This is a genomic window from Streptomyces sp. AC627_RSS907 (assembly GCF_019049165.1).
In genome coordinates this window covers 1-44,665 of sequence record NZ_JAGMUE010000142.1, presented here as the reverse complement: position 1 = coordinate 44,665, position 44,665 = coordinate 1, and the positions used below count along the sequence as shown (strand labels likewise).

Here is a 44,665-nt window from a genome sequence, read left to right as displayed (position 1 = left end):
CCCAGCGCCCTCCCCGCCACCACGGCGGGGAGGGCGCCCCCGTACCTGCCCCTGAACGGAGCCCACCGTGGACTTCAACCACGTCACTCGCCCGCTGTCCGACTCTGAAGCCAAGACCGAAGCCGAGCGGATCATCGCCGAAGCGATGCGCCCCGAGCGGCAGTTCCCGACGTCGTTCCGCGACGACTCCGAGGTCCCGGCCTACGGCGACACCCCGCCCGTCCATCAGGACGACAAGCGGATCGTCCCGGCCTGGGCGGCCGGGATCGCGGTCGCCTCCATCGGCGTCGGCGCCGGCATCACCGGCGTCGGCTGCGGAGCCTGGCTGGTCCTCCAGGGCCTGGCCTCCGTCACGCTCTACGGCGTCCTCATGGTCACCCTGCCGTTCGCGGGCGTCGCCATGGTCGCCACCGCGATCGGCGGCGCGTTCAGCAAGGCCCGCAAGTCGGTGTCCAAGACGTACTACGAGGGCCCGGTCGTGCAGAACACGCAGATCAACAACACCAGCAACCAGCGCGGGATGTTCTCCCGCACCCACAACGACGTCCGCTGAGCTCCGGGCGCCCTGCCTCGTATCCGACACCTCGCCCACAGGGCCGGGGCTCGGGTGCGGGACAGGCCGTCCGGCCTCACCGGTCAGTCGTAGTCGATCCAGATCCGGCCGTGGTCATCGACCTCGGCACCCCGGATCTGCCCGTCCACGATCGCCCCGTTGATCGTCACCTCGACGTCGTAGTCCACGTCGATCCACAGCACACCGTCGTCGTCGGTGAACGCGGGCCAGATCTGCCCGTCCGTGTCCACGACCTCTTCGAAGACGACCTCTTCCGGCTCGTCACGGGTGAACCACCCCATCGCAGCCGCCCCCCCTCCTCTTCGGTCCCGTCGCTCACAGCTTGGCCCACTCGCACGCTCCGTGAACCCTGCATCGACAACAAGGAGTTGCCCCGTGCAGTCCAACGACAACACCCCCCGCGCCGACCGCCAGGAGCTCACCTACCTCCCCGTGCCCTTTCCGAAGGCACCGCCCAAGGAGCCGCGGTTCGCCGCGCTGCGCACCTGGTGGCAGGAGGCGTGGGAGGAAGAGGGCGTCCTGCACGCCATGTGGGAGGACGTCCTCAGCGCTCCCGAGGACGGCTTCCGGTACATGGCCCCCTGGCTCCGGGCCGTCCTGATGGTCGCCGGGGTGTCCTTCGTCGTACTGATGGCCAAGGCCGCCGGCGAAGTCATCCTCCAGGGGCTGCACACGCTGCTCACCGCCGTGCCCAAGGTGCAGGTCGGCGTCGACACATCCAGCGGCGTGTTCACCGTCGTCGACCAGCCGGTGCGCACGTACATCGCGCAGCACTCCGCCGGCCTCCCGGTCGAAGCCTCCACCGTCTACACGCTGTGGCTGCTCACCGGCATCGTCGGCCTGGTCCTCGGCTACCTCTCCCGCAACAACGGAGTGCGTGCGCTGTGGTCGGCGTGGGGCGCGGCCTCCGTGTTCATGGTCTGGACGGCCACCCCGGACACCAGCCGCCCCGTCGCGGTCGGCCTCGCGGTCCTCGCCTGGACGTTCCTGTCCACGTTCGTGATGCGCGGCCTGACCCTGCGCCGCCGCGTCGTCGCCGGGCGCCCGGCGAAGGTCGCCGTCAAGCCCGAGATCCACGTCCACGTCACCGCCCCGGCCCCGGCCGCCGACCAGCACCCGCACAACGGCTGCCCCTTCCGGGACTGACCTCCGGTCGCTCCGCCTGGTCCTCGCCCCCCGTTCCCGGGTGGGCGAGGGCTGGACAGGCCGACCGGCCACCTCGCACCGCGCCCGCCGACGAACAGCCGGCGGGCGCGGTGCTTGCTGTCCACCGACATCAGGAGGAGATCACTCGTGCTCATCCCCCGCCCGCGTCGCCGGACCGGCCGGCCCCGCCCGCAGCGCCCCGGCCCCCGCTACCCGCACCGCCCCGCCCGGCTCCCCGGCACCTGGAGCAGGTGATGGCCGACCAGGACGAGGACCTGGTCGACGTCGACCCGCACAACCCCGGCGACGGCTCCTTACCGGTCTTCCGGTGGAAGCAGGCCGGGCGCGAAAACCTCGCGACCCGCCGCCAGCTGCGGGAGATGGGGCTGCGCCCCGGCGGCCAGGAGCCGGTTGCCCGGATCGAGTGCCGCGGCGGGAAGCGGTGGGCGTGGCTGTACCGGATCGACCTGGCGAAGCCGAAGCTCCCGATGACGCTCGCGAAGGAAGCCGCGCTCGACAAGGCGATGGCTGCTCGCCAGACGTGTCCCGGCCCCTGTGGCCGGCGCTATTTCCACTGCCTCCCTCTGAAAACCCTTGGCTCCTGTCTGGAGTGCTACGACGGCACGCCCGCCGACCCCGCCTCCTACATCGCTCCCCCGGCCAAACACCTGCTGGCCGCCTGATCCGAGAGGACCACCGCCCATGAGCACCGCCATCCGCACCTCCGCCTTCACCGAGCCCGAGCGGCCCAAGAACCTCCAGATCCGGTTCGTCACGATCGGCGGATCCTTCGTCGACGTCACCGGCCTCGGTGAGCACCTCAAGAACCGGTGGAAGTGCCACGGCTGCAAGGCCACCTCGCAGTTCCCGGAGGAGGACTACCTGTTCAGCATCCGCGAGAAGGCCAACGACCACGCCGCCGCCTGCCGCGCGATCCCGCTGACGTGACCACCCGCCACCTGCGCGCCGCCCTGCTGCTCGCCGCCGTTCCGCTCGCCGCGGCGACGGCCGCCGCCGCGCTCCGCGCCGGCCACTGGCGGCTGTACGCCGACCGGTACCGCATCGAGCTCAAGCCCCAGCCCCGCCGCTCCTGCCCCGACTGCCGGGGCGCGGGCGGCTGGTGGGTCGATGGCGCGAACCCGGAGATGGAGGCGTGCGGCTGCTGGTCGGACCGGCGCGAGCTGCGCGTCCGGCTCTGGCCCTTCACGGCCTGGCCGGACGAGCCGCCGTTCTGAACGACCCGACCCCGGCCACACCGGCCGGGGTCGGACCGTCGGGTGGCCGCGCATCGGCAAAGGGCCGGCCACCCCGCTCCCTCACCCTCTGCGAGATCAGGAGACCTCCAGCATGCATCGTCCTGCCGTCTTCGCCGCCCTGCTCGGACTGGCCCGTGCCGCCAGCGCGGTCGGCGACTTCTGGGTGCAGACCGACTTCTGCGCCCGCGTGAAGGGCGCCTCCGACGACGCCCCGGTCATCTACGAGGACCCGGCCACCAAGGAGAAGACCACCCACGGCACCGCCGACGGCCGCAAGGCGTGCCTGCACCACTGCCTCACCTACACCGCCACGCAGGCGATCGTCACCGGCCTCGGAGCCCGCGCGCTGGGCATCCGGGTCCACCCCGGCGCGGCCGCGGCCGCGCTCGCCCTGTCCTTCGGCACGCACTACATCGCGGACCGTCGGGTGCCGGGACACGGGGTTCTGGAGAAGCTCGCCGACAAGACCGGCAAGACCAACTTCTACAAGCTGGCCTCGCACGGGATGAACGGCGCCTTCCACCTCGACCACTCCTGGCACCACGGCTGGGAGACCGTCGCCGCGCTCATCGCCACGACCAAGGCCATCACCCGGTGACCGGCCAGCCCCGGACACGACTGGAACGCATACGCGCCTCGGTCGGGATCGCCTCGCTGGCCCTCCAGCAGATCGACGAGAGTGCACGTGGCTGGACCGACTGGGAGCTTGCCCGTGAGGTCGTGTACCACGCCCAATTCCCGGACGGCGAGCAGCGCATCAACACGCTGTTCACGGAAGTAGAGGTCCGCCGGGTCACCGAGTACCTGGCTGGGAGCCGGCCCGACACCGAGCGTCTGACCGCGATCGAGATCTGCCTCCAGTCCGTCCCCGACGGCTGGAGACAGCGGGACGGTGACGCCGGCCGCATCGAGGACGCCGACGCTCAGTGGCTCGCTCAGCAGCTGCGGCAGGCGTGGGCACGGCTGGACAGGCTGCGTGACCGGCTCGATGCCGCCGGAAGCCTCATGGACACCACCCACGTCGCCACCGCCATCGACTACGTCCCCGGCTCGCGGGAGACGGAATGAGAGCCCAGCCGCCGCACCCGCACCCGCACCCGCTCACCCCGGCCGACCTCCTGGCCGGAGACGACTGGTGGCACGGCTGCCCGGACTGTCCGCTGCCCATCCAGGGCGGGGCCGCCGGCCTCGCCGCGCACCGCCGCACCGTCCACACCAGCGCCGGAGACCCCCGGCGCCCCATCACGATCCAGCTCGACTTCTGACAAGGAGGCCCACGATGGCCGTCCAGACCCGGACCGACACCTTCGCCGCGCTCCGTGACTGCTTCGCCGCCGACCTCGCCGCCCTCATCGGCGACCAGGCGCCGCGCGGCACCACGCCGAACGCCTTCATCGACCTGGTCGAAGAGGTCCGCGACGTCCTCGCCGCGTCCAGCATCGGCACCTGGCGGGAGGCCAGCGAGGAACTGGACCGCGCCGTCGGTCACCTCACCGACGCACTGACCAGCACGGACGGCGACCAGGCGTCGCTGCTGGCCTGGGCGCGCACCCACCTGCGCGACGGCATCGCGACGGCCAGCTGATCCCCGCCTCTGAGTTGAGCGCACTCTGTGCCGCCCCGGACCCCCGCACCCGCCGGGTCCGGGGCGGTCGCAGTGGCCCCTCAACCACGAGAGCGAGAGGAGATGGGTCGTCATGCCGCACCGCGAGGTCTATGAGGTCGACGTCCCGATACACCACACCAGCAACCCGGCCCTGCGGGGAATGCACGTCTTCGCCGGCGAGGCGGACTCCCGCAGTACAGCCCTGCGACGCGCCCACGAGGTGTACGACGCCGCGCTCGCCGCGCAGCAGGCCGGACTCGAGACCACCGGCCAGCAGCCGGACAGCTGGACCGCGCACGGACTGCGCCCCGGCTGGGAGCTCGACTGGCTCGCCGCGAAGGCCGGCCCCTGGAAGAGCCCCTACAGCTGGACCACCCGCAGCGACTTCGAGCTGTAGCTACGCCCCGGGACGGACGACACGGCGTCCAAACCAACCGCCCGTCCCGGGCCCACCCAACCCGTACGAGACGAGAGGGAGATCCCCAGTATGGACTCCGTCCTGCGCGTTCCGGGCCGGATCGGCCCGCGCACCCTCCTGATCACCACCGCCGCCCTGCCGCTCACCGGCTGGACCGTGCACGCCGTCGCGCTGCACCGCCGACTCGCGGCGACCCGCAAGGACCCGCTGACCGGCCTGATGCGCCGCGACGCCTACACCGCCCGCGCCCGCCGGCTCCTGGCACGCCACGGCGACAACACGGCCGTGGTCCTCATCGACCAGGACCACTTCAAGGCCGTGAACGACACCATGGGTCACGCCGCCGGCGACGCCGTCCTGGCCGCGACCGCCGCCCGGCTCACCGCGTGGGCGGGCCCGCGCGCAGCCGTGGGCAGGCTCGGAGGCGATGAGTTCGCCGTCGTCCTGGAGCTGCCCGCTGTCCGTCTGGAGCAGCGCCTCGCGCAGCTGATCCGGATGCTGCACACGCCGGTCGTCCTTGAGGACGGGCGCATCGTCGACGTCGCCGCCTCGGTCGGCGCCGCGACCCCGGCCGCGGTCGGCTCCCGCGACCTGAGCCTGTTGCAGCGGACCGCCGACGCCGCCCTGTACGACGGCAAGCACTCGGGCCGCGCGGTCCTTGCCACCGCCGCGCACGTTGCGGTGCCGTCCGTCAACGGACGCCGGGCCGGCCGTCCGGGCACGGCCGTGTGGGGGCGAGCCGCATGAGCCTCGCGACCCTGCCCGAGGGCGACTGGATCCGCGGCATCAGCATCCGGCAGCCGTACGCGGCCTGCATCCTCGCCGGTGTCAAAAACATCGAGAACCGTCCCGGCCGGTGGCGGAACGGCTGGGTGCTGCTGCACACCAGCAAGACCATCGACCAGCCCGCCCTGCGCATCCCGCTGATCGGCCGCACCATCCGCGGCCGCCAGCTGGTCACGGGAGCGGTCGTCGGCGTTGCCCGGATCACCGACTGCCACCAGGACCCCGAGGGAGCGCCGCTCTGCTCGGAGTGGGCCCATCCGGCCGCCTGGCACCTGGTCCTCGACGACGTCCAGGAGCTGCCGCTGCCGGTCCCTGCACGTGGGCAGGTCGTGCCCTGGAAGCCGTCGCCGGGCCTGCTGGAGCGCGTGTTCCAGCAGCTGCCCAACTTCCGGCCGTGACCCGCCAGGGACGCAAGAAGGAGACGGAGCCGTCGTTCGAGCCGGGTCTGATCCCGGCTCCCGGCCACCTTCTCGTCTGGCGCGACAGCCAGCACTTCGACCGCTGGCAGGACCTCCCCTGCACGCTGTGCGGCCAGCCCACGCCCATGCGCTCCCACTCCGGCGAGCCCGTGCACAAGGCATGCGCGGAGGACTGGATCACCGCCAACCCCGTTGAGGCCCGCCTCGGACGGTTCGCCTCCGACCTCACGCCGAAGCCCAAGTCCAAGGGCCAAGTCCAAGGGCCAAGGCGATCACGCCTGACCTCCACCTGGAGGAACTCCATGAGCAGCACCGAACGCGACGTCGACCACGCCCTCGCCTACCCCGAGCCGCCGGCCTCCCCGCTGTGGCATCGCCACGGCGCGAAGGCCCGCCCGCTCACGCCCGCCCAGCAGCGGCGAAACCGCGAGCTGCTGGTCATCGCACAGCGCACCATCCGACCCCGCTCCCCCCGCCCCACCGAGACCCTGGCGGAGGCCAGCTGATGGACACCAAGCACTGCGCCGTCGACGGCTGGGTCGACGCGATACCCGTCCCCGGCCCGCGCATCGGGACCGCCACGTTCGACCTGATCGTCCGGCCCGCCGACATCGACGCTCTCGCCGACGACGCGCCCGACACCGTCGTCACCTGCACCAGCGGCGACCCCCGGATCACGCACGAGCTGCTGAACGGCATCCAGCCCGGCGACCTGCTGCGCGTCACCGGCACCCTGGTCCAGCCCCAGACGCCCGGCGAGCCCGCCCGGCTCACCGTGGAGGCCCTGGAGGTCCTGGACACCGCGCTGGTCCCGATCCTGCGCGACATGGTGATGGACCGGTACGGCGACTACTGCGTCATCTTCGACGCCGACACCGACGCTGTGCCTGTCTTCACCGCGCAAGGACAGTGGGTCGGCCTCGCGGACAATCCCGATGCCATCGCCACCCTGATCGACATTCACGAGCGCGTGACCGGTGGTGATGCGTGATGACCACCACCACGCAGACCCGCACCGTCCTGGAGCGGTTCCCCGCCGGAAGCCCCCGCGGCTCATGGCCGGCGGAAGAGTACGCCGCCGCGCAGCGCGCCCAGGGCACGGACGCCCAGGTCGTGATGCACCTCCCCAGCGACCAGTTCCTCGTGGTCACCGACAACACCCCCAAGTAGCACCCCTCAGACCGCCGCGCCCCGCCTCCCCGGCCGGGCGCGGCGCTCACTCCTCATGCCGGCGGGGCGGCCGTCGACACCGACTCCGGCCGCCCCGCAGCACCAACCCCTCACGTCATCCACCGAGACAAGGAGCCTTGATGGCCTCGATCACCGTCGTCCACGCGCGCGAGCCGATCCCGGCCTCCGGACCGAAGGTCTTCCTCGCCGGACCTACCCCGCACGCCCGCAGCGCTGTCGAGTCCTGGCGCCCCGCCGCCCTCGAGGAGCTGGCGGCCCGCTGGACCGGCACCCAGCCGCTGACCGTGCTCACCCCCGAGTCCCGGGGCGGTAAGCGTGCCGCCCACTACGACGACCAAGTCGGCTGGGAGACAGAGGCCCGCGCTGCCGCAGACGCGATCCTGTTCTGGATCCCTCGCGACGTGTTCACCCTCCCGGGCTTCACCACCAACGTTGAGTTCGGCCTGGACGTCGCCACCGGCAAAGCCGTCCTGGGATGTCCGCCCGACTGCCCCAGCCCCGAACGAAACCGCTACCTGATCTACGTCGCCCATCGCCACGGGGTCCCGGTACGCGACACGCTCGCCGACACCGTGACCGCCGCCCTGCACATCGTCGCGGTCCGCCAGGCCCTCAGCGAACGGCCGAACGGAGCTGCGTTGAAGGAGCCTCAACCGCTGGGAACCCACAAACCGCCCAAGGCCGACTGCCCGTTCCGCGCGATCATCCACGACGGCGCTCCGGCGAAGATCGTCCACGAGTGGGCCGACGCCCTCGCGATCAGGCCCCGCAGCGGCGGCTGCACCGACGGCCACCTCCTGGTCATCCCGCGCAGCCACGTCGACGACTTCACCGTCGACCCGGTCGTCTCCGCCACCGTGCAGATGCGCGCCGCCGAACTCGCCCAGCAGTTGGGCGGTCAGTGGAACTACCTCACCTCCTGCGGCCCGGACGCGACCCAGACCGTCTTCCACCTGCACGGCCACCTCGTTCCCCGCACCGCCGGCGACGGCCTCGCCCTCCCCTGGACCCGCCCCACTCACGAACCGGAGCCCGCCCGATGAAGTGCCCCTCCCTCTTCCGTCGCTGCGGCAACGCGCCCGGTGCTCTCACCCTCGAGGACCAGGCCGTCGTCGACGCGTTGCTCGCAGCCCTCAAGAACCCGCAGCCCTGGACAACACCGGGCGGCCCCGACCTGATCGCCGTCACCCTGGTCCACCCCGACACCCCGCACGCCGCGGCCTACCTCCACGGCCGCCAGCTCGGCTACACCGGCAGGGGCTGGCTGCGCTGCGAGACGACCGCCATCCTCGGCGCCTGGCAGCCGGCCTACGCGATGCTCACCCACGCCGCCGCCAGCCTGCCCCTGCCCGACGACGTCGGCATGGCCCCCGCGCACTACGCCCTCTACATCGAGGCCCGCAAGCGCGACGACAGCCTCGACGGCTTCACCCTGCTACGCGTCGGCCCGTACACCCAGACCCGGCACGCCCAGCAGGACTACGACCGGCTCACCGCCTCGCTGGACGGACGGGAGACCACCCTCGTGCCCGGCCACCGCGTCTCCGTGCGGTTCGGGCCGTTCGACGTCAGCGACCACCCGCTGTTCGCTGACCCGTACGAGGCCGACGCCGTCGCGCTCCTGGACGCCGCCGTCGCGGGGGTGAGCGCATGACCGCCCCGGCCCTGTACGAGATCGAAACCAGCAAGGGCGACGACGGCACCATGCACCCCGCCGAACAGCTTTGGACGCCCGGCGAGGACGCAGCGGAGAACGGCTTCATCGTCCATCGCGGCCTGTACCTCACCGGCATCGACGATCCGACCGAGGAGCACCTCTATCCGATCGGCTTCGTCGTCCTCGGACACCAGCGGTGGGCCGACATCATCGAGGCCGCCGCCGCGTACATGGCCAGCGTCCACGGGTGGCGGAACCTGCACCTCTACCCCGGCGACGACCCGTCGGAGCTCATCCCCCGCATCCCACGCGCCGTCCTCACGCACGGCGTCTTCTTACGGCACCCGCACCCCGACCACGGCTGCGCCTGCGAGTGGGACGACACCTGGCGAATGATCTGGGCACCCGCCACCGAACCCGGCGCCGTACCGATCACCGCCATGCGGCACCCGGCCGCCCCGACGACCGCCGCCGGCATTCCCAACCCCGACGAAGGCGCACCCGCGAACTGGGCAGCCTGACGCGAGCCGCCGCACGGAGAAGGCCTGTGCCCCGCCACCTGGCGGGGCACAGGCCTTTTTGCGTTTCAGGCTCGATGCGTACGACGGTCCCCCTCGGGCCAGTTGGTGGTGGCCGCGCTGCCGGGCAGCACTTTGTGACGTGGTGCCGGTCACCGTGGCGGGGGAGACGTGGCAGCATCTTGCAGAACGTAGCCACTGCATGAGGAGAGAGCCGCGCCGTGCTCATCGCCAACATCAGCCCACGAAGTATGGGCAAGACGACCGACACCGGCATGATGGGACACGCATTCCACGAGGCCGGATACCGCGTGCAGCTATGGGACGCAGACGAATCTGAGCACCTCACGCAATGGTCCGAGCTCGCGGGCTTCCCCTTCCCTGTGAAGCACAACGCCTCCGCCAAGTTCGCTGAGGAGTACACCCCGCTCGGGGACGCCGGGGTCGACATCGTCGACGTCGGCCACACCGAGAACCACCCGCACATCGCAGACAGCGTGCTCAAGGTGGCCGACCTGGTCCTCATCCACATGGAACCGTCGATGGCCGACTACCAGCGTGTCCACCAGCCGCGCACTTCCACCCCGGTCAAGACGATGGTCGGTCGCTCCGCGTTCGACAGGCCCTCACGCACGGCCCCGCCGATGTGGGTGCTCCTCAACCGAGTACGCACCAACGTCCGAAGCGAGAAGGAGATCCGGGGCCTGCTCGCCGACGCTGACTACAACGTGCTCACGGTGAAGATTCCGGTCCTGGACGACATCAAGCAGGCCACAGGCTTCCCAGTGGAACATGCGGCCCGAGGGCCGTTCGGGGAGCTGGTCACCGAGCTGCAGGGGCGGGGGCTGATCAAGAGTGCCTAAGCGTCGTGACTTCCGAGCGGCGGCCAACAAGGGAGCTCAGCAGCCTCCCGCCGGCAGTACGAGTCCCACGCCGGGGAGCCTGGCTGTGCCTGACCGGCCCGCCGACCCTCCGCAGATGCGCGCCCAGCCCTTCACGATGGAGCACTGGGGACTGACCCTCCCCGACGTGGACGCCACGCCGGAGACCGCGAACGGCCCGCTCGACGAGCACGAGCAGCGTCTCCTTGCCGAGGCCCACCGCGCTGTCGACAACGCGCGCACAGCCCGCTGGATGCTCGGCTACTCCCTGGAAGTGGTCCGAAGGCGCCGCCTGTACCGCGGCGACGGCGCCCGCACCTGGGAGCAGTACCTGCAGCAGGAACACGACGGTATGTCGACCAGCGAGGCGGATCGTCTCCAGAAGACCTGGCGTCTGGCGCAGACCGTGCAGAAGGAACTCGGCCGGCCCCTGCCCGACAGTCACCTGCGAAAGCTGCAACCGTACGCGGAGCGCACCAGCGACCAAGAGGCCGCGCGCGCCTATGCCGAGCTCTACTGGGCCCACCAGGCAGGCGGGGTCCGGCTTGTCGCCAACCAGGTCCAGCAGCGAGTGAAGAAGGCGGTGGCGGCCGCCAAGGGAGTCTCCGACCCGGCGGAGCGCAGCCAGGCCATCAGCGCCGCCTGGACGACCGCACCCGACCCGGTGATGCCCATGCAACGGACCGAAACGAAACCTGGGCAGGGCGGCACGCTCAGCCGGAGCTCGGACCCCGTAGACGGCGCACTCGAGCTGCTGAACGTGGCGCGGCAGGCAATCGAGAATGCCACGGAGGACAAGGCTGCACGTAAGGCCCGTAGCAGCGAAGAAGCCCAGCGGCAGCAGGACGCCATCCGCCGCATCGGCCGGATCCTCAGCAAAGTGAAGGTCGACGCCGACGCCGCCCCCGATGTCAACGTCGCCGTCGACGAGGACGGCATCGTCGACGCAGAGCTGGTTGAGGACTGACCCCTGCTGTTGAGCGGGACTTCCCCAATTGGGGAAGTCCCGCGATTTTTGGCGGTAGCAGCTCCATCGGCACAAGGCCGCGGGCGCCCCGCCTCCCTACGCGGACGCGACCCGGTGGTGTTACGGGCCGGTGAGGATGTCGTGGGTGCCGATGCGACGCCAGATGTGCTGCACGCCGGGACGTATGGCTGGCCCGTACTGCCAGGTCGCCCGCCCGTTGCCGTCCCAGGTCAGCTCGAAGACGCCGGGCGCGCTGCGGACGCCCTTCACGCGAAGGCCGGCGCGGAAGCGCCCGCGTCCGGCGCGCAGGTCGTCGACGAAGGCGGCCACGGCCTGGCGGAAGCGGCGGCGCTGCTCCGGGGTGAGGCGGTGAAGGTCGGCGGTGAAGCGCGGCAGGGTCTCGTAGGTGGGCACGGCGAACTCCTCCAGGACGCACGAAGCCCCCGGCCGGTGGCCGGGGGCGGTGATGGCTGTTCGTGTTGAAGGGCGTCGGTGACGTGGTGCTCAGTCGCGCTGGGTGGTGCCGATGAGGTCGTGGCGCAGCATTCGCACGGTCCGAGTCAGAGGCCGTATCGGTCGTTCATCAGGTCGTTCCACCTCTGCACGTTGGGCAGGTCGTTGGCGCAGTAGCGGCAGTGGGGCACCGTGTCGGTTCGGGTGGGGTACGGCGTGTTCGAGCGGACTTCGACGGTCGTGCGCAGCGTGAGCGGGCGACGACACAGCGGGCAGAGGTCTCCGTGGAGCAGGTGCTGATTCATGCGGCGGACTGTGCACACGTCGGCGGCTTACCGTCTCGGGCTGGCGTGACGGCCCGCCTGGCGGGCGCTTCGGCAAAGACTTGGTGATGGCCTCCCGCCCGGCGGGAAGTACCCTGGATCACGCTTTTTCGCAGGCCAAGCCCGGTGTTCCATGTGCTGGTGATCAGCCAAACGAAGATCCGTCCGGGAGACGGGCGCTATCTCTTCCGCGGCGTGATGGTCGGCGACGGCCACCGTGCTGCGGGCACGTCGCTGCGCGCCGCCCAGGACGAAGCCGGTGTCCCACCCGGGATCTGGAAGGGCCAGGGCCTGGCCGCCGTGGGTCTCAGCGCCGGGGACGTGGTGACCGAGCGGCAAGCCGAGCTGCTCCTGAGCGAGGGCCGGCACCCGGACGCCGACCGGATCGAGGCCGAGCTCCTGGCGCAGGGCAAGACCCCGGCCCGCGCCCGGCGGGCAACCGTGCTGGGCAGGCCCATCGAGCACAACCGCTCGCCCGAGACCGACAAGGCCAAGGAGCGCATCCCCTGGCTGGGCATGCACCTGGTGTTCCGGCCCCCGCCGACGGCACACATCGCCTGGGCGCTGATGGGCAACGAGATCCGCCTGGTGCTGGAGCTGTGCCAGGACATCGCCCGGGACAGGACGCTGACGTGGCTGGAGGATGCGGTCGCGCAGATCCGCTGGAAAGGCGGCGGCAAGAACCGCGCCCGGGTCAAGGACGGGCTGATCGTCGCGGTCTTCCGGCACTACGAGTCCAGAGCCGCGGAGTCCAAGCCCCTTCTCCACGATCATGCGATGGTCTCGATCCGTGCCCGGCGCCCCGACGAGAAGGGCACGTGGGGCAACCTGTCGGCGGACTCGATGCTGGCCCACATCGTCGCGGCCGACACTCTCTACGTACTGACCTTCATGGTGGAGGTGTCCGCCCGGCTCGGGTGGGCGTGGGAGCCGCGCGAGGTGACGCCCGGCCGCCGGCCCGTCATGGAGATCTCGGGCATTGACCAGCGACTGATCGGCTGGCAGTCGACCCGCCGCCAGCAGATCGAGGACGCCATGTCCGTCCTGACGGCCAAGTACGAGGAGAAGCACGGGCACGCGCCGGGGGAGCGGGCAGCCTACGCGCTGGGCTGCCAGGCAGCCGACCGCACGCGCCCGCCCAAGCGCACCGAGCTGCTGTCGCTGACCGAGCTGCGCAAGCGGTGGCGGGACTCAGTGATCCGGGCGTTCGGCGCGGACGTCGTCGACCACCTGGCGCAGCGGGCGCGGGCGGCAGCCGCGGCGGTGTGGGCGCGGGTGCGGCCGGTGGTCGACATAGCGCTGGCGGCCGTCGACGTCGTCGCCGTGGTGTACGTGATGCGCGGCGCGTTCAAGCGCCACCATCTGCTCGCCGAAGCGCGCCGGCACCTCTCCTACGTGCTGCGCGGCCGACCCCACGAGCCGGGCCTGGACGAACAGATCGTGCAGACGGTCGTCGATGACTACACCCGCCCCGTCGGGCGCGGCCTGAAGATGACCGCCGACCTGCGTGCCCTGTACCCGCGCGACACCGAGGACCAGGCCGTGCTGCGCCCGCTGACCCGCAAGCGGGCCGCCTCGCCGTACGAGCGGGCCCGCCTCGCCGCCGGCGCCCTGGCCGCCCGGGTCAGCACGGCGCGACGTGCGGAGCGCCTGGGCTCCCGCGCCCGGCCGCACGCCGTCGCTGTGCCCGCAGCCTCGAGGTCGCAACCACGGCCGTTCCACACCAGCGCGAAGGCCGGCCGCCTCCTGGAGCCGGAGACCGGCGTCGACACGGTGGAGCAGACCCGCCAGACCATGGAAGCCGCCGCCGCCAAAGTGGCCGCCACGATCCAAGACAGCAAGCGGGCGCGCGCCCTCGCCCACGGCCTTCGACCTCAGCCTGCCTCTGCGGCGACCCCGCCGCCGCAGCACACTCAGCAACCCGGCATCCAGCACGACCCGGGCCGGAATCCAGGAGGAGTCGCATGAGCACCCCAGAAGAACTCCCCGACTCCGAGGACGCACTCGCCCGCGCCCGCGCGGCCCGCCCGGAGATGGCCGCCGCGCTCGACGAGGACCAGGAGCCCGAGTTCGATGAGGACCAGGGGTGGCAGCCGGTCTGGAAGCGGCCCCGGAAGTTCAAGTCGAAGGCGGACAAGAAGAAGGAGCTGCGCAAGCAGCGGGAGCGGCTCCGGGACGCCGGGAAGCGCCGTTTCGCCGCCGGGCAGTCGCGCCGGCCCCGCTCCCGGCAGAACCGGATCGGCAACGCGGCCGCGCGCCGCGATGCCCGCGCCCTGTCCCGGGTGCGGCACTCCAATGCCTGGCTGTGGTGACGATGCCGGGCATCGTCCACCGAGTGGAGTCCATCCGATGTCGCGCATCGCAACCGGATGCAGAACATCGAGTGGAGTCCACCCGATGGGCTCCACCGAGTGGACTCCACTTCGGGGCGCCCGACGACGATGGACTCCACCGTGGACCACGATGGTGCGCCACCGCGTCCGGCACCGCACCACTCCGACGATGCTCGGCACTCTCGCGCGCCGGTGCGCCGCACTCGATGTTCCACACCGCACCGGTGCGCTCGCCGCCGACCCCTTGTCCGGGTGCGGCCGGACGCGAGCGCCCCCTGTCCGGCTCCGCTACCCCCCTTGTCCAGCTCTGCTACCGCGCCGTTTTCCCTTGACACAGCCCCTTTCGGCTGGCGATCAGGTCGTGGTCAAGGGGGTGTGTGATAGAGGAGCCGGCCCGGCCGTGGCGCGCCCGGTGCGGTGCGGCGATGCCGATGGAACGCACCACGACGGGCGATGCGGTGCGTCGCGCGGCGGTGGCGCGCATCCGGTGCGCCTACACGACGGTCAGGCGCACCGGATGCGAGCCGGCCGGTGCGGGGTGGGCATCGAGGGCCTGGCCCACACCGACGGCCTCCAGCTGGCGCAGAGTGTCGGCGACGTCCTCGTGGTCCTCGGTGAGGAACTGCAAGGCGAAGTCGATGACGGAACGGGCGATGCCTTCCGCCGTGTCCGGCCCGGCCTGCGCCCAGGTCCGCAGCGAGGTCACGAAGACGCGCCCGAGGGACTCCAGAGCGAAGGTGTCCGCGCACGGCTCGCCCGCCTCCGGGCCGGGCAGCGCGGTGACGGGGACGACGATCCGTTCGACGACGTCGACGAGCAGCTCGGGCATCCGCGGCTCGCCGCTGGCGAACTCGCGGGCGGCTTCGACGTCGTCGGCCTGCACGGCCCGGAGGTAGCTGAACGCGGAGATGACCGCGTCCGGGGTCATCGGGGCGAGCGGCATGTCGGTGGTGGGCATGATGGATCCTCACGTACGGGGCGCCGCGCCGATCGCGGCGGCCTCATAAGCGATCTTCTGGGCGGGCGCCTGTGGATAGAGTTCGCGCACTGACGGTGAGCGATCCCGCCCGGCCGACGCTCGCGTGGCCCCCTTGTCCAGTTCCGCTACCTGTGACATTCCGCCCATTCCGGTGGGGAGAAATCTCCGTCCCGGCACGCTGCGCGACACCTCGGGGAAAAGCCGCTGCCGCCCGGGGCCTGCCGCTGGGAGACTGCGGGGATGACCACGCAGCGGCTGCCGTTCCCGGTCCCGGACGAACGCGCCCACTACTTCGTCGACAGCTACGCCGACATGCACGACCTCGTTGAGGACCTGGTCGTGCCCGCCGGCGTTCCCGAGGCCGCGGCGACCGTCCTGCGTACGGCCCGCGAGCTGCTGCGCCAGTCGTACTACTGCTACGAGTTCTCCACCGTGGCGGTCATGCACTCCCTGGTCGCGGTGGAGATCGTGCTGCGCGACCGGATCCCGGACGCCGGCAAGAAGCCGCTGCACCAGCTCATCAAGCAGGGCGCCGCCGACGGGATCCTGACGGCCCGGCAGGCGGAGTACCTCGACTACGGTCGGCAGATCCGCAACGGCATGGCGCACGGCCAGACCACGCACGCGGTGATGCCGCCGGCCATGGCGATCCCGATGGTGACGACCTCGTTCACGATCGTCTCCGAGCTCTGCGCCGCTGTCCTCTGACATCGAACCTGGACCGATTGCCAGCGAAGTTGGATCGTTGCACGGTTTGGGTCATCGAACTTTGACCGCTCTGGTCAGCCCTTCACAGGGTGGTGTCAGCCTCATGCTGGATGATCCAGCCATGCTGATTGCGACCAACGAGCGTGGCCACGTGGCGAAGCGTGCCACCAAGTCCGCCATCGGGACGATGCTGGCCAACCTGCGGCAGGGCAACGCCCACATGGTCGTGGAGCGGGTGGACGGGGAACGGCCTGGCGACTGGTACATCCAGGTCCTGCTGCGCGAGAGCAACACCTACCAGCTCGAATACCGGGATGGCGTGGCTGAGCAGGACTTCCAGACCATGACGGTGTCCCAGGAGAAGGTCCTGACGGCACTGCTCGGCTGGGCTGCAGCGAAGCCGGGTTGGCAGGACGCCTTCATGTGGAACAACATCGGCGAGCAGTTCATCACCAGCGACCAGGACGCACCAGAGCCGGCCTACAGTGCGGAGCAGCCTGCGAAGCCCGGGGCCGCCTGACCAGGGCGGTCAAGGTTCGATGGCACGAACCGTGCAGTGGTCCAACTTCAGTGGCAATCGGTCAAGGTTCGCTGTCACAGGACAGCCGCACCTGCCTGATGATCACGGCTCGGTAACGGCGCTCAGTGGAGTGTCACACCGTCGACTTTCGCCACACCTCTACCAGGTGACGGGGGACTTCCATCCGCGCCCCCGCGTCACCTGCGTGAGGAGCCTTGTCATGACATACACCAGCAGCGCCCGGCAGCCCGAGCCGGAGCCGCGCCCGACCGTGTCAAGGGGTGCTGAACGCCCGTCGGGCGGCCCGGAATCCAGTGCCGTGAACGGTGCCGCGAACGAATCCAACGTCGTGCCCATCAGCGCAGCTCACACCGCCCGACAAGGGGTCTCCCGGCACGCTGACACCTCTCTCCCTTCCTCTGAGACGTCAGCGAAGGGGAAGAAGTCCACTCCGGCCATGAAGGTTCGTGCCGATGCGCTGCGGATGCTGGGGTGCGTGCGGGTAGCCACGGTGCGGCAGATGGCTGAGGTGATCACGAAGGATGAGTCGGACGGCCGGTCGTACGTGCGCAGGGCGATGAAGAAGCTGGCGGAGCTGGGGCTGGCGGAGACGAACGGCAAGGCGGGCAAGCATCCGATCTGGAACCTGACCCCGGCGGGACAGAAGGCTCTGGCCAACGGCAACGAGCTGCCTCCCCGACCGAAGGCCGGCACCGGAGCCAAGGCGGTGAAGGCAGGGTTCGGTCCGCACGGCGTGGCGGTGACGGACATGATCCTCGCCTACGGCGGCCGCAAGCATCTGACTGACTGGCAGGTGGAGGTCAACCACGCCATCAAAGAGACCGGCCTGAGCTTCAACACCGACGCCGTCCTCGCGCTGCCGACCAAGACCAGCGAGGTGCGCCTCTTCGAGCTCGACAACGGCACCATGTCCCAGGCCCGGCTCGCCAAGGAGGTCTGGGACTACGAGCGCTACGCCGGGCACCGCGTCTGGGAAGGAGCCCGCGGCACGATTGGCAACACGTTCCCGTTCTGGCAGCGCCACCGCTACACCCGCTCCCAGACCTTCCCGCGGCTGCATGTCGTCCTGGCGGGCAAGGAGGAGCACCTGCTCGACAACCGCCTCCAGGCGCTCGCCGACGACGTGAAGGGCATCGCCGTCGCGGTGTGGGTGAACACCCTGCCCCGGCTCCAGCGAGGCGAACCCTGGTACGAGATCGGCGTCGACGACCCGGACCGGCGCCGCGCTCGATACCCCGAACCGCCGGGCCGCTGAGGCAGACGTGCCGCAGACGAGGACGCTCCCCCACGCAACAGCCGTGGGGGAGCGTCCTCGTGGACCGCACCGCGTCGGTCAGGCCGGGGCGGCCTGCTGTGCCAGCGCAGCGAGTGGGGAGCGCCGGCCTTTCTCCACCGCACGCAGCTGCTGCCAGTCGACCTCCGGGTGCCCGGGGACGACGGCGTCGACGGACGCCGTGGTGTAGAGCGCGACGTCGACGGCCCCGGCCCGGCTCGTGCCGAAGCGGACCTCGATCGACTGCGGCGAGCGGACCCAACCGAGCCGCACCATCCAATCGAAGTCGGCTTTACCGAGTCTCGGAGTGTCCGGATCGGTGATGGCCTGGGCCAATGCGTGGCGTAAGTGTTCGGCACGACGAACCCTTGGACTGACGCGATCACCGTTCCAGTCCTCGTCTTGGGCATCGCCGGGATACCCAACACGATGGCGCTCTGGTCCGGCTGAGCCGTCCAGACGGCCCAGCCGGAGGTCAGGCGTGAGTGACTGACACGATCAGTCCGGCGATGGCAGCCATCAGAGTCATTGCGGCGAGGGCCCCGGCCATGGGGGCGCACCACGAGGGCCGGTGCAGCAGCAGGGCCAGGACGCCGACGCCGACGAGCAAGGTGACAACGACCAGCAACAGGATGAGCAGCAGAGCGGTCAGGCTCATGTCTGGGCCCCCTTGTGCTCAGGCTGCCACAGCCCGGAAGCCTGGTCGGGGCGGCGCTGGGTGTTGCGGCGGCGCTGTTCGGCGACCAGGCGGCGAACTCTGCGCCGCACATGTTCCGCAAAATCTGACGGATGGGCTGCGCCAACGTACTCGGCGGCCTCCGGCCAGGTTTCGACGCCAGGCAGTCCGAGCGCCAGGACCACCTCTCGCTCGGTGGGTTCGAGAGCGTTCAGGATGGCGACGAGGCGGGGATCGCCGGGGATTTTGTCGAGGAGTGGGTCCTCCGGGCAGGTGGTCTCCGCGAGCAGGTCCCGCAGGGTGAGGCTCTCCGTCAGAGGTGATTCCAGCAGGATCACCCGCTTGCCCTCAGTGCGGTGGCCCCTTCGAAGGAGGCCGCCGGTTCGGCGTCGCCACAGCGGCTGCAACTGCGCGTGCAAGGTCCGGATTTCACGGCGCAGCATGTCGAGGTTGGAGACGTCCAGCACAAGGCCGTTGGCCACGGGGGCAGTCCAGTCGCCCATCAGGGCGGTGGAGACGGCTTCCTCCCATCCTGACCACAGCCCAAGTGATCCGGTCACGTACTCGCGCAACATCTCCCGGCTGCCACGCAAGACGGCTTCCCGAGCCCACAGCGCCTGGGCGAGTGGCACATGCCCCGGCGCATCGAATGAGTCACGTTTGCGTTCGAGGCTCAAGAGACTTTCCGGCGCGAAGGGGCTGGCCGCAAGTCCCGACCCGTAGGGGCCCTCGCAAGGAGGAGGGCCATCAGCGTCAGCGGTGACCGCGACGAAGATAGTGCCGTCTGGCCGGAAGTGCAGCGCAGGCAGGGAAGCCTCTTGAGAGTCCTGCAACTCCTCGCCGCCTGGCTGACACTGCTGCGTATCAGACAGTGCTTGGCCGTCGGTGAAGGACTGCGCGATCGAGGTGGGCGGGACGGTCATGCGTGTTCCTCCGCGGTGAGTATTAGTAGCTTCACCCTTCGGCCGCGGGAGGGGCCCGGTCCGGCAAGAAATCTCAGGACACCTCTGTGATCTACGTCACCCCGTATAGAAACGATCAGGGCGGCGTCCTTCGAATCAGGGCGTCTGCTGCAGTTCCAGGACGTGTGCTTCGAGGTCGGCGATGCGCTTGTCGGCGAAGCGGAGGTTGGAGCGGGCGCCTTCGAGTCGCTCCTGCAGGGCTCGGTGTTCCTTGGACAACTGCTGGACTCGCCGCTTGAGGGTGGTGTTCTCGGTGGTGAGCTGCTGGACGGACTCGCCGGGGACCATTTGGTTGGACGCATGCGGCTAGAACTGCGCCCGCGTACGCGAGGGAAAATCACCCGCCCGGGCGCCACTGCGAGCGCCGACCGAGCCACCATCGCCATCGAGGGGACGACGGACGGCGGGCCGCCGGTGACCGCCCGCCCGGCGGGACGGCTCCCGAAGTCGCCGCGCCCCCTGGGCGGGATGTCGAGGGCCAAGGTGCGCACTGCGTCCTGGCCACGGCGTACTCAGGTACTCCGACGTCATCAACCGGAAGGCAGTCATGAGGCTCAGCAGGCAGCAGAACAAGGACGTGCCCTTGATCAGGCACGGACACCCGGGAGACCTGTGGCACGCGCTGGCCTGTCTCCGCGCAGCCCATCCCGATCCGGTCGGCATCGACGAGCCGTTCGAGCCGACGAAGGCACGGCTGTCGATCGCGAGGCCGGAGGACGTCGTCCTCTCGGCGCGAGTGGAACTGTTCGAGGATGAGACGGTGAGTCGGCTTCACGACGTGATCGACACGGTGACTCGCGACCTCGCCGGGGCCAAGGGGTTCGGCGCGTACGCTCTCGTGCCCGACGTTGCGCTGGAGGTCATGATCGGCGTGCGGCAGGAACTGACGCTGCACGCAGGCCATGTCGCAGGCCTCACCCGGCTCGTGCAGGCCGCCACTGGCACCATCCTTGCCCGCAGCACACCAGGGGGCGGCCAGTGCTACCACTGCGAGGGGACCGGGCGTGCCCGCCCGCTGTGGGAGTCGCCGTTTTCAGTCCGCCACGACGTCGAGTAGTTCCCGTACAGCGCGCTCGCGGTGGTGCTGGGCGGGGATCGCTTCGTACAGGTCCAGGGCGCGGCGGCGGACCAGGCCGGTGCGGTAGTCGACGGGCAGCGCTGTCAAGGCGTCGACCGTACGGCGGCACGCCTGCTCGGTGTCGCCGTCGTGATGGGCACAGGCGGCGCCGTCGATGGTCAGCAGGGTGCGCGTCATGGTGCTGGTCGGCGCGGACAGCTCCAGGGCGCGCTGCTGGCTTTCCCGGGCGCGGCGGGTGTCCCCGAGGGTGGTGAAGGCGTGGCTGAGGTGGACGTGGTGTTTCTGCTCGCCGTACGTCAACCACGTGTCCGACCGCTCGCCCTCGGGGAGCCGTTCCATGAGGGCGTCGGCGTCGGCAAGCGCCTGGCGGGCCTGCTCGGGCTGATGGTTGAGGGCGAAGGCACGGGCGGCGACCGCGGCCGCCAGCACCGCGGCGGCGGTCGGCCGGGCGCCGGCGATGCGGCGGGCCTGTTCGGCGAGGCCAGCTGCCGCCTTCGGGGCGCCGTAGTTGAGCGGCACCATCGCCTCGCGGGCGAGGACCCACGCGTGCAGTTGCTGGTCGCCGGATTCGGCGGCGGCCCGTGCGGCGGTGGCGAACCAGGCACGGGATTCCCGGCGGCTGCCCAGGTCGTGTAAGACGATCGCGGTCATCCCGCCCATCTGCCCAGCCGTCCGGCACAGCCGGGCCCGGACCGGTGCGGGCTGCGGAACGGTGAGCAGCGGGCGCAGGGTCGTGAAGTCGCTGACCAGGTCGGCCAGGACGCGGGTGGGTGCCTGGCCGTGGTAGCCGTATCCGTAGCTCTCGGCTGCTGCCTCGAGGTCGGCCAGGTCCTGGGGAGTGTCGGGGGAGAGGGTCTGGTCGACGTCGGTCCGGGCGGCGGTGAGTGCGGCGAGGGCCGGAGCGGTGAGGCCGGCGGCCAGCGCGCCGCGCAGCAGGTTGCGGCGCTTCATCGGATCTTCTCCATGGTCGGGCTCCGTGCTGAGAACGGCGGTGTCCTCCCAGGGTTGCGCAGCAAGCCCCAGTAGGGCACCGGGAATGCGCAGTCCGTCGGCGATTCGCTCGACAGTCGTGAGGGCGGTGACAGCTGTGGTGCCCCGGGCGATCTGGCTGACCCGCTCGGCTTTCAGCGCGCACGCTTCGGCGATCCGGTTGAAGGAGACCCCCACGTCGTGGGCCATGGCGAACACGGTGGTGAAGTCCCGCTCGCGCAGGGCACGGACGAACGCCGGGTCGGTCAGCAGGCGGCGCGGCACTTGGGCGGGTGACGGCGGTAAGTCGTCCACAAGTCCCCCAGAACTCTCGTGGAATGACAGAGCGTCAGCCCAACGACCATACCCACCGTGGGGGCCCCGTCACGGGGTTATCGCGCGCCTGGTTCGCGGCTGTACTGACGGTGCTCGCGGCCGTGCCGTCCAGGGCCCGGCCGCCCGATCAGGAGGAGGGTCCTCATGCAGAGTCCCGCCACGCCCCCGCCCGCCGTGCCGTCGACGGGCGGCCTGGTCCGCTCCCGTCGGCTGATCGTCGCCGCCCGGGGCCGCAACGCCATCCCCTCGGACGGCGGCGGCACCGGCCGCAGTGACGGCAACGACTGACGGACCGGGAGCCCTGACGCGATGAAGCACCCGTCCATCGCGGCGTGCCTGGGCGAGGACTTCCTCGCCCAGGCACTGCACCGCGAACACCGCCACGTACCCGGCGCCCTCGATGTCGCCGGACTGATGACCTGGGACGACCTCAACCAGATCCTCGCCGCCCACCGCATGGAGCCGCCGCGGATGCGACTGTCCCGCCACGGCGAGACGCTGCTGGTCGGCGGCTACACCACACCGGTGGCCACCCGCCGGCACACGGTGTGGCACCGCCTCCGCCCGGCTGAACTGCACGCCCGCCTTCAGGAGGGCGCCTCGCTCGCCCTGGACAGCGTCGACGAACTCCACCCGCCGATCGCCCGCCTCTGCGAAGCGATCGAGCGCGAGCTGCGCACCCGCGTGCAGGCAAACCTCTACGCCTCCTGGAGCGCCACCGAGGGCTTCGGCGTCCACTGGGACGACCACGACACGGTCATCGTCCAGCTGGACGGCGCGAAGCGCTGGAGGATCTACGGCACCACCCGCCCGTACCCGCTCTACCGCGACATCGAGGACCCCGGCGAGGCGCCCACCGAGCCGGTCGCCGACCTGGTCCTGTGGCCGGGCGACGTCCTGTACGTGCCGCGCGGCGTGTGGCACGCGGTCTCCGCCGACCAGGGCACCCGCTCCCTGCACGTCACCTGCGGCCTGCAGACCCACACCGCGACCGACCTGATGGCGTGGGTGTCCGAGCAGCTGCTCACGCACGAGGACTGGCGGCGCGACCTGCCGCTGCTCGCCGCGCCCGACGTCCAGGCCGACGCCGTGGACGGGATGCGCAAGCGGCTCGCCGAACTGCTGGACGACCCCGGGCTGCTCGCCCGCTACCGGGCGGCGATGGACGGGCAGGCCGTGGGCCGGATGGCGCCGAGCCTGCCGTACATCGACACCATCCCCGTCGACGGCGGTCTGCGGGTGAGGCTGACGACCGCCCGCGCGGTGCTGGACGTCGGCGAGGACACGGTGACGCTGTCCGCCGCCGGTACCGTGTACGAGTTCGCTCCCGAGGCGGAAGCGGTGCTGCGCCCGCTGGCCGACGGCCGAACCATGGACCTGGCCACGCTCGCCGACACGGCCGGCCTTTCCCTGGAGGACGTCGCCGCCCTGGTTCAGGAGCTCGTTGCCGGGCAGGCCGCGACGGTAGGGAGCCTGCTGTGACCGCACAACTCGCCCTCGGTACCTACCGGTGCCAGGCGATCCCGGAGGCGGCCGTCCGCGCGGCCGCCTCCGGCGCGCAGTGGGTCGACACCGCCCCCAACTACGCCACCGGCCGCGCACAGACCCTCCTGGCCCCGGCCCTGGTCGCCCACCCGTTGCTGAACGTCTCCACCAAGACGGGGTACTTCGCCGCGGCCACCGGCACCGACGCCGTGAACGACGGTGTCCTCAACCAGGACCAGGCCGCCGCCGGGCACAGCCTCGCCCCCGACTACGTGCGCTGGCAGACTGGCCGCAACCGCGAGCAGCTCGGGCGCGACCGCCTGGACCTGGTCCTGCTGCACAACCCCGAGCGCGTCCACCCCGGCGACCGCCCCGCCCTGCACCGCGCGATCCGCGACGCCTTCGCCGTCCTGGAGGAAGAGGCCGCGGCTGGGCACGTGGCGGGGTACGGCGTCGCCACGTGGGCGGGCCTGGAGGAGGAGGCGTTCACGGTGGGGGAGCTGCTCGCCCTGGCCGCCGAAGCCGCCGGCGGGCAGCACCACCTGGCCGCCATCCAGCTGCCGGTCAGCCTGGTGATGATGACGCCGATCGTGCAGGCCCTTCACGGCCGGGGCCCGCTCCCGGCCGCCGCGGACGCGGGCCTGCGGGTGATGGCGTCGGCCCCGCTGCACGGCGGTGAGCTCCCCGGCATGGTCGACCAGGAGCTCGCTGACCTCATCCGGCCGGGCCTGACCCCCGCACAGGCGTGCGTCCTCGCCGTCGCGTCATGCCGAGGAGTGACAAACGTCCTTCTCGCCGCCTCCGGTGCGCCACACTGGAAGGAGGCGGCCGACGCCGTCGCCCAACCCTCCCTGACCGCCGCCAAGTTGCGGGAGATCACCGGTGTACTCGCCTCCCCCTGACCCGGACACTGAAAAGCGCATGCGCGCCCACCACGCGCACGCCGCGAAGGCCCTCGACGTCCAAGTGGAGCCGGGCGCGGAGTTCTGGGGGTGGGCCGGGCGCACCCTCGGTGCCCCCGCCTGCACCGCTACGGGCGTGCCCGCCTGGCTGCGCCTGGTGTCCGCGCCGGAGGACAAGGCGTCGGGGAAGCTGTGGGACGGCGCCCTCGATGCCCAGCACGCCTTCGGCGACCTCGACGGCCACCGGCCCGCTCTCCTGGCCGTCCACGATGCCGTCGACGACGGCATCGCCTACCGGGCGGAGCTGTCGGTGCGCGTCGACGACCCGGTCCTGTCCGACGACCCGATCCTCCAGCACGAGGCCCAGCTGCCGGACTCCTGGTGGAACGACCTCGCCGGGACGCTGGAGAAAGTCGCGGCCACAGGCACCGGCCGCGTCGCCGTACGGCAGCAGTACATAGAGCGGGCCATCCCCGAGTTCGTCGGCATCCCGGCCCCGGCCGTCTCCTGCTGGACAACAGCCCACGCGGATGTGCACTGGGCAAACTTCACCGAACCGCTGCGCCTGCTGGACTGGGAAGGATGGGGAACGGCCCCAGAGGGGTTCGACGCCGCCACGCTCTACGCCTACTCGCTGCTCCAGCCGGACACTGCCGCCCGCGTCCGCGCCACCTTCCCCGTGCTGGGCAGTCCGGCTGGCCTCGCCGCCGAAGCGACCGTGTGCGCCCAGCTGCTCCAGACCGTGGCCCGCGGAGACAACCTGATCCTCGAAGGACCGCTTCGGAACTGGGCTGATGAACTCCGCCGCCGCTGAGCCCGCGTAGTCGCCCCGACCATGAGGCCGACCACGCCGGGTGCGACCCCCGACCACGGCCCGAGTGGCGTGTCCGAAGTGACACGCAATTCGAACAAGCGATCTAATTCCGATATGGACGTGACCGACTTCCCCGACGACCTGGTGCAGACGCAAGCCGCCTGGAACGCCACCTACAACGCGCTCGCCGCACCCCGCCCCCGCGACAACACCACCGCCCTGCGCCGCCGCCTGCTGCACCTGTCTGTACGGCTGTGGTGGCACCCCTACTGGGAGACCGTCCCCTCGGTGCCGGCGGCACGCTCCGAGCTGCGCCACCTAGCCCGCACCCACGGAGCCGTCCAGGCCGCGTGACCCATCGCCCCGGTCGACCAGGAGCACGAGGTTGCGCCAAGGGTTGCGCCTATCTGTTGCGCTGGATGTTGCGCCAATGGTTGCGCTAGGTGTTGCGCTGCCCGCAGGACTGTCCCGTGTTCGTGCAGGTCATCACGCCGTTTTGCCGTGGTCGGCCCGCTGACATCCCCGTTGCGGCTGCTCTGCCCATGTCCCTTGGCTGGAGTGAAGGAGTAAGGGACGGGCGGGATGGGCGGCGCGGCCGCGGCCGGGGATCGGGGCGCGCTCAGGCGGTTGCGCGTCGGCCGGGGCCGCCGCGCCCGTGCCGCCGTCAGTGCGGCGGCGACGTCCAACGGGGGACGTCGGCGGGGGAGAGGTCAGGGCGGGCACGGTGCAGGCGCGCGGGGTGGCGCCACCGGCCGGAGGCGTCACGGGCGACGTCGACGCCGACTTCCACCACCAGTTCCGGTTCCACCAGCGTGACGGTCAGCGTCTCCCGGCTGCCCCACCCGGCGGAGAACGACCAGCCCGTCCATGGATGACCGCGCCGGGCTGGAGCGAGCAGCCCGGCGGCCGTGCCGCTCGCCGCCCGGGCGAGGGTGGTGGTGCGGCCGGTATACTGCAGGCGGCCGTCGTCGTACCTGCCGAGCAGCAGGCTGCTGGGGACGGCCAGGGAGCCGGTGACCGCGCCGACGATCGCCTCGGTCGTCTCACGCACCTTGTACTTCCGCCACCCGCGCACCGCAGGTTCGTACACGCTGTCCAGCCGCTTGAAGAGCACGCCTTCCATCCCGACCGACGCCCACGTCAGCCACTCACGCACGGTTTCCGGATCGGTGGTCGACGGGCACAGCGCCCACGGGGCGGACAGACGACGGGCGGCGAACACGGACTCGAGCGCGGCCCTACGCCGCCGATATGGCCAGCTGGTCGTGTCGGTCCCGGACAATCGCAGCAGATCGAACGCGACGAAGTGAGCCGGCCACTCACCCGCCGCCCGGGCCGCCCCGGCGCCGCGCCGCTGAAGCCGGTTCTGTAGCTGCTCGAAGGCGAGCCGTCCCGCGGCGTCCCATACGACCAGCTCGCCGTCCAGCGCGGTGGCGTCCGGCAGATGAGCGGCCCCGGCCTCAATCTCCGGAAACGCCGGCAGCATCTCGGTGCCGTGTCTGGAGCGCAGCAACACCCGGCCCGCATCGACGGAAAGTAGGGCCCGGAATCCGTCCCACTTCGGTTCGCTGGCCCACCCCGGCCGCAGAGCAGGATCAGGCACGGGGGTGGCCAGCATCGGCTCCGGCAGTGTCCACGTCACGCGCCATGCCTTCCCCCACAGGTCATCGGCCGCCCGGGTGACTTGCCATGGCCGGACCGGTCTTGGTCAGGCTCGTGGTCGGGCGCGAGGGGAACTCCCGACCATGCTGCCGCTGACGGCGTCCACGGCAGGTCAGACGGTCGCCGGGTCAGGCTCGCCCTCCGCCTGGTGCTCCGCTTCGGGTTCTTGGCGCAGATCCAGGAAGCAGCGCAGCCGTACGCCGGGTTCACCAGGCTCGCGGGTCGTACGGTCCGCCGGCGCGATTCCCCAGCGGGCGGCGAGCAACTCCTGGACCGCAAGCGCGGTCTCATCATCGGCGGCCGCGACTTCCACCACGGCCAGACCCGGCCTGGCCACATGCGCGTCATTGATCTGCCTCATGCCTGGCACTACGTGTCAGCGAGCCCGAAGGTTCTGGGACGCGGCGGGCTTCACCCGACCGAGAAGGGTCACGGGGCCCGACCGGCCGGGCTGCCGTCCTTCGCCACGTCTATCGACACCTGGGCCGGGATCCGTCAACGCTGTCTAGCGGCCTCTACGCTGTCGTCATGACGCTGAACGCCGACGAGTATGAGCTCCTCCGTCTGATCGCCCAGTCACCAGAGCCCGTGGCTGCCTCCGACTTCTTTCACACCATCCACCCGGCGAACTTCGAACGAAGCGCCACAGAGGAAGACCCTCGGCGTGTGGCATGGCAGGAAAAGCAGCTCGGGCTCTACAAAGCGATGATCGACCTGCACGACGGCGGTCTCATCCGGATTGTCCACCCGGCGAACGGAGAGCGGCCAGACCTGATGGAGGCCACTGAGGCCGGCCACGCTGCCCTGACCTGAGGGCCTTGCCGGGCGGACCCGCCTGGGCCCGCCCGGCAAGGCCCAGCGCCGAGGGAGGAGAGGCAGCCCTACGCGGTGGCGATGCTGCTGCCGTGGAAGTGCTGCCAGCCCGCCGCTTCAGCACATGGTGAGTTGTTCGTGCTCGGGCAGGTCGAGGTGGACGATCCGGCCCTGGGGAAGGACGGCGGCGAGTTCGCGCGCCTCGTGGGCGCTGCGGACCAAGACCAGCTCCTCCGCGAGCGTGGGGCAGGCGGCGACCAGGCCGGGGCAGGGCCGCACGATTCCGTACAGTGTCCGCCGCTTGTCGGCCACATGAATGGGGACACCGCGGGCGTACTGGGGCCACATCATCGGCTTCTCCGGGAGTTCCACTCGAACACTCGACTCGCGCCAGGCGTACTCGGCGACGGCGGCGAACAGCTCGGTCTGCTGCTGCGGCGACAGCCGACACCACCACGCTCGCGCCGTCGCCAGGTCCTGGCGCTCCTGCTCTTCACGCTCGGCTTGCTCCCGGGCAAGACGCGCCTCGCGTTCCACCCGCTCCCGCTCCCGGCGCGCGTCCTCCTCTGCCCATCGGCGCTGCGCCTCCTCCAAGCGCACGCGGGCTTCCTCCTCCCGCTGAAGGCGTCGGCGTTCGGCCTCCTCGGCCCTCCGCGCACGTTCCTGCTCCTCCAGCTCCTGGCGCCGCCGCTCCGCAGCCTCTTCCTGCTCCTTCTGCCGCGCCTCCCGTTCCTCCCGCGCGGCCTCCTGCCGTTGCCGCATGGCCTCGTGCTTATCCTGATCGGCGATCGACCTCCGCGATGTCCACCACTGATCACGGCGGAACCGCCGCTGCTCACCGTCGACCACCCGGTACACCCGCCGGTATCGAGGTAGCACCCCGACGGGAACGAGCTGCTCTTCCAGCGCCCAGCGCACGAACCGCTCGAGCGGCTCCTCCTGGAACTCCCACCGCCCGCTCCGGTACACGAACCCGGCAAGCCCGTCGTCCACCACCCACGGTTGATCCCGCTCCTGCGGAGCCCTGACCCGGACGGCCGGCACTGCGCTGATCCACTGCGGCGGCCGCGCGCCCGGGTGCACCCAGCACACCCGGATTCCCTCTTCGGCGTACCGGTCAGTGCGGGTGGCGATGTCGTCCACAGTGATCGGCGACAGCTGCGCCTCCCAGGCCATGCGTCGGCTCCCGTCCGCGGACGAGGCCATGACGTCCGCCCGCCATGACCCGTCCTCGGCCGGCACCTCCAGGGCCGCGAACCACCCGGCGGCCCGGATCGCGCCCGCCATCTCCAGCTTGAGCATGTGGTGCTCCCACGACTCGTTCAGCAGTTCACACGACTCCGGTCGGTTGCGGTCGTGGCAGAAGAACCGGACCCCGTAGCGGGAGACCTTCGGGTGGAGGCCCCAGGAGCAGTCGGGGCAGGTGAGTGGGACGCGGGGGTGGACCTTGTGGACCTGGCCCCACTTCAGGTCGTGTCCGAGACCAGTGAGGGTCGAGTCGAGAAGGCCCAGCTCGGGATGCAGCGCAGTGAAAGGCATGAATCGCATCTCCCGGCGATCCGGCATGCTGACGGCGTACCTGACAGCACACCAGATACCAGGCCCCACTGACAGAGGGCCTTTAGCCAGCGGCGTCGTACCTTCTGGAGGGCCGTCCCCGCATTGAAGGAGAACTCGTGGACGGCTGCCAGCGCGGCCGCGTCTGGAATCTGAAGCGTGGCCTGGCTCATCATGTGGGATGGCTGAGCAGATGGACCTTCAGCGGTTGCGGAGCCTGATCGAAGGCGTGTGCGTCACGCTGTACCAGCGATATGGGCATGAGGATCTGCCAGCGCTGTGCGAGCGACTTGGCTTGCCCTCGCCTCCGCCCAAAGCCCAAGCGACCAAGCATGAGCGCTTGACCGCGAGCCTGGGGGCCTGCCCGGACGAACGACTGCCTCATGTGGCTCAGGCAGTTCTCGACAGCGAGCCGCTTATAGCTCCCCAGCAGATGGAACTGCAGGACGTTGTGTGGCTCGGTCGCGACTACGTGGAAATACCCGGCCGCACGCGGCGAGAGTTGGCCAAGGAACTCGACCTCTCCGATCACCTCAAGTATCCAGACCGATTTCTGACCCTGCTGGCCAGCCTGTGGGATCTCGGCGAGGACGAGTTCAACGTGTGGGGGCCCCACCTTGGCACCCTGCGCTCCGACATCCAGCGCCACGTGATCAGGTTTCCAGACGACTGGTCGACCGAGGACCTCTTCGAGCAGCTCAGAGCCTTCGAAGCCCCACATCCTCGATTCGGCCGCTTCCTCGAGGGCCTGGCCGCCTCAGAAGTTCTTCCTGACGAGCAGGCACAGCGCCGCTTCGTCGAACTGGCCAACCGCCATCTGCAGCCGGTCGGCGCACAGCTCCGTCAAGAAGGGGAGACGGACGGATACCCGCAGTTCCACCTGCACCAGCTCGGTCGCGGCACCGCCCGCCGGCCGCGCAACCTCATCTTCGCCACCCAGGGAAAGCCCGACATCCGCTTCACCAGCGCCCTCGACAACGACATCGAGATCGCCGAACAAGCCGACAAGATCCTGGTCTACAACCACCCGGTAGGCAAGAACGGGCTCCTGTGGAGCGACCTGCTGTCCTGGTGGCAGGAAACCCGCAGCATCGCGGACACGGAGACGGCCAGCCGCACCCTTTACGACCGCATGCAGGCTTCCCTGCCACGTGAATCCGCAGGCCAGAAGAACCTGTTCTGGCTCTACCACAACCTCTACAAGGGCCAACTGCACGATGTACCCGCACTCCTGCCAGAGATATGGGTGCACTGGGACCCCAAGACCCTCCGCGAGCGCGGAGAGCGTGCCATGCAGAACCTCCGCATGGACTTCCTCATGCTGCTGCCCGGGAACCGCCGCGTGGTGCTGGAAGTCGACGGCATGCAGCACTACACGCGCGACGGAGGAGCCGTACCCGACAGCGCAAAGTACGCCGCCACCATGGCCGGTGACCGCGACCTGAAGTTCCGCGGCTACGAGGTGTTCCGGTTCGGCCACGACGAACTGCGCGACCGCGAGCGCGCCCGACCCGTGCTCACCGACTTCTTCCGAACCCTTCTGGGCCGCACACCTGGCAGCAGCCCGTAGCCGCTTTACTGGCGGCGGTGTCCCGTGCCTCAGCACCGGGGCAGGGGACACCAGGCCGCAGACGACGTGATCAGTGTCGCCGGATCAGTCGAAGTCGGGTTCCCAGTCGTCATCCACCTCTTCTTCGGTGCGCAGTGAATGTGCTCTCATGCCCGCGAGATCCAGTTCGGGTCCGGTCAGTGTGAGGTCACAGTTCCGACACCCGAAGTAGCGCGGGAAGAACCAGATGTCCCCATAGTCCCCGCTCTTGTCACGCCCGCTGATGAACGCAGGATTTTCGCAGGCCGGGCACGTCGTTGGTACATGCAGGAGCCATCGGCTGGGCAGTGGTGCTGCCGATTGACTGGCAACCAGCGCTGTCTTCTCGCTTTCAGACAAGCCGTCGGTTTTGGCCGCGAAGGTCTCCTTGGCCTGCTGGATCCTGGCGGTGTAGCGCACTCCGTCAGCTCGGACGTCGTCTGCACTACCAGGCTCTTGCACGTCTCGTAGTGCTTGTCCCAGAACCAGGCCGGTTCCTTCGACAGCTCGGGCAACAGGGAATTGATGTACTTCACACCGGCCGCCAGCAGTTCCCGGCATTCGCTGGACGGCCTCCCCCACCCCATGTGAGTGACGCCGTTGCGTGCATCCCTCAGAGCCGCAAGTTGCTGTGGCACATCGCCCTTTCCCAGTTTCGTGAGCCGCATTACGACCCCCGCGCCACTGACGGTTCTGAGACCCGCGCGACCTGCCTCCACCTTGTCTTCCCGGCCGCCGAGTAGCAGCAGATCCTCTAGAGAAGGCTTGATGTCGGCCAGCAACGTGAGGGTGATCGAGGCTAGTGACCTGGTTCGGAGATCCTGTCGCAGTAGCGGCAGATGCGGTCGAGGATCTGGTCGGCGGTCTTGGTCCACTTGAAGGGCCGGGCCTCCTCGTTCCAGACCTTGATTTAGTCTTCGAGCGCGGTCTTGAGATCGTCGAGTGAACAGAACACCCCGCGTGCGAGGCAGCGCCGTTCCAGCTCCGCGAACCACCGTTCGACCTGGTTGGTCCACGACGAGTAGGTGGGGGTGAAGTGGAGCTGGAAGCGCGGGTGCGCGAGGAGCCACTTGTGCACCACGGGCGCCTTGTGGGCGGAGAGGTTGTCGCAGATGACGTGGACCGCCAGGCCGGGTTCGGTCTGGCGGTCGATCTCATCGAGGAAGTCCCGGAAGTCCACCGCCCGGTGCTGGGCGGACAGCTTGCTGATGACCTTGCCGGTCGCGGTGTTCAGAGCGGCAAAGAGGTCGACGGTGCCGTGCCGGATGTAGTCAAAACTCCGCCGCTCGGGCACTCCCGGGACCATCGGCAGCACCGGAGCGGTCCGTTGGAGGGCCTGGATCTGCGGTTTCTCGTCCACCGCGAACACCACCGCGTTCGCCGGCGGGGCGAGATACAGACCGACGACGTCGCGGACCTTGTCGGTCAGGAACGGGTCCGGGGAGATCTTGAACGTCTCGGTCCGCCACGGCTGCAGACCGAACGCGTGCCAGATCCGCAGGACACCGGCCGGGGAGATGCCCACGACTTTGGCCAGCTCCCGCTTCGACCAGTGGGTCCCGGCCGGAGGTGCTTCTTCGAGGGTGCGGACTACGACCTCTTCCACCTGGGCGTCGGTGATGGTCCGCGGCACCCCGGGCCGCGGTTCGTCCGCCAGTCCGTCCAGCCGGTCACGCAGGAACCGGGTCCGCCACCGGCGCACGGTGTCTCTGCCGACATCGAGTCGCGCGGCGACCACGGTGTTGTTCCAGCCGTTCGCACACGCCAGCACGATGCGTGCGCGAACGGCCAGGCCCTGCGCGGTCGAGCGGCGCTTGGCCCAGTTCTCCAGCGTCAGCCGCTCGGTCGCCGACAGCACGACAGGTTCCAGCCGGGTATCGCCCATGCACACAGGACAGCGCGAACGCCCAGCCCGCCGCAGGCGAACTCCGCAATCTGATACACGAGACGCCTCACGTGGCGACCTACATACTCAAAACCAGGTCACTAGGTCATTAGCTACTGCACCTGACCACAGACCCCGGTCCTGGGGGTGTTACTGGGTGTGGTTCGCCTTGGGGCCGGGTTTCTCAATTCGATCGCCCCTGTACTACAGGCGCCGCTACCGTCCCTTCATGGATGATTCCCTCTCCTTCGAGAGCTTCCTTGGAGGGGCCAAGAAGGCCGCTCACAGAGCCATGGACGATCACGGGCGCGGCGAGTACGACGAGTTCGCTCTCCATGGCGGTGTCGCCGTAGAACGGCTCGCCAAAGCGGTGCTGGTCTCGAAGAACCCGGTGTACCTCTTGGAGATGCGCAACGGGAACCCCGACATGCTCCTGTACCTCGGCGGCCACCTGGAGATGAGCGCGGACAAGGTCCGTACGGTCGGCGCCAAGGACTCCATCAAGCGGCTGCGTACGTTGGGACTTCTTCCGCCTGACCCTCAGCTCGACCTGTTGATCGAACTTCGGAACGGCACCGCACATTCGACTGTCGGCGACCAGGCGAAGATTCTGCTTCCAGCGCTCGCCGAGAACATCGCGGCCCTGCTCAAGGATATCGATCTTCCTGAGGAAGGCTTTTGGGGCCGTTGGACAAGCGCGATGAACGTGGCCGTCGACAAGCAGCGGAGCGAGACCGAGCGGGACGTCGAGATCCGGATCAAGCAGGCCAGGCATCGCTTCGACGACCGGTTCGCGGGGCTGCCAGAGGGAGCCAAGGAGAAGGTCCTCCAGGTACCCAGACCCACCATTGGGGGCTTGGTGGCTGGTCCGATCTCGATCACGGTCGGTAAAGACCTCCTGGCCATGATCGCCACCATGCCCTGTCCGGCCTGTGGAGGGCAGGCAAAGGTCAATCTCGCTCCGATCAACCCCTCTCCGACCGGAGCCGACTTGATGCCGAACAGCCTTCACTGCCATCTGTGCGCGCTGGAACTGAGCAGCCCGGAGGAGATCAGAGCCTCCGGAACCAACATCCAGGTGACCGGACTCCCCGCCTCGCTCGCCATCTCCTGGGGCCGGACGCTTCCGGCGGGATTCGAGTTCGGCGAGACGCACGCAGGCTGATCACCGCTACGCCAACACCTTCGCGCTTAGAGGTCCTAACAGAAGTCGTTGATCGCGTGACTGATTGCTTGTCGGCTCGTTGGTCGGAGCGTGGGGAAGAGACAGTCGCGGCCGTGGATCGTCTCGGACGAACTGTGGGCACTGATCGAGCCGTTGCTGCCTAAACCGAGCCCGAAGCTGGTGGCGGGGCGGCCGAGGGTGCCGGACCGGCAGGCGTTGTGCGGGATCCTGTTCGTGCTGCACACCGGCATCCAGTGGGAGTACCTGCCCCAGGAGCTGGGCTTCGGCTCGGGGATGACGTGCTGGCGGCGCCTGGCGGCCTGGAACGAGGCCGGCGTGTGGGACCAGCTGCACCTGGTGCTGCTGAAGAAGCTGCGGTCGGCGAAGAAGCTGGACTGGTCGAGGGCGGTGATCGACTCCTCCCATGTGCGGGCTGCCCGCCGGGGCCCAAAAGCGGTCCCAGCCCGGTCGACCGTGCACGGCCGGGCAGCAAGCACCACGTCCTCACCGACGGCCAGGGCATCCCGCTCGCGGTGTCGCTGACCGGTGGGAACCGCAACGACGTCACCCAGCTCCTGCCCCTGCTCGACAAGGTCCCCGCGGTCTCCGGCGCCGTCGGCCGGCCACGTCGGCGGCCGGATGCCCTGCTCGCCGACCGCGGCTACGACCACGACAAGTACCGCCGCCTGCTGCGGCAGCGCGGGATCCGGCCGGTGATCGCCGAACGAGGCCAGGAACACGGCTCCGGCCTGGGCATCTTCCGGTACGTGGTCGAAAGGACGATCGCCTGGCTGCACGGCTTCCGCCGCTTGCGCATCCGCTGGGAACGACGCGACGACATCCACGAAGCCTTCCTCGGCCTTGCGACCTGCCTGATCACCTACCGGCATGTACAGCGCCTTTGTTAGGACCTCTTAGCGTCGCCTTCAAGCGCCGCCGTTGCACCCTCCCACAAGAACAAGGCGGCACCACCGATCAACGCTGTGGTGCCGCCGCCGGTTGGGGGACCTCCATGCGTGAGCGTCAGGAAATAGGTTCTCCCAGGAGTAGGGAGCGGGCGCGCGCTCGGAAACCGTTATCCAGGCCGGCGGTGCCGACAAGGAACCCCACGACATCTGCGGCGCGCTTGGCGGCGACCTCCTCGAACAGGCCGCCCATGTCCTCGGGCTCCTCAATGCGCCCGCCCAGGGCGGTTACCGAGGTGACCAGTTCCAGCATGCGTAGGGCTGGCAGCACTGTGTCGGGACGGGCCAAAATCCTTACGGTCAGCTCGCGTAGCCGGGGGTAGTAGACAGGCAGCAGGTCGACGTGGACGTCGCCGGGCAGCGCGCCGCTGTCCTTGACGGTCTTCAGCAGGCGGGCCAGGCCCTCCTTTTCGCGCAGGCCGGCGGGGCCTCCGAAGAGGTATTCCTGCAGTCCGCGGTCGGGGTCGGCGATATGGGTGGCGCGGATGCCTTCCACAGCTTGGCTGAGGGAGAGCAGGTACAGCCAGGCGCAGTCCAAGACGAGGGCCAGGTGCTGGGGGACGCGTGCGTCCAGGAGCGGGGCGGCTGCAGTCACCTCGTCGACCAATAGCATCGGATTGCGGTAGGGCTCGGTGACCCAGTAGGTGAATTCCCGGTAGTCCGCCAGTGGTTTGAGCCGCTTGTCCAGGTCGCCGAAGGCACGCAACACGGTGGTGGCCTTGTCTGGCTCGAACAGCCAGGCCAGCGGCTCCGTACCCAGGCCGAGTTCACACGGGTGCAGTTCCTCCAGACGTGTGACTTCGCCGCTGTTCAGTGCGGAAATCCCCAGACGAGACGTCAGCTGCCGTGCAGCGTCGGTCAGGTCCCGCTCCCGGACCATGTATGCGGCGTCCGCACCGAAGAAATCGGCCACGCCCCGCACCCAGAACATGCGGTTCGTCGACCCCTTGCTCGAAGTCTTGCAGTCCACGATCGCGCTCTGCATGCGGAAGCCACCCGCCACGGTGTATCCGAGCACGTCCAGATCGGTGTACGCCTCCGGTCCACTGGAACGCTGACCTCGACGCGTGGCAGATGAGGCACCCGCTTTGGAGACGCCGCGCAGCGGCACGTCCAGGCGGGTGGTGTACCCCATCCTCCACAGCAGCCGCCTTGATGCGACCTTCAGCCCCAGGTCAAGTTCGGTCATCGCGCACGTCCCCTTCCCAAGGCGGCGTCCACCACGCCCTGCCATTGCCGCGGACTGCTCTTCGCTTTGGCCCTCGTGCGGTACATCGTCTGCATCGGTGCGGTGAATGACTGACCAAGCGCCAGGGTCCGACGGGCCTGCTCGTCACCCACACGTCCGCCGATCTGCTCCCCGAAAGAGATCAGATCGCGGGCGATTCGCAGCGCCTCGCGGTTGTCCGGCGAGTCGATGAAGCGGGGCATCACCCAATTGCCGCCAGGCTTGGGGTCGGGATCGAATGCCACCAGTCCCGCTGCGTGGATCAGCCGGTACTGCCGTTCATGTGCCTCATTGGGGCGCAGGAAGCCTCGGTTCGGGTCGAGCAGCTTGTCGATCACGTCGACCAGCGCGTGCCCTGGCAGGCTGGTATAGCCGCCGAAGTGCTGACCGCAGCGCAGGCAGGCCAACACCGCCATTGCCTTGTCCAGCACCGGCTTGCGGCCGCGCAGCAGATCATGATCGAGGATGTAGGGCAGCGCGGCAAAGGGCTGAAGAGTCCCGTCCGGGCGTTGCACAGCGGGTGCCAGCAGCAGGCCCCGCGCGATCGCGTCCTGGAGCAGGGGCTGCGTATCGGCTACGGGCAAGCCTTGTTCGCCGCGGACGGCCGCGAACGCCTCGGCCAGCTGGTCGCTCCCGTGATCACGGACCAGCTCGGTGATCACTTGGGGGTTCTCGAATCCGAAGAACGGCGAGTACAAGACGTCGCCGTCCGGCACCTGGATGCGTTTGAGCAGTTCCGCCCGCTCACCGACCTCAAGCAGCAAGGGAAGCGCGGCGGAGTCCAGACCCACTCTGGAGGCTACGTCCTCCTGCGGCACGGGCCCCTCGGCTAGGTAGTTCACCAACCGCACCATCTGCTCCTCGGTTTCCGAGGGCCGCCGGTTCCGCCATGCCTCACCGAGCCTTGCATAGAGATCGTCGTAGTAGGGGACGCTCTCGGTGAATCGTGTGATCTTGCCGCCCGAGCGCTGCACGCCCTCCACGAATCCAAGATCTTCCAGAGCCAAGACCACGGGGTCGAAGGCGAACTGATTCACATCCAACTGCTCCGCGGCTACTGCACGCAGTGCGCTTGCGTTGTCGATGACTTCCTGGCCCCGTATGAGCGCGGCCAGGCTGGCGGCCATTCCGATCATCTGGGTGTCCATCAGCGGTTCCAGAGTCCCGGAGTTCGGATCAACGTTCCGCAATCCTGCGTGCACGTCCTGGCATCGCAGCCCCTCGTCGAATCTATCCATCAGCTCCTCGCCCCCTCGTTCGGCGCGTTCCGGCGCCGCAGGTCATCATCTCTCGTCTCCGCCTGCCCCGGGGGCTGTCAGTGCCGTGCGGCATCATCGGCAGATGGCCGCCACACCAACCCGCCTCCCGCGATACCGAGTCGGGCGCGAAGGTAGACACCAGGCGATCTTCCTGGGGGGTTCGCGGCCACAGCCGCTCAGTTCCTGGCCTCCCGGAACTTCGAGCCGTTCACCGGCGCCGCAGCCTTCACGGCATACGCGGTCGCCATCGGCTTCGGTATCTCGATCTTCAACCTTGCCGCGTACGAGGACCTCGAGCCGCGGGAGACCCTGGACACCTACGCGCGCGACGAAGGGCGCGACCCTGGGGGCACTCGCCGGAACCTCCGCACCACAAGACGGCCACCAGGGGACAGACCATCGAGCGGCGCTGACCCACCGCGAGAAGGAGGCATCTCGCCGTGACGAGATAGCACGAGACCCCGAGCAACTACCGCCCGGAGCCTCTGCACGCTGGCGTGTCCAAGCTCGCCGCTCGACGTCAGAGCATTCACGTCGCGTCCGGTCGGGCAGGCCGCTCATCCAGCGTTGTCAGTGGTCCGCCTTAAGCTCATGAGCTCATCGCGCTGAGCAAGGAGAGGGTGTCCATGGCCATTGACTTCGCTGCTCTACATGAGCCGCTTGTGGAATGGGTCCACGACCAGACGGCCGCGGATGTATCCGAGTACGTGACGATCACCCCCTTCGGTGAACTGCACGGTCTCAACGAGGAGCAGTCCTTCCGGCTCCTGGAGACGTGCAAGGAATGGGGGCTGCTGAGCGATCGCTACGCCACGATGAGCGATCCGGCGGCCAACCTGACACCACATGGACTGCAGTGGATACAGGAACGCCAACGCTGGCGCGCCGACCCCAAAGCGCGCGCCGTAGCCGGGCGCACAGGCCTGCTGACGTGGCTGTGGCACCAGAAGAATGACGGTGTGGGGCACCCCGTCGTCGAGGGCATCCTCCAGTCTCCGCTCTCACTCTTCGCGGGGGAGCGACTGACACCAGGCGAAATCGACCGCGCCGGGGCCTACCTGATGTCCAAAGGACTGATCACAGGTATCAAGACCGGTCAGACCGAGGGACCCGTACGGGCTGAGATCACTGCGGAAGGGCAGGACTGCGTGGAGCACTACGACGGTGACGTCAGCGCATACGAACGCCGGAACAGCAGCGGCAACACGACGTTCAACATTGGTGAGAACACAGGCAACATCGCCGCCAATAGCCGTGACTTCACCATGAATGCCACGACTAGCAAGGACGGGATTGACCCTGCTGCGGTCGTCATGCTCGCCCGCGCCCTGCGCCAGGCCGTACCAGTGCTGGATCTGCCGCAGGATGATGCAGCTGAGCTCACGCAAATCGCCAATCGTCTTGAGACCGAAGCAGCCAGTGGGTCCCCCGATCCCAGCCGGTTCCGGCGTTGGGGAAGCCAAGCTGTGGGCCTCTTGGAATCGGCCGTAGTCAGCGGGGCACTGGGCGGCGTCCTCGCCGCATACGCCGGCGTGGTCCTCCCCGGACTGCCCGCCGCCTGAAGCCAGGCTCTCCGAAAAAACGCTGCGGTCGCTGGCCCCCACTTCGGCTGGCGACCGCAGCGTGTTGTGTCTATGCCGCTGCCCACTCCAGGCCGAGTGCGGCGAGGGCGGCGCGCTGCTCCGCGGTGAGCTTGTCCCGGCGGCTCTTGGTGTTCGAGAGCCACACGCCCAGCTTCACAGTCACCGGCTCCGCCTCGCCGTCGACCGTGATCTCCATGCCCCTGTCCTACTCGCCGGGAGTGTGCGGAGCGTGTGCCTGGGGAGACCCGGCGGCCTCCGGCATGACGCTGGTGCCGCTGAGGTCCTCGCACAGACGCAGATCCAGCTCGACGGCGGCCGCGTCGACCCGGGCCCACTGTTCGTCGGAGAGGTCGGGCAGGAGCGGGCGTAGGTGGTGCAGGGCGAACGCGACGACGCCCGGCGCCACGCTGTGCAGGAGGTTGGCGACGGCGGCGCTGTGCGCGTCGGGATGGAGCTCGCCCCGCCCGACAGGGCGTACGCCAGCCTGTACGCGTAGTCCGCCTGCTCGGTGAGGGCGATGTTCGCGGTGGCGCGCACGCCCGTGAGCCAGTCGGTGGTGAACAGCAACTGCTCGATCGCGGCACCGGACACCGTCGGCCGCAGTGCTGATGTTCTCCATGCCCGGTCAACTCCCCGCCCGGCAAGGCGGACACGGTTCCGCTCAGGCCACAGCCCAGTGCGGGTTACTCACCGGCGGTGGCAGCCGTGCCCTTCACGGCGAGAATCTCCGAGACCGGGCAGCCCCACGCCGCGCCAGGTCCGGCGGAGCCGTAGAGCGTGAACCCGCACGCCTGGAAGAACGCCTGCCGGCCAGCCGCATCGCCGCCGTCTTGCGGCACCAGTGCCAGGAACGTGTGGCCGGCTTCCTGGGCCCGGCGGGCGACCTCGGCGAGAAGTGCCCGACCGACCCCGCCGCGACGAGCGGCATGAGCGACGGCCATCGTCAAGACGAACGTCTGCTCGCCGGGATGCGCCTCCCGGCCTTCGTCGTGCCCGAAGTCGCAGTGGAGCTGGAACTCAGCGACCCCGACGACAGACCCGCGGAGCTCGGCCACGATGACGTCCAGGCCCTCGTGGTCGTAGACCCTGCCGTCTCCCAGATGGTTCGAGTACAGCAGCTCCTCCACCACCGAGTAATCGGGTTGGACGAGGTCACGGATGAGTGGCATGACCCAAGTGTTCCAGGACCGCGGGGCGGAGGCACCGTCTACGGGCTCCGCGGTCTACGAGCGCTTTGCCTGCTGGCTCATGGTGTCGACTCTGGCAGAGGTACAGAGCACTACGCTCCTTCCATGTGGAGTGAGTCGAACAACTATGGCTTCGAGAACGAGCTGGACTACCTGCGGTCGATCAAGAAGGACGACAGCTATACGTTCACGTACCCGTTCGAGTACATCGCTAAGAACTACGGGAACGACAATTACGACATCGGCACAGCGGACATGGTGGTCCGGGTCCAGTGGAACGACGCGGAGGCCGGTTACACGGTGGCCTACGACGTCCCCGAGATGGACAAGATCGACCCCGCTGAGGGGAACGGCGATGCAGCGAGCTTCTACGAGAGCGACGTTTACTGGAGGCTCGTGGGCGACCTCGACGGCATGGGGATCAGCTCCGAGCTTCGTGCAATCTAGGCACGGTTGGCTTGCCGTTCCCCAGGCCTCCAAAGGCCCGGGGAACGGTCACGGTGCGGGACAGTCAGTAGTCGTCGCGTTCGGTGTTCGGTCCGTACCGCTCGATGAGGTCGCAGGTACAGGTCCCGCTTTCGTACTGCGGCTTGTCGCACTCCTCGTGGTGGTCCCACGGCTGCCGCTCCGTCGGGGCCGCCGGCAGCACGGGCTGCGCGGGGGCGACCTCGATGGCCGGCACCACGCCCGCCCACTCCATGCCCAGCGCTGCGAGGGCGGCGCGCTGCTCGGTGGTGAGTTTGTCCCGCCTCGATTTGGTGTTCGAGACCCACACACCCAGCTTCACGACCACCGGCTCCGCCTCGCCGTCGACCGCGATCTCTTCGCTGTGGCCCCTTGGCACCGGCCGGTCCGCGCCTTCCCGCTCCACCCACTGCGCGAGCGCCGTCAGACCCCGCTGGAACGCCTGCTGTGCCTTGCCCTGGCCCTTCGTCGCACCCTTAGCGGCCGGGGCGGGAGACGGCGTCTCAGCGGGCGTGACGCCCAGCTGGGACAGCCGCTCCTGCTGCTCGGGCAGGAGCCGCGCCCAGATGGCCGGCTGCTTCTGCTGCTGGAGCCACTTGCCGATGTCGTCGCCGTCCATCAGCACGCCGGGTGCGATGTCGGGCAGCTGGCCGTCGGCGTCGACCAGGTCGGCGAGCACCCGGTAGTGCCGCTGCCAGTCGAGCGGCCATGGGCAGTCCCAGTCCGGGTCGATCTCCGTCAGCTGTGCCGCGCGCACGGCGGCCCGCTCCGGATCCTTGCCCAGACCGTTCTTCGCGCCCTTCCGCCGGAGGTTGGCCATGTGCTGCCCGACCGGCACCATCGCCTCGCCCTCGCCCCACACCGCGTCCTGGCGCGGCGCGAGATGCCCAGTGGCCCGCCGGTATGACCGCAGCGCGGCGAGCTTGGCTTCCCACGCCTCCTCGCCCGGCTCCCAGACCATCCCGGCCTCCGGCGCGTCCAGCAGCAGCTTGCGCCGGTCCTCCAGCTCCCCGGCCCGCAGCGCCTTGCGCTGCTGGTGCACCCACCGCCCAAGCGGAAAGTCCTTGGTGACGCCGACCTCGACCTCGACGTCATACGGAACGGCATAGAGGCCGGTGATCTCGTTCTCCTTCCGCCACCGCAGCAGCGCCTGGTAGCCCTCCAGCCAGACCAGGGACTCGGGCCGGTAGACCCGGGTGCGGAGGAACGCCGCGATGGTCGCCGCGTCCCGGGGAGAGGAGAAGTGGAGCAGCGCGGCTTCGGCGGCGGCCTGTGTGTCGTCCTCCTGGTCCTCGCCGTCGCCCTCGCCGCCGGCCCCGACGATCTGCCCGTCCTCGTCACGTCGGACGTGCACCTTGCGCTTGCCGCTGGTGAGCGCGCGGGAGGCGAGCTGCTCGACGAGTCGTTCATCGTGCGAGCGCAGGCCCTGGAGCACGGCTACAAGGGGGCGGAAGCTGGCACTGGCGACCATGTCGGTCGGGTCCTCGCCGGGCTCCAGGAAGACGGGCACGATGATCCTGGCCACCTTCGTGCTGCCGTCCTTGTTGAGCCTCAGCGCCCGGCCGATGTTCTGCACGATCTCCACCTGCGAGCCGCGGGTGTCGGCGAAGCAGATCGAGTCGACGCCCCGCTCGCCGGTGATGTCCACGCCTTCCCCGAGCACGCGAACGCTGGCAAGGAAGGCGCGGTGGACCCGGCGCCCGGCCGCGTCGATGCCGTTGGCGAACTGGCGCAGGACCTCGCGCCGCTCGGAGACGAGGTGGTCGCCGCACAGCCACGCCGACCAAACCCGGTCCGGCGGGACGTGGCGGCCGGCCTCCAGCTCGTAGAACTCCGCGTCGATGGACGACTTCGGCAGCTTCTCGGCGGCGGCCAGGTCGTCGTCGGAGGCGTCGTTCGTGTACAGCTCGGCGGCCGTCTCCGGGAGCTTCTCCGCGAACGCGGCTGCCTCCTCGACCTTCTGGTGGAACGTCATGACCGTACGCAGGTTGTGCGCGGCGGCGTGCTCCAGGAGCGCGGTCTGCAACAGGGCCAGGCGCCGGCCCCGCCGCGCCTCCTCCGACTCACCGAGGCCCGGCGAGGGGTCGCGGATCTCCAGCACGTCGATCTCGAACCCCGCGAGGATCTCCCGCTCGATCGCCTCGGAGAGCCCGAGCTCCGCGATCCACGCGCCGTACGTCCCGTTCGGATCGTCGGCCATGGTCGCCAGCTCCACCTCCTGGCCGTCCGCACCCTTCTGCGGGCGGGCCGCGGCGAGGATGCGCGGCGTCGCGGTCAGGTACAGCCGGAAGTCCGCCGGGATCCGGGCGTTATTGTGGATCGCCGCCCACGGCCGACCAAGATCACCAGCGGTTCCGTGCGCCTCATCAACGATCGCGAGGTCGAAGCCGTCCATGCGCTGCCCGTAGAGCCGCTCCCCGCCCGCCAGAGCGGCCTCCAGCGGCCCGCGAACCTTCCGCCGACCCGTCGGGTCCTCCGGGTCCTCGCGGTCCACGAGAGAGGCGTACGTGGCGAACACAACCACGGGCCCGGACCCTGCCCACAGGGCGAGCTGGATCGGGTTCGTGGTGGTGCGCACCCCGAGCGAGCCCAGGACCGGGTCGTTCTCCAGCGAGCACACCGCCACCATCGGCGCCTGGTGGCCCACCAGGCGCCACGCCTGGGCGGTCTGCGCGAGCAGGTCCAGGGTCGGCACGGTCACGAGGATCCGGCCGTCCGCGAACGACTCCAGCGCGCACGCGGCGGCCGTGATCGTCTTGCCCGACCCGGTCGCTGACACGATCGTGGCACGGGCACCCTGCGGGGGCACAGATGACCTTGCAGGGAATCCCACCCACCTGCGAAACGCAGCGCGCTGGGCTACCTGGTGTTCCTTGAGCTGAATCGCTGACATTCCCATTCCCTCCCCGAGCACTGAATTCTTGTGGTCTTTCAGAGGGCCGCGTGCGGAATGCAGGCCGCGCCCAGGTCGTTCCAGATCGACGCATCCGCCTTGTGCCAGCCGCCCGGCTTCCCGTCCTTGAAGGGCGGCTTGTCGTCCACGTCGTAGTGCCCGGCATCGAGCGTGCAGACCACGACGTCCCCGTCCGCGTTCCGCGTCCGGGCCGTGCACAGACCACCGGCCTCACCCAGCGCCTCCAGCACCCGGCGCCGCGCCGTGGTGTGCGGGTGGGTGCCCGGCAGCACGCTCTCCCGGACGAACCTCTCCAGCCCGCACCAGGTCGGCTCGCTCACGCTGCCTTACGTCCGCGATATGTACGGCCAGTTCAGCGGTCCCTGCCGACCGGCCGCCGCGCCGTGACCACTCCCGGTCCGCGATGCCGACCAGGGCCTCGCTCACGGCCCTCACGCCGTCATCCCAGCCGTCTGCGAACAGCGAGCCCCGAGAGGCCGGCGCCATGCCGTCCAGCTCCACCACCTGGCACTGCGCCCCGGCGACCGCTCCGGCCTCCAGCGCGGCCACCAGGTCGTCCGCCTCGTCCGCGGGCACTCCCTGCGCCTCCAGGAGCGCGAACACCTTCAACCGGGCGTTGACGCCTGCCGTCTGATACTGGCTCACCCGGCGCACAGAATCGCTGCTCAGCGCGGGAACAGGTTCGGTAGATTCGTGGTGACCGGTCATCTGCGGTCGTTCCTATCGGAATTTCGGGGAGGTTCCCGGGTGGTTGGGGGGTGTTCCGTGTTTCCGCCAACGGTACATGCTGCATCAACTTGATGCGCGCGGTACACTGGAACCCACACGAACGAGCGACCCCCACCCCAGTAGCCAGCCCGGCCCGCGTCAGCGGGCCCCAAGGTTCTGGAGGCGCAGCCGGAAGGACCGTTGAGGCGGGGGAGCGCAGCGGACCCGCCGGCTCTTCGGCCGGAGCGGAGCGGAGGCCAGTAGCGGGACATAGTCCCGCCGGTCCGGGAGCGCAGCGGACGGACCGTCACCGGGCAGGCGAAGCCTGCCCGGTGGGCGGGTGGCGCAGCCACCCGCCAGCGCTCACGCGGAGCGGGAGCGCAACCCCCGCGCGCAGCGCGGGGGTTCGCTTCCTCCGGGCGCAGCCCGGAGGGG

56 protein-coding genes and 2 pseudogenes are annotated in these 44,665 nt (G+C 69.7%); 37 read left to right on the top strand and 21 right to left on the bottom strand.

From position 1 onward, the window contains the following. Window positions 1-67: 67 nt before the first annotated feature. The gene (locus tag KUM32_RS28275; RefSeq protein WP_217144803.1) at window positions 68-553 is read left to right on the top strand and encodes a hypothetical protein; all 486 of its coding nucleotides are present in this window, start codon (window positions 68-70) and stop codon (window positions 551-553) included. Between the two features lie 83 nt (window positions 554-636). Here KUM32_RS28275 and KUM32_RS28270 read toward each other — a convergent pair whose 3' ends face one another. Further along, the gene (locus KUM32_RS28270; protein WP_217144802.1) at window positions 637-855 is read right to left on the bottom strand and encodes a hypothetical protein; all 219 of its coding nucleotides are present in this window, start codon (window positions 853-855) and stop codon (window positions 637-639) included. 94 nt (window positions 856-949) lie between these two features. Here KUM32_RS28270 and KUM32_RS28265 point away from each other — a divergent pair, with 94 nt between their 5' ends. From KUM32_RS28265 to KUM32_RS28165, 19 genes are all read left to right on the top strand, one after another. Next, entirely contained in the window at window positions 950-1,720 is a 771-nt protein-coding gene (locus KUM32_RS28265) for a hypothetical protein (protein ID WP_217144801.1), read from the top strand. A 254-nt stretch (window positions 1,721-1,974) separates the two neighbouring features. After that, complete coding sequence (locus KUM32_RS28260) at window positions 1,975-2,403, top strand: RRQRL motif-containing zinc-binding protein (protein ID WP_217144800.1); 429 nt, start codon at window positions 1,975-1,977, stop codon at window positions 2,401-2,403. A gap of 19 nt (window positions 2,404-2,422) precedes the next feature. After that, window positions 2,423-2,668, top strand: a complete 246-nt coding sequence (locus tag KUM32_RS28255) for a hypothetical protein (protein WP_217144799.1) — start codon at window positions 2,423-2,425, stop codon at window positions 2,666-2,668. Continuing rightward, complete coding sequence (locus KUM32_RS28250) at window positions 2,665-2,955, top strand: hypothetical protein (protein ID WP_217144798.1); 291 nt, start codon at window positions 2,665-2,667, stop codon at window positions 2,953-2,955. Before KUM32_RS28255 ends, KUM32_RS28250 begins: the two co-directional genes overlap by 4 nt. A 112-nt stretch (window positions 2,956-3,067) precedes the next feature. Further along, entirely contained in the window at window positions 3,068-3,574 is a 507-nt protein-coding gene (locus KUM32_RS28245) for a hypothetical protein (protein WP_217144797.1), read from the top strand. Continuing rightward, window positions 3,571-4,044, top strand: a complete 474-nt coding sequence (locus KUM32_RS28240) for a hypothetical protein (RefSeq protein ID WP_217144809.1) — start codon at window positions 3,571-3,573, stop codon at window positions 4,042-4,044. The genes KUM32_RS28245 and KUM32_RS28240 overlap by 4 nt, the downstream gene beginning before the upstream one ends. Continuing rightward, entirely contained in the window at window positions 4,041-4,241 is a 201-nt protein-coding gene (locus tag KUM32_RS28235; RefSeq protein WP_217144796.1) for a hypothetical protein, read from the top strand. The genes KUM32_RS28240 and KUM32_RS28235 overlap by 4 nt, the downstream gene beginning before the upstream one ends. Before the next feature lie 14 nt (window positions 4,242-4,255). After that, window positions 4,256-4,561, top strand: coding sequence for a hypothetical protein (locus KUM32_RS28230; RefSeq protein ID WP_217144795.1), 306 nt, complete (start codon window positions 4,256-4,258; stop codon window positions 4,559-4,561). Window positions 4,562-4,673: 112 nt separating this feature from the next. Continuing rightward, window positions 4,674-4,979: a hypothetical protein gene (locus tag KUM32_RS28225; protein WP_217144794.1), complete on the top strand. Its 306-nt coding sequence runs from the start codon at window positions 4,674-4,676 to the stop codon at window positions 4,977-4,979. Between the two features lie 90 nt (window positions 4,980-5,069). Continuing rightward, window positions 5,070-5,747 (top strand): GGDEF domain-containing protein, encoded by a 678-nt coding sequence (locus KUM32_RS28220; protein ID WP_217144793.1) that lies wholly within the window; start codon window positions 5,070-5,072, stop codon window positions 5,745-5,747. Beyond that, window positions 5,744-6,184, top strand: a complete 441-nt coding sequence (locus KUM32_RS28215) for a hypothetical protein (protein ID WP_217144792.1) — start codon at window positions 5,744-5,746, stop codon at window positions 6,182-6,184. The genes KUM32_RS28220 and KUM32_RS28215 overlap by 4 nt, the downstream gene beginning before the upstream one ends. Beyond that, a complete protein-coding gene (locus tag KUM32_RS45440; protein ID WP_374227560.1) occupies window positions 6,181-6,711 on the top strand; it encodes a hypothetical protein in 531 nt (176 codons plus the stop codon). The genes KUM32_RS28215 and KUM32_RS45440 overlap by 4 nt, the downstream gene beginning before the upstream one ends. Continuing rightward, window positions 6,711-7,196, top strand: coding sequence for a hypothetical protein (locus KUM32_RS28200; RefSeq protein ID WP_217144791.1), 486 nt, complete (start codon window positions 6,711-6,713; stop codon window positions 7,194-7,196). The genes KUM32_RS45440 and KUM32_RS28200 overlap by 1 nt, the downstream gene beginning before the upstream one ends. Next, the gene (locus KUM32_RS28195; protein WP_217144790.1) at window positions 7,196-7,375 is read left to right on the top strand and encodes a hypothetical protein; all 180 of its coding nucleotides are present in this window, start codon (window positions 7,196-7,198) and stop codon (window positions 7,373-7,375) included. The genes KUM32_RS28200 and KUM32_RS28195 overlap by 1 nt, the downstream gene beginning before the upstream one ends. A gap of 140 nt (window positions 7,376-7,515) precedes the next feature. Next, window positions 7,516-8,439: a nucleoside 2-deoxyribosyltransferase domain-containing protein gene (locus KUM32_RS43895; protein ID WP_254406248.1), complete on the top strand. Its 924-nt coding sequence runs from the start codon at window positions 7,516-7,518 to the stop codon at window positions 8,437-8,439. Continuing rightward, window positions 8,436-9,050 carry a hypothetical protein gene (locus KUM32_RS28180; protein WP_217144789.1) on the top strand — a complete coding sequence of 205 codons (615 nt, stop codon included), beginning with the start codon at window positions 8,436-8,438 and terminating at the stop codon, window positions 9,048-9,050. Before KUM32_RS43895 ends, KUM32_RS28180 begins: the two co-directional genes overlap by 4 nt. Beyond that, complete coding sequence (locus KUM32_RS28175) at window positions 9,047-9,574, top strand: hypothetical protein (protein WP_217144788.1); 528 nt, start codon at window positions 9,047-9,049, stop codon at window positions 9,572-9,574. The genes KUM32_RS28180 and KUM32_RS28175 overlap by 4 nt, the downstream gene beginning before the upstream one ends. Before the next feature lie 218 nt (window positions 9,575-9,792). Continuing rightward, the gene (locus tag KUM32_RS28170; protein ID WP_217144787.1) at window positions 9,793-10,434 is read left to right on the top strand and encodes a plasmid partition protein; all 642 of its coding nucleotides are present in this window, start codon (window positions 9,793-9,795) and stop codon (window positions 10,432-10,434) included. A 115-nt stretch (window positions 10,435-10,549) separates the two neighbouring features. Next, on the top strand, window positions 10,550-11,419 hold the full coding sequence (locus KUM32_RS28165) for a hypothetical protein (protein WP_217144786.1): 870 nt from the start codon (window positions 10,550-10,552) through the stop codon (window positions 11,417-11,419). Window positions 11,420-11,539: 120 nt separating this feature from the next. On the opposite strand, the gene KUM32_RS28160 is transcribed toward KUM32_RS28165, so the two are convergent. Next, window positions 11,540-11,833, bottom strand: a complete 294-nt coding sequence (locus tag KUM32_RS28160; RefSeq protein WP_217144785.1) for a hypothetical protein — start codon at window positions 11,831-11,833, stop codon at window positions 11,540-11,542. Window positions 11,834-11,979: 146 nt separating this feature from the next. Then, window positions 11,980-12,177 (bottom strand): hypothetical protein, encoded by a 198-nt coding sequence (locus KUM32_RS28155; protein ID WP_217144784.1) that lies wholly within the window; start codon window positions 12,175-12,177, stop codon window positions 11,980-11,982. Between the two features lie 216 nt (window positions 12,178-12,393). Here KUM32_RS28155 and mobF point away from each other — a divergent pair, with 216 nt between their 5' ends. Next, window positions 12,394-14,163, top strand: coding sequence for a MobF family relaxase (mobF, locus tag KUM32_RS28150; RefSeq protein WP_217144805.1), 1,770 nt, complete (start codon window positions 12,394-12,396; stop codon window positions 14,161-14,163). Continuing rightward, window positions 14,160-14,507 carry a hypothetical protein gene (locus KUM32_RS28145; RefSeq protein WP_217144783.1) on the top strand — a complete coding sequence of 116 codons (348 nt, stop codon included), beginning with the start codon at window positions 14,160-14,162 and terminating at the stop codon, window positions 14,505-14,507. Before mobF ends, KUM32_RS28145 begins: the two co-directional genes overlap by 4 nt. Before the next feature lie 514 nt (window positions 14,508-15,021). On the opposite strand, the gene KUM32_RS28140 is transcribed toward KUM32_RS28145, so the two are convergent. Then, window positions 15,022-15,486: a hypothetical protein gene (locus tag KUM32_RS28140; protein ID WP_217144782.1), complete on the bottom strand. Its 465-nt coding sequence runs from the start codon at window positions 15,484-15,486 to the stop codon at window positions 15,022-15,024. A gap of 261 nt (window positions 15,487-15,747) precedes the next feature. Between KUM32_RS28140 and KUM32_RS28135 the strand changes: the two genes are divergently transcribed. The 3 genes from KUM32_RS28135 (at window position 15,748) to KUM32_RS45030 (ending at window position 18,011) form a co-directional block, all read left to right on the top strand. Next, window positions 15,748-16,215 (top strand): hypothetical protein, encoded by a 468-nt coding sequence (locus KUM32_RS28135; RefSeq protein WP_217144781.1) that lies wholly within the window; start codon window positions 15,748-15,750, stop codon window positions 16,213-16,215. Between the two features lie 121 nt (window positions 16,216-16,336). Beyond that, on the top strand, window positions 16,337-16,735 hold the full coding sequence (locus KUM32_RS28130) for a hypothetical protein (protein WP_217144780.1): 399 nt from the start codon (window positions 16,337-16,339) through the stop codon (window positions 16,733-16,735). Window positions 16,736-16,754: 19 nt separating this feature from the next. Further along, window positions 16,755-18,011, top strand: coding sequence for a replication-relaxation family protein (locus tag KUM32_RS45030; RefSeq protein WP_308408735.1), 1,257 nt, complete (start codon window positions 16,755-16,757; stop codon window positions 18,009-18,011). Between the two features lie 78 nt (window positions 18,012-18,089). Here the strand turns inward: KUM32_RS45030 and KUM32_RS28120 are convergent, their stop codons facing one another. The 4 genes from KUM32_RS28120 to KUM32_RS28105 form a co-directional block, all read right to left on the bottom strand. Continuing rightward, window positions 18,090-18,305, bottom strand: coding sequence for a hypothetical protein (locus KUM32_RS28120; protein WP_217144779.1), 216 nt, complete (start codon window positions 18,303-18,305; stop codon window positions 18,090-18,092). Between the two features lie 199 nt (window positions 18,306-18,504). Continuing rightward, window positions 18,505-18,687 (bottom strand): hypothetical protein, encoded by a 183-nt coding sequence (locus tag KUM32_RS28115; protein WP_217144778.1) that lies wholly within the window; start codon window positions 18,685-18,687, stop codon window positions 18,505-18,507. Then, window positions 18,684-19,628 (bottom strand): hypothetical protein, encoded by a 945-nt coding sequence (locus KUM32_RS28110; RefSeq protein ID WP_217144777.1) that lies wholly within the window; start codon window positions 19,626-19,628, stop codon window positions 18,684-18,686. The genes KUM32_RS28115 and KUM32_RS28110 overlap by 4 nt, the downstream gene beginning before the upstream one ends. Window positions 19,629-19,763: 135 nt before the next feature. Beyond that, complete coding sequence (locus tag KUM32_RS28105; RefSeq protein ID WP_217144776.1) at window positions 19,764-19,955, bottom strand: hypothetical protein; 192 nt, start codon at window positions 19,953-19,955, stop codon at window positions 19,764-19,766. 259 nt (window positions 19,956-20,214) lie between these two features. On the opposite strand from KUM32_RS28105, the gene KUM32_RS28100 reads away from it, so the two are divergent. Continuing rightward, entirely contained in the window at window positions 20,215-20,724 is a 510-nt protein-coding gene (locus tag KUM32_RS28100) for a hypothetical protein (protein WP_217144775.1), read from the top strand. Here KUM32_RS28100 and KUM32_RS28095 read toward each other — a convergent pair. Then, a complete protein-coding gene (locus KUM32_RS28095) occupies window positions 20,701-21,999 on the bottom strand; it encodes a hypothetical protein (RefSeq protein ID WP_308408734.1) in 1,299 nt (432 codons plus the stop codon). The two genes, KUM32_RS28100 and KUM32_RS28095, sit on opposite strands and share 24 nt — an antisense overlap. Window positions 22,000-22,194: 195 nt before the next feature. On the opposite strand from KUM32_RS28095, the gene KUM32_RS28090 reads away from it, so the two are divergent. The 5 genes from KUM32_RS28090 to KUM32_RS28070 all read left to right on the top strand — a co-directional run bounded on the left by KUM32_RS28090 (window position 22,195) and on the right by KUM32_RS28070 (window position 25,605). Then, the gene (locus KUM32_RS28090) at window positions 22,195-22,338 is read left to right on the top strand and encodes a hypothetical protein (RefSeq protein WP_217144773.1); all 144 of its coding nucleotides are present in this window, start codon (window positions 22,195-22,197) and stop codon (window positions 22,336-22,338) included. Window positions 22,339-22,359: 21 nt separating this feature from the next. Continuing rightward, window positions 22,360-23,532 carry a cupin domain-containing protein gene (locus KUM32_RS28085; RefSeq protein ID WP_217144772.1) on the top strand — a complete coding sequence of 391 codons (1,173 nt, stop codon included), beginning with the start codon at window positions 22,360-22,362 and terminating at the stop codon, window positions 23,530-23,532. Beyond that, window positions 23,529-24,437 carry an aldo/keto reductase gene (locus KUM32_RS28080; RefSeq protein WP_217144771.1) on the top strand — a complete coding sequence of 303 codons (909 nt, stop codon included), beginning with the start codon at window positions 23,529-23,531 and terminating at the stop codon, window positions 24,435-24,437. Before KUM32_RS28085 ends, KUM32_RS28080 begins: the two co-directional genes overlap by 4 nt. A gap of 19 nt (window positions 24,438-24,456) precedes the next feature. Further along, complete coding sequence (locus tag KUM32_RS28075) at window positions 24,457-25,251, top strand: hypothetical protein (protein ID WP_254406246.1); 795 nt, start codon at window positions 24,457-24,459, stop codon at window positions 25,249-25,251. Window positions 25,252-25,365: 114 nt separating this feature from the next. Further along, window positions 25,366-25,605: a hypothetical protein gene (locus tag KUM32_RS28070; RefSeq protein WP_217144769.1), complete on the top strand. Its 240-nt coding sequence runs from the start codon at window positions 25,366-25,368 to the stop codon at window positions 25,603-25,605. A gap of 310 nt (window positions 25,606-25,915) precedes the next feature. On the opposite strand, the gene KUM32_RS28065 is transcribed toward KUM32_RS28070, so the two are convergent. Continuing rightward, window positions 25,916-26,893: an ATP-dependent DNA ligase gene (locus KUM32_RS28065; protein WP_217144768.1), complete on the bottom strand. Its 978-nt coding sequence runs from the start codon at window positions 26,891-26,893 to the stop codon at window positions 25,916-25,918. Window positions 26,894-27,025: 132 nt separating this feature from the next. Then, complete coding sequence (locus KUM32_RS28060; RefSeq protein ID WP_217144767.1) at window positions 27,026-27,274, bottom strand: DUF6207 family protein; 249 nt, start codon at window positions 27,272-27,274, stop codon at window positions 27,026-27,028. A gap of 167 nt (window positions 27,275-27,441) precedes the next feature. On the opposite strand from KUM32_RS28060, the gene KUM32_RS28055 reads away from it, so the two are divergent. Continuing rightward, entirely contained in the window at window positions 27,442-27,726 is a 285-nt protein-coding gene (locus KUM32_RS28055; protein WP_217144808.1) for a hypothetical protein, read from the top strand. A gap of 117 nt (window positions 27,727-27,843) precedes the next feature. Here KUM32_RS28055 and KUM32_RS28050 read toward each other — a convergent pair whose 3' ends face one another. Then, window positions 27,844-29,265: a competence protein CoiA family protein gene (locus KUM32_RS28050; RefSeq protein ID WP_217144766.1), complete on the bottom strand. Its 1,422-nt coding sequence runs from the start codon at window positions 29,263-29,265 to the stop codon at window positions 27,844-27,846. Window positions 29,266-29,464: 199 nt separating this feature from the next. On the opposite strand from KUM32_RS28050, the gene KUM32_RS28045 reads away from it, so the two are divergent. Beyond that, a complete protein-coding gene (locus KUM32_RS28045; RefSeq protein ID WP_217144765.1) occupies window positions 29,465-30,853 on the top strand; it encodes a hypothetical protein in 1,389 nt (462 codons plus the stop codon). A gap of 84 nt (window positions 30,854-30,937) precedes the next feature. Here the strand turns inward: KUM32_RS28045 and KUM32_RS28040 are convergent, their stop codons facing one another. Beyond that, on the bottom strand, window positions 30,938-31,291 hold the full coding sequence (locus tag KUM32_RS28040) for a hypothetical protein (protein WP_217144764.1): 354 nt from the start codon (window positions 31,289-31,291) through the stop codon (window positions 30,938-30,940). 379 nt (window positions 31,292-31,670) lie between these two features. Further along, window positions 31,671-32,756 (bottom strand): annotated as a pseudogene (locus KUM32_RS28035) (IS630 family transposase). A 229-nt stretch (window positions 32,757-32,985) separates the two neighbouring features. Here KUM32_RS28035 and KUM32_RS28030 point away from each other — a divergent pair. Both KUM32_RS28030 and KUM32_RS28025 read left to right on the top strand, forming a co-directional pair. Next, the gene (locus tag KUM32_RS28030) at window positions 32,986-33,921 is read left to right on the top strand and encodes a hypothetical protein (RefSeq protein ID WP_217144763.1); all 936 of its coding nucleotides are present in this window, start codon (window positions 32,986-32,988) and stop codon (window positions 33,919-33,921) included. A 90-nt stretch (window positions 33,922-34,011) separates the two neighbouring features. Continuing rightward, a protein-coding gene (locus KUM32_RS28025; protein WP_374227559.1) for an IS5 family transposase occupies window positions 34,012-34,829 on the top strand; the annotation gives its coding sequence in 2 pieces (ribosomal slippage) (window positions 34,012-34,360 and window positions 34,360-34,829; 819 coding nt in all). 115 nt (window positions 34,830-34,944) lie between these two features. Here the strand turns inward: KUM32_RS28025 and KUM32_RS28020 are convergent. Next, window positions 34,945-36,075 carry a hypothetical protein gene (locus KUM32_RS28020; protein ID WP_217144762.1) on the bottom strand — a complete coding sequence of 377 codons (1,131 nt, stop codon included), beginning with the start codon at window positions 36,073-36,075 and terminating at the stop codon, window positions 34,945-34,947. Beyond that, the gene (locus KUM32_RS28015) at window positions 36,072-37,352 is read right to left on the bottom strand and encodes a hypothetical protein (protein ID WP_217144761.1); all 1,281 of its coding nucleotides are present in this window, start codon (window positions 37,350-37,352) and stop codon (window positions 36,072-36,074) included. Before KUM32_RS28015 ends, KUM32_RS28020 begins: the two co-directional genes overlap by 4 nt. A 647-nt stretch (window positions 37,353-37,999) precedes the next feature. On the opposite strand from KUM32_RS28015, the gene KUM32_RS28010 reads away from it, so the two are divergent. Next, a complete protein-coding gene (locus KUM32_RS28010; protein WP_217144760.1) occupies window positions 38,000-38,935 on the top strand; it encodes a hypothetical protein in 936 nt (311 codons plus the stop codon). A 70-nt stretch (window positions 38,936-39,005) separates the two neighbouring features. Here the strand turns inward: KUM32_RS28010 and KUM32_RS28005 are convergent. The 3 genes and pseudogenes from KUM32_RS28005 to KUM32_RS45435 form a co-directional block, all read right to left on the bottom strand. Continuing rightward, window positions 39,006-39,149, bottom strand: a pseudogene (locus tag KUM32_RS28005) (helicase associated domain-containing protein); the annotation flags it as partial. Between the two features lie 12 nt (window positions 39,150-39,161). Further along, on the bottom strand, window positions 39,162-39,362 hold the full coding sequence (locus tag KUM32_RS28000; protein WP_217144759.1) for a hypothetical protein: 201 nt from the start codon (window positions 39,360-39,362) through the stop codon (window positions 39,162-39,164). Window positions 39,363-39,639: 277 nt separating this feature from the next. After that, a complete protein-coding gene (locus tag KUM32_RS45435) occupies window positions 39,640-40,125 on the bottom strand; it encodes a GNAT family N-acetyltransferase (RefSeq protein ID WP_217144758.1) in 486 nt (161 codons plus the stop codon). Window positions 40,126-40,248: 123 nt separating this feature from the next. Here KUM32_RS45435 and KUM32_RS45430 point away from each other — a divergent pair, with 123 nt between their 5' ends. After that, window positions 40,249-40,590: a hypothetical protein gene (locus KUM32_RS45430; RefSeq protein WP_217144757.1), complete on the top strand. Its 342-nt coding sequence runs from the start codon at window positions 40,249-40,251 to the stop codon at window positions 40,588-40,590. A gap of 64 nt (window positions 40,591-40,654) precedes the next feature. On the opposite strand, the gene KUM32_RS27985 is transcribed toward KUM32_RS45430, so the two are convergent. After that, complete coding sequence (locus KUM32_RS27985) at window positions 40,655-43,501, bottom strand: DEAD/DEAH box helicase (RefSeq protein WP_217144756.1); 2,847 nt, start codon at window positions 43,499-43,501, stop codon at window positions 40,655-40,657. Between the two features lie 38 nt (window positions 43,502-43,539). Further along, window positions 43,540-43,842: a hypothetical protein gene (locus tag KUM32_RS27980; RefSeq protein WP_254406243.1), complete on the bottom strand. Its 303-nt coding sequence runs from the start codon at window positions 43,840-43,842 to the stop codon at window positions 43,540-43,542. Window positions 43,843-44,665: the final 823 nt, after the last annotated feature.

What these genes read in the sequence shown, in the direction of transcription:
- KUM32_RS28270 (WP_217144802.1), bottom strand. Translation starts at nt 855, where the DNA reads ATGGGGTGGTTCACCCGTGACGAGCCGGAAGAGGTCGTCTTCGAAGAG.
- KUM32_RS28260 (WP_217144800.1), top strand. Translation starts at nt 1,975, where the DNA reads ATGGCCGACCAGGACGAGGACCTGGTCGACGTCGACCCGCACAACCCC.
- KUM32_RS28255 (WP_217144799.1), top strand. Translation starts at nt 2,423, where the DNA reads ATGAGCACCGCCATCCGCACCTCCGCCTTCACCGAGCCCGAGCGGCCC.
- KUM32_RS28245 (WP_217144797.1), top strand. Translation starts at nt 3,068, where the DNA reads ATGCATCGTCCTGCCGTCTTCGCCGCCCTGCTCGGACTGGCCCGTGCC.
- KUM32_RS28235 (WP_217144796.1), top strand. Translation starts at nt 4,041, where the DNA reads ATGAGAGCCCAGCCGCCGCACCCGCACCCGCACCCGCTCACCCCGGCC.
- KUM32_RS28230 (WP_217144795.1), top strand. Translation starts at nt 4,256, where the DNA reads ATGGCCGTCCAGACCCGGACCGACACCTTCGCCGCGCTCCGTGACTGC.
- KUM32_RS28225 (WP_217144794.1), top strand. Translation starts at nt 4,674, where the DNA reads ATGCCGCACCGCGAGGTCTATGAGGTCGACGTCCCGATACACCACACC.
- KUM32_RS28220 (WP_217144793.1), top strand. Translation starts at nt 5,070, where the DNA reads ATGGACTCCGTCCTGCGCGTTCCGGGCCGGATCGGCCCGCGCACCCTC.
- KUM32_RS28215 (WP_217144792.1), top strand. Translation starts at nt 5,744, where the DNA reads ATGAGCCTCGCGACCCTGCCCGAGGGCGACTGGATCCGCGGCATCAGC.
- KUM32_RS28200 (WP_217144791.1), top strand. Translation starts at nt 6,711, where the DNA reads ATGGACACCAAGCACTGCGCCGTCGACGGCTGGGTCGACGCGATACCC.
- KUM32_RS28195 (WP_217144790.1), top strand. Translation starts at nt 7,196, where the DNA reads ATGACCACCACCACGCAGACCCGCACCGTCCTGGAGCGGTTCCCCGCC.
- KUM32_RS43895 (WP_254406248.1), top strand. Translation starts at nt 7,516, where the DNA reads ATGGCCTCGATCACCGTCGTCCACGCGCGCGAGCCGATCCCGGCCTCC.
- KUM32_RS28180 (WP_217144789.1), top strand. Translation starts at nt 8,436, where the DNA reads ATGAAGTGCCCCTCCCTCTTCCGTCGCTGCGGCAACGCGCCCGGTGCT.
- KUM32_RS28175 (WP_217144788.1), top strand. Translation starts at nt 9,047, where the DNA reads ATGACCGCCCCGGCCCTGTACGAGATCGAAACCAGCAAGGGCGACGAC.
- KUM32_RS28165 (WP_217144786.1), top strand. Translation starts at nt 10,550, where the DNA reads ATGCGCGCCCAGCCCTTCACGATGGAGCACTGGGGACTGACCCTCCCC.
- KUM32_RS28155 (WP_217144784.1), bottom strand. Translation starts at nt 12,177, where the DNA reads ATGAATCAGCACCTGCTCCACGGAGACCTCTGCCCGCTGTGTCGTCGC.
- mobF (WP_217144805.1), top strand. Translation starts at nt 12,394, where the DNA reads ATGGTCGGCGACGGCCACCGTGCTGCGGGCACGTCGCTGCGCGCCGCC.
- KUM32_RS28145 (WP_217144783.1), top strand. Translation starts at nt 14,160, where the DNA reads ATGAGCACCCCAGAAGAACTCCCCGACTCCGAGGACGCACTCGCCCGC.
- KUM32_RS28140 (WP_217144782.1), bottom strand. Translation starts at nt 15,486, where the DNA reads ATGCCCACCACCGACATGCCGCTCGCCCCGATGACCCCGGACGCGGTC.
- KUM32_RS28135 (WP_217144781.1), top strand. Translation starts at nt 15,748, where the DNA reads ATGACCACGCAGCGGCTGCCGTTCCCGGTCCCGGACGAACGCGCCCAC.
- KUM32_RS28130 (WP_217144780.1), top strand. Translation starts at nt 16,337, where the DNA reads ATGCTGATTGCGACCAACGAGCGTGGCCACGTGGCGAAGCGTGCCACC.
- KUM32_RS45030 (WP_308408735.1), top strand. Translation starts at nt 16,755, where the DNA reads ATGGCACGAACCGTGCAGTGGTCCAACTTCAGTGGCAATCGGTCAAGG.
- KUM32_RS28120 (WP_217144779.1), bottom strand. Translation starts at nt 18,305, where the DNA reads ATGGTGCGGCTCGGTTGGGTCCGCTCGCCGCAGTCGATCGAGGTCCGC.
- KUM32_RS28115 (WP_217144778.1), bottom strand. Translation starts at nt 18,687, where the DNA reads ATGAGCCTGACCGCTCTGCTGCTCATCCTGTTGCTGGTCGTTGTCACC.
- KUM32_RS28110 (WP_217144777.1), bottom strand. Translation starts at nt 19,628, where the DNA reads ATGACCGTCCCGCCCACCTCGATCGCGCAGTCCTTCACCGACGGCCAA.
- KUM32_RS28105 (WP_217144776.1), bottom strand. Translation starts at nt 19,955, where the DNA reads ATGGTCCCCGGCGAGTCCGTCCAGCAGCTCACCACCGAGAACACCACC.
- KUM32_RS28100 (WP_217144775.1), top strand. Translation starts at nt 20,215, where the DNA reads ATGAGGCTCAGCAGGCAGCAGAACAAGGACGTGCCCTTGATCAGGCAC.
- KUM32_RS28090 (WP_217144773.1), top strand. Translation starts at nt 22,195, where the DNA reads ATGCAGAGTCCCGCCACGCCCCCGCCCGCCGTGCCGTCGACGGGCGGC.
- KUM32_RS28085 (WP_217144772.1), top strand. Translation starts at nt 22,360, where the DNA reads ATGAAGCACCCGTCCATCGCGGCGTGCCTGGGCGAGGACTTCCTCGCC.
- KUM32_RS28075 (WP_254406246.1), top strand. Translation starts at nt 24,457, where the DNA reads ATGCGCGCCCACCACGCGCACGCCGCGAAGGCCCTCGACGTCCAAGTG.
- KUM32_RS28070 (WP_217144769.1), top strand. Translation starts at nt 25,366, where the DNA reads ATGGACGTGACCGACTTCCCCGACGACCTGGTGCAGACGCAAGCCGCC.
- KUM32_RS28060 (WP_217144767.1), bottom strand. Translation starts at nt 27,274, where the DNA reads ATGAGGCAGATCAATGACGCGCATGTGGCCAGGCCGGGTCTGGCCGTG.
- KUM32_RS28055 (WP_217144808.1), top strand. Translation starts at nt 27,442, where the DNA reads ATGACGCTGAACGCCGACGAGTATGAGCTCCTCCGTCTGATCGCCCAG.
- KUM32_RS28050 (WP_217144766.1), bottom strand. Translation starts at nt 29,265, where the DNA reads ATGCCTTTCACTGCGCTGCATCCCGAGCTGGGCCTTCTCGACTCGACC.
- KUM32_RS28045 (WP_217144765.1), top strand. Translation starts at nt 29,465, where the DNA reads ATGGCTGAGCAGATGGACCTTCAGCGGTTGCGGAGCCTGATCGAAGGC.
- KUM32_RS28030 (WP_217144763.1), top strand. Translation starts at nt 32,986, where the DNA reads ATGGATGATTCCCTCTCCTTCGAGAGCTTCCTTGGAGGGGCCAAGAAG.
- KUM32_RS28020 (WP_217144762.1), bottom strand. Translation starts at nt 36,075, where the DNA reads ATGACCGAACTTGACCTGGGGCTGAAGGTCGCATCAAGGCGGCTGCTG.
- KUM32_RS28015 (WP_217144761.1), bottom strand. Translation starts at nt 37,352, where the DNA reads ATGGATAGATTCGACGAGGGGCTGCGATGCCAGGACGTGCACGCAGGA.
- KUM32_RS28010 (WP_217144760.1), top strand. Translation starts at nt 38,000, where the DNA reads ATGGCCATTGACTTCGCTGCTCTACATGAGCCGCTTGTGGAATGGGTC.
- KUM32_RS45435 (WP_217144758.1), bottom strand. Translation starts at nt 40,125, where the DNA reads ATGCCACTCATCCGTGACCTCGTCCAACCCGATTACTCGGTGGTGGAG.
- KUM32_RS45430 (WP_217144757.1), top strand. Translation starts at nt 40,249, where the DNA reads ATGTGGAGTGAGTCGAACAACTATGGCTTCGAGAACGAGCTGGACTAC.
- KUM32_RS27985 (WP_217144756.1), bottom strand. Translation starts at nt 43,501, where the DNA reads ATGTCAGCGATTCAGCTCAAGGAACACCAGGTAGCCCAGCGCGCTGCG.